Below are 54,933 nucleotides of genomic sequence, written 5' to 3'. Positions count from 1 at the left end.
TCCGATCCGGTCCGGCACCCGCGGAGCGGTGTTCAACGCGACCCACCAGCTTGATCCAGCTCTGCCTGGGTACGTCGTCGTGCCCGGAGCGTCGGGACCGGTCGAAGGCGATCCCGACGACGGCGTCGAAACCATTCCCGTCCTTCTGTCCCGATTCGCCGCGGGCTCCAGCATCCCTGTGCTCTCGGACATGTTCGCCAACCCGGAGGTGACGATGACCGCGGTGTGCGGCGGCTCGCTCGGACTCGCGATGGCGGGCCTGATCGAGGGCCGGCGTGCGGTCACCCACCGGCTCGGCCTGGACCTTCTTGAGGCAACCGGGGTGAACGTGGTCGACGCGCGGGTGGTCGATGACGGTGACCTCGTCACCGCCGGTGGTGTCACGTCCGGGCTCGACCTCGGCCTGTATCTGCTGGAGCGAGAATTCGGGCCGCAGATCGCGCATGCGGTCGAACGATTCTTCGAGTACGAACGTCGCGGAACCGTGTGGCGCAGCGCCGGACGCTCACCGGTGGCGGTGTGACGTGGATTCAGCAGCCGATCAACTCATCGGGAGCTGGGACGTCACCATGTCCACCCCGATCGGTTCCATCAATTCCGTTTACACATTCTCCAGGGCTGGCAGCGACCTCGTCGGGTCCGCTGTCGGGGCGGGGGACGAGTCGCAGCTCGACGCCATCACCGTCGACACCGCACAGTCCGCAAGCGGGGCGCGCGTGACCTGGAAGCAGACGGTTCGCAAGCCACTACGCCTCAATCTTGAGTTCGATGTCGAAGTCGATGCCGGCGAGATGAACGGTCGCTCCCGTGCGGGGCGGCTGCCGCAGACCAAGGTCTCCGGGCGCCGACGTATCGATCCCCGGAAGGAAGAACTGTGACCACGCCGATTCCGCTACCGGACGGTGCTCCGCGCGATCGAGGCTGGACAGCGGTCGAAGAGGCGTCGGCGATCCGCGGATCCATCGGATCGACTCTGCGGCCATGGTGACTCCGGCTGGGCCGCGGGCCCCTACGTCCCCCGGTGTACGCCATCGGCCTCTACGCTGCGCACCGCCCGGCCGGGTCGGAGCCGATCCTGCCGCGTCGCGTCCACGATGAGGCTAGCCTCCTAGGATGCGGTAGACGATGTGGCGGACGACGCGCGCGTCGGTGACCTCAGCGACTGACGTGAGGTGCGGCGCGGGCTGCGAATGACAGAACGAGAAGTCAGGGGCGCGGTCACGACCGGTTCGTCGTGCGTAGCGGGGCGGCCGAGTGGTGCCTCGACCCGCCCGGCACCGCCGAGGCGCGGTCAGCCTCGGCGGAGCCGGCTTCCTCCCACCACCAGCCACTCAGCTGTGAGGACTACCGCCGCCGGCCGGCCGTCGTCGTCGGAGCAGCAGCAGGCCGAGGCCGCCGGTCAGGGTGAGGGCGGCGCCGACGGCGAAATAGCGGGCGCCGTCGATCTGGAGTCGATATTCGCTCAGGTCGGACTCAGCCGAGAACAAGTGCCGCTCCGCCTCGCCGGTCAACTGACCATAGGCTGGATCAGCCTGGCCGACCTTCTCGGCCTCGGCGAGCTTGACCTGCGCGAGGTCGAGACTGCGGGTCATACGCTGATTGCTGTCGTGGGCCCTGCTGAAGATGAAGATGCTCATCGCGCCGGCCAGCAGGCCGAGGACGATGAGGACGACGCCGGCGGCAAGAAGTCTCTTCATCGCATCACCTTCGGGTTGGGCAAGGATGCCAGGTGGTTGTGGAGCAGGGCGTGCCGGAACTGGTAGACGGCCCCAGTCTGACGTACGCCCAGTGCCACCATGATGGTGACCGCGGCGCCGGTCAATACAGCGGCCGGCGGGCCGGCCGTCTGTGCCATCAGCGCTCCAACGACGAGGGCCGACACCACGCCGGCACCGAGATCACCCGGAACGCGGTCGCCCGATCGGCTCGGAGGACGTCCGCCGAGAAAGGTGCGGGTCCCGGCCCGGAGTGCTCGGTCGGACGGTCCGCGGGCCGGAGAAGGCCGTCACCGGCGGGCGGCGTGATGCGTTGCCACGCCGGTCACTCTGCCTCCGGCTCCGCCTCCTGGCGGCGATACGTCTCGCGTACCTTCTCGATGCTGTTCCTGTCGATGAAGTACGAGACCGCGGCGGCGCCGATCGCCTTCGTCCCGGACGCCGCGATCGCGCCGGACACCGCACCGCCGGCCACCGTGCCGGCGCCCGGAATCAGCTTGATCATGCTGCGTGCCAACTGCCGGAACGCCATCCCGGCCACCACGTTGACACCGAGGGCGCCGAGCAGGTCACGCGCCGTCCGCACGGACATGTCCGCGCCTCCGATGTACGCGATCACCATGATCATGCCGACCTGGATCCCGGTCAGCACCGGCAGATCGACGATCGGGATCGGCTGCAGACCGACGCCGCCGCAGACCACGGCCGTGCTGTTGACCACCCGCAGGGCCAGCTGTCGCCGTACCTCGGTGAGGGTCTGCAACCGGGCGAACTCCAGTTTTGCCTCGTCCGGGAGGTGCTCGAAGACGACTGTGGTCAGGTGGCCGATGTTCCAGCGATAGTCACGGCCTGGCTTCGGCCGCCTCGTCGCGCTGTCGTAGATCACGTTCGCGACGGTGGCGACCGGATCGGCCAGGGCGGTCAGCCCGGTGGCCGCCTTCAGGTGCCGTAGCAGCGTCTCGGTAGCCTCGGCCAGGTTCGCCAGCTTGTCGGGGTCGTCGGTCGGCACGGGCACATCGTTCGGGTCGAGCCGGTCGCACTTGCTGAGTACCGGAATGACCGTCGGTGACTCGCCGCTGAGGCGGGCGACCTCCTGTTGCACCCGTACCAGGGCGTCGAGGTCACCCTGCATCGCCACGTCCACATCGGTGGCCGCGACGACGAAGAGGATGACATCCGGCGGCCTGCGCCTGACCGCCATCAGCAGCGACTCCAGCGGGGTGGCGGCGGTGTCGGCCTCCAGCGGTTTCGAACTCTCCTGGACCCCGCGGGTGTCCAGGATCTCCATCCGTCTGCCGTCCCGCTCGTACGGCTCCCACCGGGCCTCGCCGGTCGCCGCACGCACCGAGCTGGTCATCCGGACCTCGGCATCGAAGATCGCGTTGATCAGCATCGACTTCCCGCTGCCCCGGCGGCCGATCAGCATCACCCGCGGGACCCGGTGTTCGTGCACCAGTGTGTAAAGCGTGTCGACGTTGTCCTGCACGGCCTTGCGCACGGGGGCGGGTACGTTGTCGAGCCGGGCGATCAGGTCTTTGATCGCTTCCCGGACGACGTCGAAATCGTCGTGGTTGGACATAGTTCTCCTTGCCTCGGCGGACGACGAAGAAGAGACCGTCAGGCACAGTGCCGCGGCGGGGCCATCGTTGCCGGGACCCGGCTGGCATTCACGGACAAACTGTGTGATCCGCCATGGCTTTCCCACGAGCGAACGCAGAGGCCGCCGGGAAGGAATGTCCGCCGTCAGTTGGCGGGTTCCCGGCCGGCCACGCGCGGTACATCCTGGACTCTGTTCTGACGCACATGATCCTGCTCGGCCACCCCTCTGACGTCATCGAGCCGTCGGAACTGCACGACCGCTGCCGTGTCCTGGCCGAGCGGCTGCTCGCTGACGGTAGGCCTGCGGTTTTCCGCAATCGGGACTCATAAATCGGACACGGGGGTTCCCTGCGTCAAGGTTGGTGGTTCTATGGCCGTATCGGTATGGGGGAGGGTGACGATGGCTGGTCAAACGGCCCGGACGGCACCGCTGCCGGTTGGTGCGGCGGTGCCGTCCCTGGCTCGCTGGGGAGTGACCCAGGACGCGGATCTTGTTTATAGGACGGTTGTCACGTTCGGGGCGCGGCCGGCGCCGGCGCTCGTCTCCGAGCTGGGGTTGTCCGCCCGGCGGGTGCATGCCGCGCTGGCCGAGCTGCATGAGGCCGGGGCTGTCACCGCCGGGAGCCGGCGGCGTGCGGGGCGCGCGCCGGCCTGGACGGCCGTGCCTCCCGGCGAGGTGGTCGAGCGGCTCCGTGCGCGCCGGATGCGGGTTGTCGACCGGGAGACGCAGAGCCGGTCGCACCGGCGGGCGGTGGAGTTCGCGACCGGCGGGCGGGTCCGGCCGTGCGCGGGGGAGCAGCTCGGCGACGGGGTGCACTACCTGGACTCGCGGGACGCCGCCCGCGACCGGCTGGCCGCCCTGAACGCGGTGGAGCGGCATGAGCAGCTCGCCATCAACACCGAGCAGTCCTTCGAGGTGTCGTCGGCCCGTGCGGCGGCACCGCTCGACCGGTCACTGATGGCCCGGAAGATCCAGCTGCGGGTGCTCAACCTGCCGCCCGGCGACGGTGATCTCCAGGTCCACCCGTTCCTGATGAACACGCCGCACTGCACGTACCGGGAGGCGGCCGTTCTGCCCTTGAAGCTCATCGTCGTGGACCGGCGGGTGGCGCTCTTCCCCGCCGACCCGGACGACATCGAGCGCGGCTATCTGGAAGTCAGCCATCCCGCGATGGTTCGTTCGCTGGTCACGCTCTTCGAGCAGCGCTGGGACTCGGCGGTCGATCCACGGAGGTGCGGCATGCCCGGCATCGTGCTGTCCGAGCGGGAGCGAGCCCTGATCAACCTGCTCGCCGAGGGGCACACCGACGCGAGTGCGGCCGCTCAGCTGCGGCTGAGTGCCCGCTCGGTGACCACCATCATGCGCGGTCTGATGGACCGGGTGGGTGTCGAGAACCGCTTCCAGCTCGGGCTGGCGCTCGGCGCCGTCCGCGCCGCGTCCCGGCCGGCCGGGACAGAGAGTCCCGAGACCGAGGAGGCGTCATGAAGCCGTTCCACCGGTTGCTCACCTCGGTCGTCGCGGCGCTGACCGTCGCTGCCGCCACGCCGGCATTGGCTTCGGCGCCCCGGCCGACGCCGGTGGTGTTCACGCCCCGGCCGGTGCCGACGACACCGCTGCCGGTGATACCGACGCAGTCCGCACCGGCTCTGCCCCGGCCCGTCCCGACGATGCCCGTCCCGCCGGACCCGGCCTGTCTGCCGGTCGAGTTCAGCGAGTACGGCATCGCCGCGTCGCCGATCCAGTACACGTTCGCGGTGAGCGGCACGGTGCGGGCCTGCGCCCCTGTGGCCGTCGGCGCCTCCTGGACCATCGCCACGTTCCGGACCGGGGGCCCCGGCGCGGCGTACGGGCCGAGGTCGTTCCTCTCCCTCGCCGGGCCGCAGGTCACGTTCACGTTCGAGGGCGGGGGTGGACTCGATACCTGGGCCGTCTGTGTGGTCAAGAATCTCCGCCCGGCCCCGGAACAACCAGATCTGCGGGTCGCCGACCCGATGGGCTGCTTCGGGCCCGGCGAGGTGGACGGCGTCCTGACCGCGGTACCGGTACCCGTTGACGACCCGCGGTTCGCCGGTGCCTTGCTGGCACCGCCCGTGGATCTTTCCCGGCCGGTCTGCGGCAGCTGCCTCGTGGACGTCAGACCCATCCCCACGCCCTGACACCGCCTCCGAACGCACCGCGCACGCCCTCTCGCGGGGGTGGTGATGCGCCGTGCCCGCATGCCCGGAATTCCGAACCCACGATCGGAGAGGAACGACCATGCACCGACGAACCAGAGTGACCTCGGGGATCAGCGGACTCCTGATGGCCCTCGCCCTGGCGATCACCGTGCCGGCCGGCGCGGCCACCGCTCAGCAGGCAGGCCCGGACGCGTCCGTCGCCCGCCCGCCGGCCGGCGTCGTGCAGTCGCGCGCCGCCGCGGCGGCCACGAAGAACAAGGTCCTGGTGGGCCAGAACGGCAACCTCAGCATCATCACACCGCAGGGCGACCTGCTCATGTACTACCACCACGGCTGGATCGACGGCTCCGCCAACTTCAGCCCGGGTTACGACCACGGCGACGGCTGGAACGCGTTCGTCAAGGTGATCAGCGTCGGTGTGAACGACTCGTACGACAACATGTACCTGGCCATCGCGTCGAACGGGAACATGTACGGCTACTACTGGAAGCACAACGAGCAGCGTTGGGTGAACCCGGCCGGCACGCTGGTCGGCCAGGGCTGGCAGGGCACCCAGAAGCTGATTTCCGGCGGCAACTACGGTTACGAGACCCAGGTCTACCGCATCACCGACGGCGGCCAGTTGTACTACTACCACTTCTCCGGGGTGCCGGGCGAGGGTGGCGGTTTCACGGAGAGCGGGCTGATCGGCACTGCCGGCTGGGGCGGCTTCCTGTACGCCACGGCGTCGCAGGACCACTTCTACGGGGTCCAGTCCAACGGGGACGTGCTGTTCTACAAGTACAACTGGGCGCAGGACCGGTGGGACAACCAGGGCGTCGGCCAGGTCATCCATCGGAACTGGACCGGCGGTAGCTGCGGGTTCCAGACCGTACAGGCCGGCGGCTACTACGGGAACGGTGACGTCATCTACGGCGTCGACGGAAGCGGGCGGCTGCGCTGGTTGCGGCACAGCATCATCTCGGGCGGCCACTACTGGTACCCGTCGGACTCCTGCGGCTTCATCGTCGGCAGCGGCTGGATGTGAGCGGGCCGGCGGCGGGGCGGACAGTCCGCCCCGCCGCGGTCGAAGGCGTCGACGGTGTAGGTGAGGGCGAAAGATTGTCGGCGGTCATGCGAGCCGCGGCGGAGAGTCTCCCCGCCACCGCCGGCCGGTCAGCAGACCTGGAGGAACCAGATCGGGCGCCAGTCGACGTCCTTCTGCAGTCCCGGCTCCACCCAGCTGTAGCGCTCGCGACTCTGGTCCAGCAACCAGACTGTCGCCTTGCCGGTCTGCTTGTTGGTGATGGTTCCGGCGTCGATGAAGTTGCTCAGGTTGCGTTCCACGCAGTAGTAGAGCTCGTAGATCGTATGCATGCCGTCGCCCTGGCCGGCGGCGACGCAGACGTACTGCGGCGCGCAGTGCGACAGCATGTAGGCCCGGTCGGCCGAGCTGACGTCCCGGTGCACCCGCTCCTTGGGCCCGGCCAGCTGAAGGTTCGGCGTCCAGCCCGCGGCCGCGAATCCGGCGCCCTGCGGCTCGGCCGCACGGGCGGTCGCCGGCGTGAACATGGAGAGCATCGCGAACAGCACCGCGACCGCCGCGATCAGCGTCAGCGCCCCGTTCCGCGGAACCCGTGTCGTCGTGGCGTCACGCACCATGTCGTGTCCCCTCGTGAAATCGGCGGCATCCCGGTCCCGCACCCGCCGCGGGCTCGTGCCGCGTTCGCGACCAGCATCACCCCGCGTGCCGGCCCGCTCCATCCTTTCGGCGAAGCCCTAAAACCCCAGTTCAAAAGCCATCACCGGGTACGGACGTGACGCCCCGACACGTCGGTCGATGCCGGGCGCGGCAGCGCTCCGCCTCGTTGCCCGCGCGATCGGCGAGTCCGCGTCGCGCGCGAGCACGGCCGGCACTTCCGGTCCGAGGCGCGTTTCTCACGTCGCCGTCGATGCGACTGGGTCGAGAAGGGCCTGCCACTCTGCCTGATCGGCGACTCCGGCACCGGCAAATCCCACCTGCTCATCGCCCTGGGCACCACGGTTGCGATGGCCGGCCACCGCGTTCGCTACGTCCTGGCCACCGAACTCGTCGACGAACTGGTCGAAGCCGCCGACGAGAAGATGCTCGCCAAACCATCGCCCGCGATGAGCGAGCGTCGGGTGGCCGACCGGTGAGGTTGTCTTGTAGCCGGCCGTAGTCGCGACAGGGGCGCAAGGTTTCTCATCGCGGCCACGCTCGCGTCAGGTTGTCGCGCAACTGCGCCAGTGCAGCGTCTCCCAGTTGCTCCCTGAGAACTCCTTCCAGGTCACGTAGAACCCCGGACGCGATGTCCCGCCGCTGACGGCCGGCGTCGGTCAGGGCGATGAGGGTGCTGCGCGGGAACCCCGGCCCCGGCGTGCTGATCAACAGGCCTTCGCCGAGAAGCTGGGTGACAGCGCGGTGCATCGTCTGGCGGGCGACGCCGGCTCGCCGGGCGAGTTCAGCGATGCTCAGCGGTGTGTCGTGCTCCAGGTGGGCGAGCACGGCTGCGTGGGCCGGGGTGATGGGATCGACTCCCTCGGCTTCCAGCCGCTCCAGTAGCTGGTCGGTGAACCACCGGACACCGCGCTGCAGAAATGCAAGCAGTGGCAGGTTCGCATCCGCGTGTTCTCCGGCGCTCATAGCTCGCGGTCCTCTCGGTCATCGGATAGCCTCCTGTGTCAGCATTGCTGACACAGGAGGAGGTGGGGCTCGCGATGACAAACTATGACGTCGACGTCCTCATGGTGGGCGCCGGCCCGGTCGGACTCACCGCGGCGTTGCAGCTGGCCCGGTGGGATGTCTCGGTCCGCCTCATCGATGTCGCGGCCGGTCCGGCCGCGACCAGCCGCGCGCTGGGCACACACGCCCGGAGCCTGGAGATCTACGATCAGCTCGGTATCCTCGGCGACATCGCGCCGCACGGCACCAGGGTCAACGCGTTCATCCGCCATCAGGGCGAGCGCACCGCCCGGGTCGACTTCGAGTACGGCGAGCTGCTGACCCGGTTCCCGTACATGTTCAACATCGACCAGGTGATCACCGAACGCGTGCTTCGCGGACATGCCGCCGCGGCCGGGGTCAAGCCGGAGTGGAACGTCGGGCTGGAGTCGTTCCAGCAGGACGGCGAGGTCGTCACCGCCACCGTGCGCCGCGGCGACGGTGAGGGACACGAGACCGTGCGGGCGCGCTATCTCTGGGGCTGTGACGGCGGGCATTCGACCGTCCGCAAGATTCTGCAACTTCCGCTGGCCGGCGAAGCCGCGCACACCTGGCTGATCGCCGACGCGGTGGTGCACACCGATCTGGATCGCGACGGCGTGCACTGGCTGTTCCCCGGCGGCGGTGCGCTGATGATGTTCCCGTTCCCGGAGCCGGGCAAGTGGCGACTGCTGGACACGACCGGCGAAGGCGAACCCGAGCAGGCCGGGCAGATCGCCAGACAGTTCAGCACCAAGCTGTCGCGGGCCCTGGGCCGCGACACCACCGCCGACAACCCCACCTGGGCTTCGAAGTTCACCATTCAGCAGCGCGCGGTACCCGTGATGCACGTCGGACGGTGCTTCGTTTCGGGCGACGCCGCCCACGTCCATTCGCCGGCGTCCGGGCAGGGCCTCAACACCGGCATCCAGGACGCCTGCAACTTGGCCTGGAAACTGGCGATGGTCATCCACGGTCAGGCCGACGCCACACTGCTCGACACCTACGACGCCGAACGCGTTCCCATCGGGCAGGCCCTGCTCGCCTCCACCGGCGAGGTCATGGACACGGCCATGGTCGACACCGGCAGCCAGGACACGCACGACGCCGATCACGGCTTCATGCGCCAGCTCATCCGGAACATGTCGGGTCTGACCATCGGCTACCCCGACAGCCCGCTGACCGTGCCCGGCGACGAGGCGGCCGAAGGTCCACGACCGGGTCAACGGCTTACCCAGATCTCCGCCGCTGACGCTCAATCACCCGGCTGGACGGCGCTGCGCGCGCTGCTGCGGGCCCCGGCCTGGCACCTGCTCGTCTTCGCCGCGGACCGGCACGCCACCGGCCAGGACCAGGCCGGCTCGACGGCGGCGACGCTACCGGCCTGGCTGGAGCGGCTGACCGTCAGTCAGAGCCGGCCGGACACGGACGAGCACGGCGTGTGGGATGTCGACGGCCGGGTCCACGACACGCTGGCCGCGACCGACGGGGACTGGATCCTCGTCCGCCCCGACGGCTACATCAGCGCTCGCGGCGCTGGGGACACCCGCCTTCGTGCCGCCCTTGACCGGTTGACCATCCAGCCGGAAGCGATGCTCTCGGGCGCACTCACGGGACGGAGCACATCCTGACCGCACCGAAACCTCCGATCGACTGGGGCCGGTGGGGCGACGCCGACCAGCCGGGCACCCTGAACCTGATCGACGACGCGGCCCGGGAACGGGCCGCCGCCGAGGGTCCTGACCGATGGTGACGGGTGGCTGGTCGGGGCGTCCTTCACGCCGCTGGAACGACGTGAAGGACGCCCCGATCTTGAGACTGACCGCCGAGGTGAACGCTGGCGGCCGCCGCGGTAGTTGGCGACACAGCCGCGCATTCCCGGCCGCGCGCATCGGTGCGGATGACTGTGGAAGTGGCCGGGGAGTCGTGGCCCACTGGGGTTTTCGGTGACCAGCGGCGGAACCGGCTCCTCGCGACGAGCGGAGCGCCAGCGGAGCCCGACGCGAGGTTTGCCCGCGGGAGCAGCGCTGCCGGGCCACGCCGGAAGCGGGAAAGCAGGCTTTTGATCTGGGTTTGTCGTCTCCTGCGTGTTGCGAAGGCCGGCGGCGAGGTGCGGATCAGGCTGTCGCGCGAGCGGGCTCTTGATCTGGGTTTGTCGTCTCCTGCATGTTGCGAAGGCCGGCGGCGAGGTGCGGATCAGGCTGTCGCGCGAGCGGGCTCGGGGTCTGGGGTCGTCCCCCGGGGAGGTTCAAGCGCCCGCGGGAGCATGCGGGCCGGACCACGCTGGACGCGGGAAGACGGGTGGGAATGTGCACCGGATTTGAGGTGCGAGGCGGGCTATGTGCCGGGGCGGTTGCCGGTGGGGATGGTGATGGGGGTGTAGGTGGGGGAGGTGCCGTTGTTGAGGAAGAGCATGGCGAGGGCGCGGACGAAACGGTCGAAGGTGGAGAAGCCCTCCGGGATGATCGGGGAGAGGCCCTCGCGGAAGGCGACGTAGGCGGGCCAGCCGAGTTCGATGACGCCGCGGGAGACGAGGTCGCGGCGGAGGCCGAGCCAGTCGCCGATGCGGTCGGTGAGGACGTAGCGGACGAACTCGTTGAGGAAGCCGCGGGTGACGCCGAGGTCGATCTGGGCGGTGAGGCCGAGCAGGATCTCGGCCAGGTCGATGCCCTCGGGGGTGGGGGCGAGCAGTGGTGACAGCGCGTAGGCGGACTGCTGGTCGGCGGCGGCCCAGGTGGCGGGGATGAAGTCGTCGCGCACGCCGAGCAGGTGCAGCGCGACCTGCCATTGGTGCAGGTAGGCGGCTTCCTCGGCGGCGGACATGCGGATGCCCCAGGCCTTGAGCTTGCTGTGCACGAACGTGCCGAGGCTGTGGAACGTGATCAGGATGTCGCCGTTGCTGATCGGGATGAAGTCCTGGTCGTCGGTGACCGCGCGCCATCTGGCGGACTGCGGGAGCAGGTGCCGGACGGCGGCGTGGGTCAGGCGGGTCTTGTGGGACGTGACGACGAAGCTGCCGCTGGGCTGGAACGCGTCGAGTGCGGACAGGTCGTAGCCGTAGGTGAACGTCTTGGCGGCGCGGGCCTGCATGTCGGCCCCGCCCTCGGACCAGTAGACGTTGCGGGCCTCGCGCGGGATGACCGTGCTCATGATGCCGCTGCCGAGGCCGTAGAGGAGGAACAGGTACATCCCCATGCGCTTGTTGAACTGGGCGGCCCTGTTCAGCTTTGCCTGGTCGGCCCAGGACGGCAGCGTGTTGACCTGCTGCAGATAGGCGGTGAGGTCGGCGGGGAACGCGGCGGGCAGCGGGTCGCCGTTGCGGACCCAGGACTCCATCGCGGTGTTCACGGCCGGGATCTGGCCGCGGGTCAGGAGCCCGGCGACGAGCGGGTCGGTGGCGTCGTCCCAGACGCCCCACGGGTCGGTGGCCGCGTCGGTGCCGGCGATCGAGCCGGCGGACGACCACGCCCAGGCGGTGGAGGGGGCGGCGACGCCGGCCAGGCCCAGTGCGGCGCCGAGGGTCAGAATGCGTCGTCTGTGGAGATTTTGCATTCGCTTACCTGCTTTCCGGAGGACCGGAGATCGTTTCTGGCGACGGGGACACGAGTTCCCGCGCATGTGATTTTTCATTAACATAGCGGGCCCCGATGCCATCGGCAAGCCTGGATATGCCCTGATGGTGCGCCGCCCGGTGGAGGGCGGCGCACCACATGAGACCTACCGGTTGGTGATGACGACGTTGTCGAACGACGCCGACGTGTTGTAGACGCGCACGCCGGACTTGCCGGAGGTGAACGAGCCGTCCGTCACCGTGATCCTCGGGGTGGTCAGGTCGTCGACGAAGACGGTGATCGTGGTGCCGGAGGTCTGGACTCGCAGGTGGTGGCGAGTGCCCGGGGTGATCGGCACATTGGCGAGACCGAGCTGGGTCCAGTTGTTGTCCGCCTTGCCGAGCACGACCTGGCCGCGCGGCGTGATGCCGGCGTAGTAGCCGCGGTACGCGTCCACGCCCACGGCCGGTGAGCCGGCCCGGAACACCAGGCCGGCGTCGCCGGGGCCGGAGCCGATCGTGACGTCCACGTCGTAGACCGCGTTGACGTGGTTGTCGTCCAGCAGGGCTTTTCCGCCGAAGCTCGACGAAGCGGCGAAAGACCCGCCGGTCGGCGTCCAGGTGCCGCCGTAGGTCTTCCAGCCGAACGCGTTGCCGTCCGCGAAGTTGTCCTTGACCAGCATGGTGACCTTCGCGATGGTGCCGTCCGCGTTGAAGGTCATCCGGTCGTACGCCAGCTCGCGCGAGTTACCGTCCGTCTCGCTGAGCGGCCGGCGGTGGTAGAAGATGTACCAGATGTCCGTGCCGGGGATGTTGAGCACCGAGTTGTGCCCGGCGCCGCGGGCCACGGCCGAGTCCTGCGTCAGCACGCTGCCGACGCGGTTGAACGGGCCGGTGGGGGCGTCCGCGATCGCGTACGCGACCGAGTAGTTCGGACCGGTCCAGCCGCCCTCGGACCACATCAGGTAGTACTTGCCGTTGCGCTTGAACATCTGCGGGCCCTCGGTGTACCCGCTCGGCGTGATCTCCTTGAACGTGCTGCCGTCCGGGAACGTACCCAGGCTGGTCATGTCGCTGTTGACCTTCGCGACGTTGGCGTGGCCCCAGCCGCCGTAGTAGATGTACGCCTGGCCGTCGTCGTCGATGAACACGTCCTGGTCGATCGGCTGCGCGCCGTTGACGAACTGCGGGATGAGCGGCGCGCCGATCGCGTCCCGGTACGGCCCCTCCGGCGCGTCCGCCACGGCCACGCCGATGCCGCCGAGCTCGTTGTTGCTCTGGATGTCGTTCGCGCCGAAGTACAGGTAGTAGCGGCCGTTGCGGGTGATCGGCGCGGGCGCCCACACGGCGCGGCGCGCCCAGGAGACGTTCGCGGTGGTCAGCACGTTCGGGTGCTTCGTCCAGTTGACCAGGTCGGTGGTGGAGAACGCGTCGAGGTAGGTCTGCTGGTCGTACGGGCGGGAGGAGGTCGGGAACACGTAGAAGCGGTTGTTGTAGATCGCCACGTCCGGGTCGGCGTACCACCCGCTGACGAACGGGTTCCCGGCCTCGCTGGTGGTGTAGACGGGCGGGGCCGGCACGCTCACCGCGGTGACGACGAGCACGCCGGCGAGCACCTTCGCTCCAAGTATCGACATTGCACGATATTTGCCCGCGTTCCCGGCTGCGTCAAGCGTTCCCGAGTCCTGCGAGGAATCGATTGATGATCGTGGCCACCTCGGGCAGCGCGCTCTCCAGCAGGAAGTGGCCGCCGTCCAGCAGGTGGATCTCCGCGTCCGGCAGGTCGTGCGCGAACGCGCGGGCGCCGTCCGGCCCGAAGATCTCGTCGCCGCGGCCCCAGACCGCCAGCAACGGCACCCGCGTGGCGCGGAAGTACGCGTGCAGGCGCGGGTAGAGCGGCGGGTTCGTGGCGTAGTCGGCGAACAGCTGCAGCTGCGCCACGTCGTTGCCCGGCCGCGAGACGAGCGCATGGTCGTGCCGCCAGACCGTCGGGTCGATCAGCGTCTCGTCGGGCGTGCCGGTGACGTACTGCCAGCGGATCGCGTCCAGCGTCAGCGCGGCGCGCACACCCGCCTCGGTGTCCGCGTTCCACTCCCGGTGGAACGCGCGGACCGGCTCCCAGAACGCGGGCACGAAGCCGGCCTCGTAGGCGTTGCCGTTCTGCGTGATGATCGCGGTGATCGCGTCCGGCCGGCGCAGCGCCAGCCGCCACCCGATCGGCGCGCCGTAGTCCTGCACGTAGATCGCGTATTTCGTGACGCCGAGCTGTTCGAGCAGCCCTTCGGTGAGCGCGGTCAGCGCGTCGAACGTGTAGTCGACGTCGGTCGGCGCGTCCGACAGCCCGAACCCGAGATGGTCCGGCGCGATCACGTGGTGGTCCTCGGCGAGCAGCGGAATCAGCCCGCGGAACATGTGCGAGCTGGTCGGGAAGCCGTGCAGCAGCACCACCGTGGGCCGGTCCGGATTCCCGGCCTCCCGGTAGAACAGGCGCCTGCCGTCGACGGTCGCGTACCGGTGGTGCGTCATTGTCTAACCTCCATGAGTGCTCAAGACGGTTAGATGCAATCAGGCGGTCGTGTAACCTGTCAAGCGGACCAAGGGGGTTAGAAGATGTCGGCGTTTCTCGTGGCCCTGCTCAACAGCACGCCCGTCGTGGCCGGCGTGCCCACCGACGAGCTCGACGCGGACTGGATCGCGGCCCACCGCCCCGGCGCCACCGTCGACGACTGGCCACTGCTGCGCGAGGCCCGCACGCTGCTGCAATCCGTCGTGCGCGGCGCGCTGCCCGCGGAGGCGCTGACCCCGCTGCTGGCCGGCGTGCACTCCCGCCCGTCCGCCTCCGCCGACGGCGTCACCTGGACCGTCGACGCCACCGGCAGCCGCGCGCTGGTCGTCGACGCGGTCCTGGCCTGGTCCGGCCTGCACCGCGACCAGCCCGGCCGGCTGCGCGCCTGCGCCAACGACGAGTGCGCCCGCTTCCTGCTCGACGCCAGCCGCGCCAACAACGCCCGCTGGTGCTCGATGGCGCTGTGCGGCAACAAGTTGAAGGCGCGCCGCCACTACCGGCGCACCAGGGCGGCGGACTGAAAAGCATTCAAGGCCTGCGGGGGTACGCCCGTGAGCGCGCGATCGACGGACGGCTTCACTGCGCTTTCGGCGTCGAGGCCCGCCTCGCACAGCGGGCACCCCGTGCCCGAGATTTCGCGAAACAGCCACCCTGATGGAGGTAGCCACGTCCTGGCACCGAAAGCTCAGCACGTGCCGGGACGAGGCCGGCTGCAGTGACGCCAGGCGGGCACTTACCTAGCTGTGATCACGATCCCGGTCCGGAGTCCGCGCCGGCGAGCTCGTCCTCGACGAACGCGGTCCCGGCGAGCGTGATCACCGGGACGGCCGCCACCAGCGCGACGGCGAGCAGGATGCCCGGCAGCGCTGCCGTGCGTCCCGCCCACAGTGGAAGGGGGCGGCGCTCGGGCATCCCGCGAGTCTAGGCGGGTCGCAGGATCTGCTCGGTGGCGGCCAGCGCGGTGTCGAAATGGACCTGGTCCCGCCGGATCTTGGCCATCACGCTGGCGCCCATCCACAGGTCGTACAGCATCCGGGCCGTCGCGCCGGCGTCGTCGACCGGCCGCACCGAGCCCTCCTCGACCCCGGCGCCGATCGCGCGCTCCAGCCGGTCGATGATCTCGGCCGTGCCGGCTTCGAGGGACAGTCGCATGGGCTCGGACAGGTCGGCCACCTCGGCGCCCAGCTTGACGGCGAGGCACTTGCCCTGGCAGTCGTTGTAGCTCTGGTTGTCGTACCAGCCGGCCCAGTAGTTCATCAGGCGCTGCGCGACGGTCAGCCCGGCCTCGGCCAGGATGGCGTCCATCTCCGCCAGATACTCGGCGAAGTACTCGTCCAGCATCGCGCGCCCGAACGCGTCCTTCGACGCGAAGAAGTGGTAGAACGACCCCTTCGGCACCCCGGCGTCGCCGAGCACCTCGTTGATGCCCACGGCCGCATAGCCCTTGCTGGCGATGATGCGCCGCGCACTGTCGAGGATCCGGTGACGAGTGTCTTCCCCGACGCGTGGCATGGGCGTGAGCCTACCCGTTCAGTAGACCAGTCGTCTATCCGCGGGCGCGGCGTGCGACCTCCACGAATCCTTCCTTCAGGCGCCGATCGGCGCCCGGGTCGAACGCGAGCGACACCGGGCTGGGTGGCGCGTTGTCGAGCGGGACGAATCGCGCGGACGGATGGGCGCTGTGGCGCATCACGGCCTCCGGGGTGATGCCGATCCCGCGCTCCACCCACTCGCCGCTGTCGTGCTGCGGCGGGGTTGCCCGCACCGCGTTGGCGACACCGTCGCGCCTGTTCGCCGGGCTGATCGCTACCCATCGAATGGCGGGCTCGCCGTGGATCTCCGCCTCGCCGAGGAATTGTTCGATGCCGTGGCGGCGGCGAAGCGCGCCGATGGCGAACTGCCGGGTGAGGCAACGCATGCGGGGAGCGTAGTGCGCGCGGCTATCGATCAACTTGCCGGCGCGATGTGGTTCCGCGACAGGCCGAAGCCGGCGCGGCCGTGTGCCTGATCCCTGCCGCCTGGAAGCGCGGCAGGGACGCGTGTGAGGCGGCCCGGAAACTCCGGACCGCCTCACACGCGTCCCATCCGACGACAGCGGCCGGGCCGTCGGGCCCGGCCGCGTGGGAATGATCAGGCGGCGGCGCGCTCGCCCAGCACGGTGAGGAGCAGGTCGGCGGCCTCGGCGGACGAGGCCGGGTTCTGGCCGGTGATCAGCAGGCCGTCGCGGACCACGTAGGAGCCCCAGTCCGGCCCCTTGGAGTAGTCGCCGCCCGAAGCCTTCAGCTCGTCCTCGACCAGGAACGGCACGACGTCGGTCAGGCCGACGCCGTCCTCCTCGGTGTTGGTGAAGCCGGTGACCGGGCGGCCCTGGACCAGCGGGGTGCCGTCCTCGTTGGTCACGTGCCGCAGCACGCCGGGCGCGTGGCAGACCAGCGCGACCGGCCGGCCCGCCCGCAGCGTGGTCTCGATCAGGCGGATCGAGTCGGGGTCCTCGGCCAGGTCCCACAGCGGGCCGTGGCCGCCCGGGTAGAAGACCGCGTCGTAGTCGGCGGGGTCGACCGTGCTCAGCACCAGCGTCGAGTCCAGCGCGGCCGAGGCCCGCGGGTCCGCCTCGAAGCGGCGGGTGTCGTCGGTCTGGGAGCCCGGTTCGTTGCTCTTCGGGTCCAGCGGCGGGCGGCCGCCCTTCGGTGACGCGAGCGTCACGGTAACGCCGGCCTGGGTGAGCCGGTAGTACGGCGCCGCGAGCTCCTCCAGCCAGAAGCCGGTCTTGCGGCCGGTGTTGCCGAGCTCGTCGTGCGAGGTGAGAACCAGTAGAACGTTCATGACAGCGCCTCTCGTCCGTGTGGCCGGTCCCGGCCACGACCTCACGCTAGACGACTGGTCTACTAGAAAGCAAGCGGGGATCCGTACCCCGGAAAGGGTGTGGGTCCGAGGCTCATCAAAACCTCACGATCGGTGCGCGATGCTGCTCCCACAGCCGCAAGCGAAGGGGAAGACGATGACGGAGCAGTTCGTGGACATCACGGCAGACGCGCCGGCCACGCGATGGTTCGCGGGCCCGCCCGGGTGGATCTTCGGGGCGCTGGTGGCGGCGAACGTGGCGCTGACCGTCGTGGCGTACGCCGGGCCAGGGCGATTCCTGGTGCCCTGGCTGGTGTGCGCGGCCGGGTGGATCGCGCTCGGACTGTCCGCCGTCGCGCGGATCGGCCTGGCCGTGGCACAACGCGGCCGGCGCGGCGCGGTCGGGATGCGCTGGCTGCTGGTCGGCGCGGTCGTCGCCGGGACCGCGGGCGCGGTGTTCACCGGCGTGCCGGTGCGCGCCGGCCTGCAACTGGCGAAGCCGGACATGATGCGGTACGCCGCGGGCGCGGACACCCCGGCACGCGTCGGGCCGTACCCGGTGGAGCGGGCGGAACGGCTCCCCGGCGGCGGCGCCCGGTTCATGATCGCGGGCACCGGCTTCCTGGACGGCTCCGGGTTCGCCTACGCCCCGGACGGCGTGCCGCCGCGGATCGGCGAGGATACCTATCGGCAGCTGAGCGACGGCTGGTACCTCTGGACCGAGAGCTGGTGACCGGTGCGTGTGCTGCTCCTCGAGGACGACCGCGACCTCGCCGCCGGGGTGGCGTCCGCGCTGCGCCGGTCTGGCCTGGCCGTGGACTCCGTCGGCACGCTGGCCGCCGCCGACGAGTCGCTGAGCGTCAACACCTACGACGCCGCCGTCCTGGACCGGATGGTGCCCGACGGCGACGCGCTCGACCTGCTGCGCCGCCTGCGGTCCGAGGGCTGCGCCGTACCGGTGCTGTTCCTGACGGCTCGTGACCTGGTGGACGACCGCGTCGACGGCTTCACCGCCGGCGGCGACGACTACCTGGTCAAACCGTTCGCCATGCCGGAGCTGGTGGTCCGCGTCCGCAGCCTGTGCCGCCGGTCAGGAACGGTGCGCCCGCCGACGCTGGCCGTCGGCGACCTGCGCATCGACACCGCCCGCCACGAGGTCACCCGGGCGGGCGTGCTGCTCCGGCTCACGCCCAAGGAGTTCGCCGTTCTCGAACAATTAGCAGCCCACGAGGGTACGGCCGTGCGCCGCGCAGACCTGATCGAGAGCTGCTGGGACGAGATGGCCGACCCGGCCTCCAACGTCGTCGACGTCGTCATCACCCAGCTGCGCCGCAAACTCGGCGACCCACCCGTGCTGCACACCGTCCGCGGCATCGGCTACCAGCTGCGGGCCGCCGGATGAACCCGATCCCGATGCCCGCCGACCGCGCGCTGCGACGGCTGCGCTGGCTGCTGACCACCTGGTTCACGCTGGTCCTGGCCGTCGGCGTGGTGGTCCTGGTCGCCGCGGTCGCGGCCACGACCCGCAGCCACGCCACCTACGGCCGCGCCGACACCGACCTGGCCGCGCTGCTCGGCCTGCTCGGCGTGGCCGCGCTCGCCGTGTTCGCGCCCGCGACCTGGGTGCTGCTCGGCTTCCTGCTGGAGCCGGTCACCCGCTCGCTGGCCGTGCAGGAGTCGTTCCTGGGCACGGCCGCCCACGACCTGCGCACGCCGCTGGCCACGCTCGGCGCGCTCCTGGACACCGCACGCCACGACCCGGCCGCGATCGCGCGCGCCGCCCGGCTGGTGGCCCGCAGCGGTGACACGGTCGAGGATCTGCTGCTCCGGGCACGGCTGGCGTCCGGGACGCTGGCGGTCACGCCGCGCCCGACCCGCCTGGACCAGGTCGCGGAGGCGGTGCTGACGGACCTGACCGGCACGGACCCGGAGGTGACCGAGGACGGTGACGGCGTCGTCGTACGACTGGACGGTCACGTGATCGCGCTGCACGCGTCCCCGGTGATCGCCCGGATCGACGCGGCGCTGGTCGAGCGCGCGATCGCGAACCTGGTCCACAACGCGCTGCGGCACGGCCACGCACCCGGCGAGACCGCACGGATCACGGTGACGGTACGGGCCGAGGACGGGCGCGCGGCGGTGACGGTCGCGGACGAAGGGCCCGGGTTCCGGCCGGGGGAGCGGCAGGCCCGGCTGGGACTGAGCGTGGTGCGGTGGGTGGCGCGGTCGCACGGCGGCGCGTTGCTGCTGGGCACGGGGCCGCAGCCGGGAACCCGGTTGCGCCTCGTTCTCCCGGCCGACTTGAATCGGCGGACCGGACGATAGGCCGGCCCGGCACCGACGGACTGTCACGCCTGCGAGGCGTCGCCCGGACGGGTCAGGAAACAACGAGCATGGGTGACACATGAACGAACTCCGGCCCGCGGTCGCGGTCACCGGCCACCGCGGTCTCGGCCACGCCCGTGACTGGGTGTCCGCCGAGCTGACCCTGCTCTGCCGCCGCCTGCGCGACCAGCACGGCACCACGACCGGCCTGTCCGGCATGGCCCAGGGCGCGGACACGCTCTGGGCCGAGGCCGTCCTCGCCGCCGGCCTCGACCTGTGGGCCGTGATCCCCTACGAGGCCCAGGCCGACCGCTGGCCCGACGCGGACCGCGCCCGCTGGCAGCGCCTGCGCGACAGCGCCACCCGCACGCTGGTCGCGGCCGGCCCGCCGGCCACCCGCGGCGAGTCCGCCGAGGCGATGTTCCGCCGCAACGACATGCTGGTCGACCACTCGTCCGCGCTGGTCTGCGTGTGGGACGGCCGCCGGTCCGGCGGCACCTGGCGCACGGTCCGCTACGCCGCCGACCTCGGCCGCCCCATCATCCGCCTGCATCCCGTCACCCGGAGCGTGACCGACCTCGGCCTGGACGACCCTGCGCTGGCATCGCCTTCCGGAGATGCCCCGCGCCGCTCGCCGTAGTCGTGGGCGTCGATCTACGCGTCCAGGCGGCCCGCCGGCTCCGGCCGGTGGATGCCGCGCGGGCGGTAACCGAGCGCCGGGGCCAGACCGGCCAGGTCCGCGAGGAGCCAGACGATCGCCAGCCACATCTCGGTACCCTGCAGGCCGGGCGTGTCCGCGTACGGCCGGAACCCGAACCCGGCACCGTCCGTCCACCCCCGCAGCGCGTCGCGCAGCAGCCGGCCGGCGACCTCGGACACCTCGGCCGCGCGGTGCCCGGTGTGCCGGGTCAGCCACAGCGGATGCGCGACGTCCAGCACGTTGCAGGCGTTCTGCCGCTCCGGCGCGAAGAACCGGGCGTCCCGGACGTGCTCCAGCACGGTGTCGACCACCCGCTCCGGGGCCGGCAGCGGCGTTCCGAACTGCGCGAACGTACCCCGTGATGCCCGGTAGAAGCCGTTGACGACCTCCAGCAGGCCGGTGTTCCGGGCGCCCGCGCCCCACATGCCGGTCCGCGGATCGGCGTGCAGATGCAGCCAGCCGAACAGCGCCTCGGTCACGCCGTCCCGCGGCGCCGCGCCCTTGCGCAGGTTCCAGTGCAGCGCGGTGCCGAGCGTGTCCACGGTCGCGCCGCCGTGCCAGGCCCGGCCGTCCCACGGCAGCGCGCGCAGCCGTGCGACGATCTCCTGCGGCGTGAGGTCGTTCAGCGCGGTGACCGGTGCCGGGAACTCGCTGCCCAGCAGGTCAAGGGCATACCCCACACACAGCACGTGGTACGCGGACGCGCCTTCGAACAGATCCGTCCCGCTCGTGCCCAGCTCCGGCACCAGGCCGGTTTTCCCGTCCTGCCAGCCCCGCAGCCGCCGGACCTGCTCCTCGGCCGGCAGTTGGTCCGGTGCACGCCCCAGCAGCAGATCCGCGATCTCGACGGCGTCGCACTGCGCGCGCACGGTGGCCGGCACGCCCGGCCGGTCGCTGAACAGCCGTTGCGCAGTGTTCCAGGACCGGTCCAGGATCGCGGCGGCCTGTTCCCGCGCGCGATCCTCGAACGCGGTCAGCGAGTCCGCGAGGTCGCCGCCGGACCGAGTCTGCCGCGGGCCGGCGGCGTGGGTTCGGCGGGAGTCGCCGGCCGGGCGGCCGTCGATCGGAGCAAGGGGCGGGCCACCGATGCGGTCCGGCTGCGGCACCTCGGACTCGGTCCGGGTCTGCTGGGGGACGCGCCACTTCAGCACCCGGGCCGGATTGCCGCCGACGACCGCGCCGGCCGGCACGTCCTTGGTGACCACCGCGCCCGCCGCGACCACCGCCCGGTCGCCGACCGTGACCCCGTCCAGGATCACGACGTGCGAGCCGATCCAGACGTCGTCACCGACCGTGATACCGTGGGAGAACGTCGGCTGCCGGAACACCTCCACGTCCGGATCCGCGAACGTGTGGTTGAACGCGAGGATCGACGTGTGCGCGCCGATGCGTACCCCGTCCCCGAGCCGGATCTCGCCACGCACCACCGCATACGCGTTGATCGTGCAGTCCCGGCCCGCCTCCAGCGTCCCCGACGTGTACGCCCCCGCCGCGATGTAACTGCGGTCCCCGAGCACGAGCCGCGTGTTCTGCACCGACGCCAGCCGCGAGACGAAACAGTCCTCCCCGAACCGGAAGTCCCGCAACGCCGCGAGGTCACGCTGCAGCACGCGCTGCCCCGCCCTGGCCGCCTCGTCCGCGTCCCGCCAGAAGTGCCACGGCGAGTAGTCAAGCGTGTGCTGCTGAAACGGGTCTTCCGCTGCCACTGTCCTCCCGCCCCGGGTCCGTCGCGTCTGTGCCGGCCGAGTACATACGCCCACAACCGATCAAGGCAACGACCCGTTCACACCCGAACACATTCCCACCCGAGCGACGGTACGCGCCGCCCGTCGCGCGATCCTGCCCTCCCGGGTGCCGTCGGTGCAATCGCCATCGCACGTGCGGTGCCGTCCGCGGGTCCGGGTGCAGGCGGTAGATCCTTCGATCCCACGAGGTGCGGCGTCTTTCCGGCCGAGGCAGCAGTGCCGATGCAGGCTCGCGCCGGTCGATCAGCAGGGTTGCGGCTGCGCCGGCCGATCAGTTGCGGCAGCGGCGTTGCGCGGCGGCGAGATCCGGGTCCGTGTCCAGGTCCGGCGAGGCGAAGAACGTGCTGCCCCCGAACCCCCATCCCGGCTCGGTGCTCATCGTCTCGTCGACCCGCCACAGTCGCCGGCCGTCCGCACACCGGATGTACTGCGGTGTGCGGGAGGAGCCGTCGACCGCCGCGCACGCGGTCAGCGCCTCGGACCGGATGATGGTCCGGCCCGGCCGGAACACCTCCTGGCACGGCGTGAAGACTTGCGTGCCGAGCGACTCGGCCGGTGGGGAGGTGGTTGCGGCCGGGGTGCAGCCCGTGGTCAGTATGGCCAGGCCGGCCGCGAGCACGACGCCTGTCAGGCGCATGACCGCCCCCTCCGGTAGACGACGATGCCGAGCCGGTCGGTATCCCGGAGGATCCGCGCACGGTCGTCCAGGTCGAACGGATGCCGGAGGTCCTCGGGGCCGGTCAGCGGCATGACGACGACCTCCGCCGGCACGGGGTCGTGGCGGAGGTCTCGCAGCAGGTGGTGGCCGGCGAGCCCGGGAAGACCCGCCCCGGCCGGCGCCGTGCGGGCATCGGGGACGACCCGCGGCTCGTTTCCGATCCTGTTGACGGCGAACGTCTCCCGCCCGGCGATCTCGGTCGCCGGGTCTCCGTCCACGAGCAGCACGATCGCCTCGTCGTTCACCATCGCTCCTGACCGGAAGCGTGTTCATGTCCGCGTTGAGTGTATAGCAGCACGTATTTGGTTGCCCGATGCCACCGCGCCCGCGCGGTGGCATCGGATCCTGTCATGGATTTCGTCATGCGAGTGTGGTGATGATGTCATGGGGTCGCCAAATTCAGGTGTAGCGAGACACTCAATTAGCGTCGGTGATGCCACTGCTTCGGACGCGCCGGGGCACCGGCCTGCCCGACCGTGCATGACGTACCGGGACGACCGCGCTGATCGTTCGCTGGGACGCGGCGGCGGGATGCCACGATGTCGTGCCTGTGCCCCGGGCGGTGGGTGGAGCACCGGGGCCGGGTGATCCGGTATGGTTCCGGCAGGTGCGCCGGGAAGTCTGGTCGGCAGTCGATTCACCCTTCCTGCCGACCGGAGATCTCGGTGTTGCTGCTCGCTTTCGCCTGCGTCCTGCTGCTGGCGGTCCTGGTGTCCGCCCTTGCCGGGCGCACGATCCTGTCCACCGCGGTGCTGTTCCTGGCGGCCGGCTTCGTGCTCGGCCCAGGCGTGACCGGTGTGCTGGACGTCCACGCCGACTCGGAGATCGTCGGCACGCTGGCCGAACTGGCGCTGTTCGCCGTGCTGTTCACCGACGGGATGCGGGTCGGCTGGGCCGACCTGCGCGCGGCCTGGCGGCTGCCCGGCCGGGCGCTGGGCTGGGGGCTTCCGCTGACCCTGCTGGTCACCGCGCTGGCCGCGCACTACGTGGCCGGACTCGGTTGGGCGGAGTCGCTGCTGATCGGGGCGATCCTGGCCCCGACCGATCCCGTGTTCGCGTCCGCGCTGGTCGGTAACGACAAGGTGCCGGCCAGGCTGCGACACCTGCTCAATGTCGAGTCCGGCGTCAACGACGGGCTGGCCCTGCCATTCGTGATCGTCTTCCTGGCCGTGGCAGCCGGATCCGCTGACCTGCACCTCGGCGAACTCGCTCTGGAGGTGTCGCTGGGTCTGGTCATCGGCGTGCTGATCCCGCTGGGCGCCATCCTGCTGGAACGCAGCCGCTTCTTCTCCGCGTCCCCGGCCTACGAGCCGCTCAACGGGCTCGCGATCGGCCTGCTGGTGCTGGCGGTCGGGCAGGCGACACACGCCAACCTGTTCCTGGCCGCGTTCTCCGCCGGCATCACCGTGGCCACCTTCGGACCGCGCCAACGCGCCGCGTTCGAGCACTTCGGGGAGAACATCGCCGAGTTGTTCAAACTCGGTGCGCTGCTGGTGTTCGGCGCGTTGATCTCCCCGGCGTTCCTCGGCGAGATCTCCTGGACCGGCTGGGTCTTCGCCGTCCTGGCGATCTTCGTGGCGCGTCCGGTGGCGCTGTGGCTGTCGTTCCTACGGTCCGGCCTCGACCTGCGTGAGCAGGCAGCGGCGATGTGGTTCGGCCCGAAGGGCTTCGCCTCCGTCGTCTACGGGCTGATCGTGCTGGAGTCCGGCATCCTCGCGGCCGGCGAGATCTTCCATCTCGTCGCGGTCACCATCGTGCTGTCGATCCTGCTGCACTCCTCCACCGACGTGATCGTCGCCCGGTCCTTCGACGAACAGGCAGAGATCCCCGCCTGGTACGGCGCCGTTCGCCGCTCCGTGCGTGCAGCTCGCGCAGCCGGGCGCAGCCTGCCTGCCGACAAGGGCTCGGGATCGGACTGACGCGCGCGGCGAGCAGCGCTTGACGCAGACGGTCACGCATGCCGCTCGTACTCATCAGGCCGAAGCGTGGAGCCGGTGGACGGCGTGCACCGGCGACGATCACGTAGTTCGGTCGCTCGGCCGGTGATTCCCAGCGGCGGCGATCTTGTTCGCGTGGTGCCTTCGCATCGTCGCCGCTATGCCTTCCGCATCCACCGGAGAGCCCCCGCCACAGATGGACAAGATTTCGGGACTTCGATGTCCGTGCCGCGCGAGACCTCTGTCAGGCTGCGCGGTGCGGTCCTGTCTATCGCCGATCAGTCGATGCGGCGATGCGTTCCAGGGCGTCGGCGGCGGCAGTGGTGCCGTTCTCGGCGCGGACGCGTTGCCCGATCAGGTGCGCGTTGACGTGGTATGCCGGGTCGCTGATCGCGTCACGGACAGCGGTGGCGAGCCGGTCGGCGGTCAGGTCGCGGAGGCTGACCGGCGGCGGTGCGACACCGAGGTGGTGCATGCGGGCGGCCCAGAACGGCTGGTCGCCGACGAACGGGCAGATGATCTGCGGCCGGCCGGCGCGGGCGACGGCCGCGGTGGTGCCCGCGCCACCGTGATGCAGTACCGCGGCACAGCGGGGGAAGACGGTACGGTGGTCGACCTCGCCGGTGACGAAGAGATGCCGGTCCGCCGGGATGCGTGACAGCCCGCCGCCGGCTTCGGCGATGATGCCGCGTACGCCGGCCCGGTCGAGGGCTTCGACCACGACCCGGGTCAGCGCTGCCGGCTCCGGGCCGGCCATGCTGCCGAATCCGGCGAAGACCACCGGCTCGTCCCCGTGCAGTAGCGCGCGCATCCCCGCCGGAGGACTCTCGGCCTCGCCCGCCGGAGCGGGAGGAAACCAGTATCCGGTGACCTGCGCGGTGTCGGGCCAGTCGCTCGGACGAGGGATCACCGCGGGACTGAACGCGTGCAGCACCGGGGCAGGACCGCCGTCCGGGCGGCGGGTCGGGTCGTGGCGTCCGGGGCGGCGTGGCAGGCCGAGGTCGTGGCGCCACCGGTCGACGGTGCGACCGAACATCATGGCCGGAGCCTTCATGCCGGCGTACGTGGCACGGTGCAGGCCCGGCGGCAGCCACTCCGGGAACGACGCGCCGGGCCAGGCGAACTCGGCGGTCGGCACGTACATCGGCATCGGCAGTGCGAGAACGGCGGGCACCTGCAGCAGTTCCGCGACGTGCTGGCCGGCGATCACCTGTCCGTTGTGCACGACGAGGTCGGCGCCGGATGACGCCAGTCGCCGGCAGTCGTCGAGAACCTGGTGGAACATGCCCGGCAGCCGACGCATCAGGTCGATCTTCGCCCTGATGCCGCCGGTGGCGACGTCGCCGACGGCGGAGCCGTGGTCGAGCACACGCAGCGGCCCGTCGTCCAGCGGCGCGAAGGTCGTGCCGTGCGTGGCGGCGAGACCGGAGAATCGCTGCGGTGCCGCGACCACGGTGGTGTGGCCGCGCCGGTCGAGTTCGGTGGCGAGGGTGAGGAACGGCTGGATGTCGCCGCGGGTGCCGAGGGTCAGGATGAGGACTCGCACGGTGGTCTCCTCCGGTCAGCGCTGATCGACGTGCCGACCAGGCTTCCCGGCTCACCCCGGCCGAGCTTACGCCGTTTCACGGGCCGGGGACGGCCGCTGGTGCGCGCATCCAGCGCTGGCCGCGACCGAGGGCCGCGCCGAAGCCGATCAGGATCAGGTATCCGGGCGTGTCCGCGAGACCCGGGACGACGAGAACGGCGAGCACCACGGCACCCGCGGTGACGGCGAGGACCACGCGCCGGTCGGCGACGAGGGCGGCGTGCACACCGACGGCGACGGCGTTGAGTACGACCGGTGCGGCGAGGTCACCAGGTCCGAGCAGTAGGGCATCGACCAGGGCGACGGCGGCTACGAGAGCCATGCCGCGAGCCGTCGCCACCACGAGGCGTGACGCTGATGATCCGTGGGTGAGGGACATGTCTGCAGCCTTCGTCGAGGGGAGTGCCGTACGACGATCTCAGCGCGGAGACGACGTGAACGTCAGTGGGCGTGACGCCGTCTCCACGCGGATCTGGTTCTTCTTCACGGTTTCGTGACGCGGCCGGTCAACCGGCCAGATCCCGCCGCCGGTACGCGACCGCGCCGACGGCCGACAGGGCCACCGCGATCATGACCATGGCCCCGGTCGCCGTCCAATCGGCCGAGGCCAGCGGTACCGGGGCCAGGTGCGCGAACGGGGACAGGCCGACGACCCAGTCCGGTGCACCGATGCTGTCGGCGGTCACCTTCCACAGGAAGCCGCCCGTGGCGGGCAGCGCACCGGCGAGCGCGGTGAGCCGCGGTGCGGCACCGAGCGCGAGGACGGCCGCGCCGAGGCTGAGCGCGACGATCGGCAGCGTGTTGAAGGTGCCGGCCAGTGCGTCACCGAGCGGCAGACCGCCGCCGGTCGCGGCGACACCGGCCCAGGTCGCGGCGGCGGCGACGCTCACCAGCACCAGCGCGCCACCGGCGGTGACGCCGGCCTCGGCGCCGAGCAGCCGCAGCCGGGCGAGCGGGCCGGCGGCGATCAGCGTCAGGCGGCGGTCGGTCTCGGCCGCGGCGTACGCCGCCATCCGTACCGCGGCGAACGCCCCGACGGGGACCGCGAGCAGCGCGAAGATGGTCGCGGTGAAACCGGTGACCGTGTGCAGGCCGGCGAATCCGGCCTGCGCGGCGGTGTCCGCGAACACGGTGTTGTCGGCCAGGAACTCGGTCACCGATACGGCGGTCATGCCGATCAGCAGGAAGTAGGCCAGGATGCCCGCGGACCACGCCACCACCGGCGCGGCCGCCCGGCGGACCGCGAACGCCCCCACACCGGTCAGCCCCCACGGGCGCGGTGCCCTGCTGGTGGCGACGGCGACCAGTCCGCCGCCGACATCCCGCCGACCGGCTGCGGCGACCGCCGTGGCGGCGACCAGACCCGCCGCCGCCATGAGGATCAACACCGGCAGAAGAGCATTGTGATGGTACGGCGTGCTGAGCCCGATCAGACCGAACGGTGACAGCCAGCGCAGCCACCCGAGCCCGGTCATGCCGTCGCCGGCCATCCGGATCAGCAGACCGGCGCCGAGCACCGCGATCACCGTTCCGGTGGCCGGCGCGCGGGCCGGGAAGACCTGCGCGGCCAGCCCGGCGGCGGCGACGGCGAACAGCCCGAGCGCGGCCAGCCCGGCCCCGTGCACCAGCGCGCCCGTGCGGTCCGGGCCGCCCGCCACCCACAGCACGGCAGCCACGGCGGCGCCCGCTCCGGCCGGCACCGAGGCGATCACCGCCAGGTGGCGGGCGAGCGCGGCGCGGGGCGGGACCCGCCCGGCGAGCAGCACGTCCCAGCGGCCGGCATCCTCCTCGCCGCGGGTGACGCGGGTGGTGGCGAGCGCCGACCAGACGCCGATGATGACGGCGAGCACGGTGCCGATCCGCCAGACGGTGAAGCCGCCGGCGGTGTCGAGCGCGTACGGCGTGCCGAACAGCGTCCGGATCGCCGGGTTCGTGGCGATCGCGTCCAGGCTCGCGGCCGCGGCCGGGTCCGCCATGACGGAGGCGTAGGTGCCGGTGACCAGGGCCGGCATCCCGGCCGCGAGGCCCAGCACGATCAGCCCGCCGCGCCGGACCTGCCGGGTCGCCAGCCCGGTGACGGCCCGGCCGGGCGCGGGGTGCACGACCGGTGTCGCGGCGGTCATCGGCCCTGCTCCGCGCCGTAGTAGTCGAGGAACATCTCCTCCAGGCTCGGCTCCCGCACCGTGAACGCGGTCACCTCCGCGCCGGCGAGCGCCCGCAGCGCGGGCGCGGGCGGGCCGGTCAGCGCGAACCGCAGCCGCCCGTCCCCGCCGTCGGCCAGGCCGTCGATGCCGGGCACGGCGTCGAGCGCGGGAGCGGCACCGGTGTAGGCGACCGTCACCTCGGCCCGGTGCAGCGCACGCAGCTGCGGCACGGAGGCGACCTCGACGAGCCGGCCGGCACGCAGGATCCCGACCCGGTCGCACACCGCCTCGACCTCGGCCAGCTGATGGGAGCTGAGGAAGACGGTCTGCCCGCGATCGCGGGCCTCGCGCACGGCGGTGCGGAACTCGCGTTCCATCAGCGGGTCGAGTCCGCTGGTCGGCTCGTCCATGATCAGCAGCGGCGCCCGAGTCGCGAACGCCGCGACGAGTGCGATCTTCTGCCGGTTGCCGGTGGAGTACGTGCGGGCCGGCTTCGACGTGTCCAGCTCGAAGCGGCCGATCAGCTCGTCACGGTAGCCGAGGTCGGTGCCGGGCCCGGTGGCCGCCAGCAGGTGCAGGATCTCCGCGCCGGTCAGCCGGGGCCAGAGCGCCACATCCGCCGGTACGTACGCCAGGTGCCGATGCGCCCGTGCGGTGTCCGCGGCGTCCACGCCGGCGATCGAGGCGTGTCCGGCCGTCGGCCGGGCGAGGCCGAGCAGCATGCGGATGGTGGTGGACTTCCCGGCGCCGTTCGGGCCGAGGAAGCCGAACACCTCTCCGGCCGGCACGTCGAGCGTCAGGTCATCGACGGCGGTCAGCCGTCCGTACCGTTTGGTCAGGTGGTGTGTGCGCAGCACGAAGCCGGCCATCGCGGGAGTCCTTCCGGTCGCAGAACGGATCATGACCGCCGACCAGACTTCCCGGCACACCTGAGGCTGACCGTACTCCTGCCACCGTCGTACGGGAAGGCCGCGGCCTGTTCCGATCGGCTGCGGCTGCGGATCGTCCACGGCCATGCCGCACGGGCGGACGTGGCCGCCGGTGAACTGACCGCCCGGGTCGAGACCGCGCGCGGGCAGAGCCTGCTGCTGCGCGCCGGCGAGTTGCTGTCCCGCGCCGAGCCGTCCTCGCGCTGATCTGGGCGAACTCGCCCTGGCCGGGCTTGACGCTGCGCGCTAGGCTGACCAGAAGACGGATTCAGTCAGTCAGTCAAACCCTGAGGCAGTGATGGCCGGCACGAAGGCGACACAGGTCCTGGACGCGGCGGAAACGCTGCTGATGCGGTTCGGCTACCGCCGCACCACGATGGATGACGTCGCCCGCACCGCCGGCGTGGGCAAGGGCACCGTCTATCTCTACTGGCCCACCAAGTCGGAGCTGTTCGGCGCCGTTCTCACCCGGGAGACGACGCGTACGCTCGCCGAGCAACTCGCGGCGCTGAGGGCCGATCCCGCCGAGGCCCGGCTGCACCGGCTGATCCGTCACTCGTTCCTGCAGACCATGCGCCGCCCGCTGGCCCGGTCGTTCGCCGTCCAGGACCACGACGTGATGGGTGACCTGCTGACGACGGCCGGATCAGGCGCGGGCTTCCTGGCCGGCAAGGTCGACACCACGGTGCGGTACCTCACCGTCCTGCACCGGCACGGGCTGCTGACCGACGACCCGGTCACCGACCCGAGCGTGCTGCACCGGCTGTCCGCCGTCGTGCTCGGCAGCTTCCTCCTCGACACCACACCCGGCCTGTACGGTCTCGGCCTCGACGCGCAGGCCGACGCACTCGCCACCACCGTCCGCCGCGCCTTCGAACCCGCCACGGACCCGTCCGCGACGACGCTACGGGACGCCGCGGCAGAACTGATCGCACTGTGCGAGCGCTGGGAGGCGGACCTGGCTCGCACGTTGCCGGGCGTATGAACGCCCGAGACCCCCACCGGTGCACCGCGCAGAAGGGAACCCGCCGTGACACAGGTCAAAGTCGTGCTACCGGACGCCATGGAGACGTCGCTGATCATGTTGTACGGGCTGGCCATGGACGCCCGCGCCAACCCGTCGATCCTCGGTGACTCGATCGCCGCGCACGCCTGCGACCGGGTCGACTACGACTTCACCCGGCTCCGCTCGCCCCTCGTCTCGCCGAAAGACATGAGCGTCAAGGTCGCCGCGCGCGCCGCGTTCTTCGACGCCTGGACCAACGACTTCCTCGCGGCGCACGACGAGGCGACCGTGCTGCATCTGGGCGCGGGCCTGGACTCCCGGGTGTGGCGCATCGCCCCCGGGCCCGGCGTGCGGTGGTACGACATCGACCTTCCCGGCGTCGTCGACGCCCGACGCGACCTCTTTCCCGATCACGCGAACTATCAGCTGATCGCGGCATCCGTGACCGAGCCGGGCTGGCTGGACCGGATCCCGTCCCGGCCGCCCGTCCTGGTCATCGCCCAGGGCCTCACCATGTATCTGCCACCCGACGACGGGCGGGCATTCTTCCGCCGGATCACCGAGCACTTCGACCACGGCACCGTGATCCTCGATACCCACAGCAGGCTGGGCGTGCGGATGGTCAACGGCATGCTCAAACGCCAGTTCGGCGCGGCACTGCTGCGCTGGGCGATCGACGACCCCCGCGAACTCGAACGGGCCTGCCCGCGGCTGCGCTGCACCGACGTGGTCAGCGCCACCTCCCCGGCCGTCGTCGACGGGCTCCCCGCCGGCGCCGCGCCGCGCGGCTCCCGCTTCTTCGCACGCCTCGCCACGCTGATCCCCCCGATGCGTGACCTCAGCGCACACGTCCGGTACGAGTTCGGGACCGGCCCGGCCGTCACGTCCTGAGCATGGCGGCGTCGTACGTCTTCCGGTGCGTGTATCTGCGCACGGAAGACGTGAGGCGAAGTCGGACAGTGGCAGCCCGTGGCGTACCGCGACGGGGCTTTCCTGCATTCATTACACGATCGGGCGGAGACGGTCTACGCTCTCCCCACAGGTCGTAGCGCGGAGGAGTGCCGGGAAGTCTGGTCGGCGCGGGAGCGCGTGTGCGTACGATCCGACGGCCTTCGGGTGTGTTCCTCGCCGGGGCGGCTGCCCCGCTCGTGCTGCTGGGCGGTCTGCTCGCCGACGGGGTGACCCGCGCCGGCTATGCGCCGATCCGTCATGGTGTGAGCCAGCTGACGCTCGGAGATCGTGGCGGGACGGCGCGGCTGCTGTTCGTCGTGTGCGGTGCGCTGCTGACCATGGCGGCGCTGACCGGAGCCCGGCGCCGGCGGTACGGGCCTCGGTGGCAGTGGCGTCTGCTGGTCCTGACCGGGGCCGGTCTGATGCTTGCCGGTCTGTTTCCCACCGACCCCGCGCTGGGATACCCACCGGGCGCTCTCGACGGTGTCAGTATGTCCGGAGTGGTGCATCAGGTCGGTGGCACGATGCTGTTCGGCGGTGTGACGGCGGCGGCCGTCGTAGCGGGCCGGTCGGCGCGGCGGCGGGGAGAACGACGGTGGGCGACGGTCTGCTTCACCGTGGCGTGCGCGACGGCAGGCCTTGCCTGCGCGGCCGGAGTGGTGTTCCGGCTGATGCAGCGGGACATCGTCGGCCGTGGACCCGCAGGACTGCTGGAGCTGCTGTCGATGGGCTGCGGGCTGTGCTGGGTCGCCGGCGTGATGGTGCATGATCCATCGCCGCAGGCCCGGATCCCGGGGTGACGGCGGGAAGGACGGTGCACCGCTGTCGTCATCGGACTGTCATGATCCGGATCGGGCTTCGCCACACGGTTTGGCCGGCAATGTACCGGCAACACGGTGTTCATCAGCCATTGACATTGATTGAGCCGGATGGTTAGCGTGAGAGCGCTCTCGCGCATTGATGGCTCGCGTTGCTTGTCCAGGAAGAGCACTCCCGGTTGCCCCGGGTCGGGAGTGTCCGTCGTCCACTCGCCGTGCCCGGCCGCGGAGTCGCCCCAGGCATGGCGTCGATCCGTAATCCCCGACGGAGAGACGAGGCTCCCGACATGAAGATCAGGAATGCAGGTTTCGCGGACCGAGCGCTGTCACGCAGCCGGCGCCTCATGGTCCTCCTCACCGCGGCCGTCACTGCACTGGCCGGCAGCGTGGTCATCCAGCAGCAGCCCGCATACGCCGCGTGGAACCTCGTGTGGGCCGACGAGTTCAACGGTTCCGGCGCACCCAGCAGCGCCAACTGGAACTACAACGTCGGCAACGGCCTCAACCCCGGCCTCAATGCTTTCGACGGCTGGGGCAACGGCGAGTGGGAGTGGTACCGCCCCGAGAACTGCACGCAGTCCGGCGGCAACCTCGTGATGCGTGCCAACTGGCTCACGACGCCCCTCACGGTCAACGGCCGCAACTTCTACCAGACGTCGTGCCGGATGACGACGGACACGAAGAGGTCCTTCCAGTACGGCCGCATCGAGGCGCGCATGGCGCTCCCGACCGCCACCGGCTCGTGGCCGGCTTTCTGGATGCTCGGTGACGCGTGCGACGAGACGTCCACGAGCGCCTACAACCCGGCGCAGACCTACTACGACCGCCTGCCCACCAACTGGGCCAGTTGCGGCGAGGTCGACATCATGGAACACGCGAACGCGAACGCCACCGTGACGAACAACATCTTCTGGGATCTCCGGACCGGCGTGTTCCCGTGGACAGCGGGTCAGAACGCCAACTACGCCGCGAACCCCGCCGTCAACAACGCCGCGGCCTTCCACGTCTATGCGATCGAGTGGACAGCCGCGCAGATCCGCTGGTACGTCGACGGCGTGCAAACGCACGTGATCGACACGACACCGGCGACCTTGGAGGAGTTCCGCAAGCCGTTCCATGTCATCTTCAACCTGGCGCTGGGCGGAACGTACCCCGGACAGAACCCCGTGCAGAGCCAGTTCCCGCTCACCGCATCGATCGACTACGTGCGTTACTACCAGGACAGATGAGGCACGACGCCCGCGCACGAGCTGGTGGCCGGCGTCCTGCCGTGGTCGGTGCCGGCCCGGCCGTGCCGGGAGGCGGCCGGGATCGCGGCACGCCGGGGCTTCCGCGGGCACGCCCGGGATCTCGCGCGCCGAGTCAGCGGAACCCGGTCAGCGTCAGCAGGACGTGACCGGCCGCGGTCAGCGGGAGGGCGAGCAGCAGCGCGAGCCCGCGCTGCGACCAGGACCGGCCTGCCAGCAGGGTGAGCACCACCCCGGAAACGATCAGGATCGCGGCGTACGCGATGAGGTCCGGGGTGTCGTAGGACGGGTTGCCGATCCGCATGATCTGCATCGTGGCCTCGGCGAACAGCACCGCGCCCGGCACGGCGACGGCGGCCGTGCGCAGCGGGCCGTCGGTGCGCGCGAGCACGCCGGCCGCGCCGAAGACGGCGCCGGCCACGACGCCCAGCCCCATCCAGAGCAGTGCGGCCGCGCCGTACATGTTCGCCGGGTCGTCGTGCTGGATCAGCGTGGCCGCGAGGTAGTAGCTCGGCACCGCCACGACCAGGCAGACGATCGCGCCGGCGATGCCGGCCGCCGCCGTCCACCGGTTACGGAAGGTGAGCAGGAACGCCACCACGGCCCAGACGGCGATGGAGTTGCCCAGCCCGCCGAACGGGAACGGCACGTACTTGATCCATATGAAGTCGAGGGTGCCCAGGAGCACGCCCGCGACTGGAGCCACCACGGCCACGTTCCGTCTGATCGCCACGATCGCTGATTCTAGGAACCGGACTCCTCCCGCGGATCCGGCCGTGGACGGAGCGCGCGGACCGGTGATCCGCCGAAAGGCAGACCGTCCGCCGCCGGTGCTAGTCCCGGTGGCGGAGGCGGCGGCGGGAGTTCCGATCGCCGGGGGAGGGCGGGGCGCCCGCGGACGCGAACACTGGGCGTGACGCTCCAGAAAGCAGGTTCCGTTGTTCGCACATCTCTCCGGCCGCGCCACCGCGGCCGTCTTCGTCGTGCTCGTCCTCGCCGTGTCCGCGGGTACGGCCACCGTCGCCGGCGGGCTGATCCTGGCCCTGTCGCCCCTGCTGGTCACGCTTGTGATGATGCTCGTCGTGACCCGGGACGGATATTCCCGCGCCGGCTGGCGGTGGCTCGGACTGCCCCGGCCTGGGCTGCGATTCTGGCCGGCGGCGGTGCTCACGACCGCGGGCGTGTCGCTGCTGGCCGCCGGCGCGGTGGTCGCGCTGGGGCTGGCCCGGTTCACGCCGCCGGGCGGGGAGTGGGCCGTCGACCTGCTCGTGCTGTGCATGACCGGGCCGGTGCTGGCCTTCGCCGAGGAGATCGGCTGGCGCGGCTACCTGCAACCCCGGCTGGACTTCCTCGGCGAGCGGGCGGCGATGCTGGCCGTCGGGCTGGTCTGGGCGGCGTGGCACCTGCCGTACATCGTGCTCACCCCGCACTACCACGCGGACGGGGCGCGGTGGCTGGTCCTCCCGCTGTTCACCGGCTCGGTGATCGCCTTCTCGTTCCTGGCCGGGCGGTTGCGGTCGGCGTCCGGCAGCGTGTGGCCGGCGGTGCTGGCTCACTTCGCGCACAACGCCTCGCTCGCGATGCTTGGCACGCATGTCGTCGCGACGGATCACCCGGTCCTGGTCAACGAGTATCTGACCGGGGACACCGGCCTGTTCGTGCTGCTCGGCACGGCCGCGTGCGCGGCGCTGCCGTGGCTCAGCCGGGCTACGACATCGTCTGCGCGGCGATGACGGCCTGCACCCGGTCACGCAGCTCGAGCTTGCGGAGCACCGCGCCGAGGTGGGTCTTGACCGTCGACTCCGCCACGCACAGCCGGGCCGCGATCTCCGCGTTGGTCAGGCCGAGACCGACCGCGGCCAGGATCTCCCGTTCCCGCCGGGTGAGCCGGTGCAGGCCGGCGGGGCGCGCCGGCCGGGGCGCCGGCGGCGGCGCGGCCAGCAGGAACGAGTCGATCAGCCGGCGGACCAGGCGGGGCGCGACCGGCGCGTCGCCGGCCGCCGCGGCCCGGACGGCCGCCACCAGCTCGGCGGCACCCGCGTCCTTGAGCAGGTAGCCGGCCGCGCCCGCCCGGAGCGCGGCGACCAGCAGGTCATCCGCGTCGAAGGTGGTCAGCATGACGACGCGCGGCGGGTCCGGCACGGCCATCAGCCGCCGGGTGGCGGTGACGCCGTCCATGCCCGGCATGCGGATGTCCATGAGGACGACGTCGGCGCGCGAACCGGGGTCGCGCAGCCGGTCGATCGCCGTCTGCGCGTCCCCGGCCGCGCCGACGACGTGCAGGTCCGGCGCGCTGTCCAGGATCAGCGCGAACCCGGTGCGCACAAGTTCCTGATCGTCGACGAGGAACACCCGGATGCTCATCGGTGGCGCTCCGGTCCGGCGCGGGCGGGCGTACCCGCGAAGGCTCGTGGAATGTCGATCTCGACGGCGAACCCGTGTCCCGGCCGGGGACCGGCGGTCAGCGTCCCGTCCAGGACGTGGAGCCGGTCGCGCAGGCCGGTCAGCCCGTGACCCGGGGGCGCGGGTGCCGACGGTCCCGCGCCATCGTCCTCGATCCGCGACACGACGGCGTCACCGCGACGGGCGACGGTCAGCCGGGCCGTGGCCCCGGGGCCGGCGTGCTTGAGAACGTTCGTCAGCGCCTCGCGGATCGTGCGGAACACCGCGAGGCGTACCGGTGCGGGAAGGTCGTCGAACCAGGCGGGCACGCGCCCGTGGACCGGGAGCCCGGCGGCGCGGACCGCGTCGATCAGCTGTCGCGCGTCCCGCCGGCCGACGGTGGGGTCGTCGGCGAGGTCCGGCCGGTGCAGCATCTCGATGACGCCGCGCACGTCGGCCAGCGCCGAGCGGGCCGTGCCGGCGATGGTGGCCAGGACCGCGCCGGCGTCGGCCGGGGCGTGCGCGCCCGCATCGGCCTGCACGATCACGACGGTGAGCGAGTGCGCCACGATGTCGTGGATCTCCGCCGCGGCCGCCGTCCGCTCCCGCAGGCGGCGGTCACGCTCCAGGCTTATCCGCGCTTCGTGCAGCGCGTGCCGGTTGGTGCGGCCGCCGCGCACCAGCTCCCCGATCACCCAGATCAGCACCGCGCAGATTGCGAGCGTCACGCCGATGACCAGCGCGTTGCGCAGGTACTGCGGCGGCGTGCTCCACCGCAGGCCGCCGGCCAGGCAGCCGGTCACGGCAGACCCCAGAGCCAGCAGGCGTACGCGTGCCGACATCACCCGCGCGGCCACCGTGTAGACGACGATCGCCTGGGCGGCGTTGGCGGGCAGCGGGATCGGCACGACCAGCAGCTGCACGGCGAAGATCACGGCCGACCATCCCAGCACCGCGGCCGGGAACCGTCGCCGGACCGCCAGCGGGACGATCGTGGCGGTGGCCACGGCCAGGCCGGTCACGCCCGCGACCAGGGCGCTGGACAGGCCGAAGACCAGCCAGACCAGGCCGGTGAACAGCACGTCCAGCAGCACCGGCCGCCGGCGTGCCCACCGGTCGGCGCGGGCCGCGAGGAACGTGTGCTGCTCCACGGTCTCTCCATCACGGTACGGCTGGCCGGGCCATGATCCCGGAGGGCCGCATCAGCCTAGGTCCGGCCGGCGCCGGTTCTCTCCCCGATCAGCGCCAACATGCCCATCCGGACTTCCGCGATCTCCTCGGTGCAGAGCAGACCGAGGAGATCGGGGTCGTCGCGGCCAGGGCGGCGTGGTGGGGTAGGCGACGGGCCGGCCGGGGTGTCGGCCGGCCCGTGGCGAACGTGTCTCAGTTGCCCCAGAAGATGTAGTTGGCGTTGTAGGGGACGCTGGTCTTCTGGCCGTCGGTGCAGGCAGTGGACGGGGCCACGCCTCCGAAGGTGTTCATTCGCTGGATGTGGGTCACCGTGCTGAGGAATCCCGTTCCGGTGTGGGTCTTCACCTCGAGCAGTAGCTCGGGGATCGCGCCGGGGACCGGTGAATTGGCTACCGGGGCGGCGGTGATCAGGGAGCCGTCCGAGGTGGACTGCCAGCTCGGCCCGCCGAAGTGGTGGATCTTGCGGTTGGCGCCGTCGTAGAGTTCGGCCTCGGGGGTCGAGGAGCCGGTGAAGGTGCCGCCGGAGCAGGTGTAGGTCTGGGTGCCGTTGCCGACCACGAACTGGCCGATGATGGTGAGGCCGGCCGGTGGCTGGAGCGACGGGCCTTCGGCGGCGGAGGCCTGGTAGGTGACCGCGGAGACGCCTGCCGCGACAACGGCGGCTGCAACGAAGGCCATCTTCCGCTTCGGTGTGCGCATGCGTATGGGTACGTACTGCCGGCTTCGATGGATCAACCGCGTGCCCCATGAACGGCGATTTTTCGTAGAGCGTCGCCGTATCCATGGCTGGGCCGCCGGCCCGCCGGGCCTCCCCGGTGGTGCCGGCGCGCAGGTATGAACGCGGCCCGTCCGGTACGCCACCACCCGGACCGGGCGCGAGGACGGGACGGCACCCGGCGACCGCTCAGGCCGGCTGCGGGCCGTACGCCGCCGTGAACGTCTCCAGCGCGGCCGCCGCGATCTGTTCCTGCTGATCGGTGCGAACGATCCGGAGGCGATGCGCCGGCACACCGACGAGTGCCGCCGGACGGCCACTCGGTTCGCCGCCGATCCGTCGCAGCAGATCGCCCGGCTCTCCGGTACCGAGCTGTGCGACCTGGTGACCGGCGCCGACCACCTCTTCGTCAACGACCATGAACCGGCGCTACTGCGCGACAAGACCGGCTGGACCCAGGAACTCCTGCTGGAACGGGTCGGCACCCTCGTCGTCACGCACGGCGCCGCCGGTGCCAGCCCCATCCGGGCCGGCATCGACGCGCTCCAGGTCCCCGCCGTGCCGGACGTGGACGTGGTCGACCCGACCGGCGGCGGCGACGCCTTCCGCGCCGGATATCCGGCCGGCCTCGCGCACCGGCTCCTCCCGGAACGCGCCGCACAGCTCGGCTGCGCGCTGGCCTCGGTGGTCCTGGAGACCGTAGGGACCCAGGAATGCCGGATAGAGCCGCGCGATCTCGTCTCCCGGCCCGGCTTCACCTACGGCCGCCGCTGCGTCGACGAGATCGCGCCACTCATCGCGTGGTCCACCACGGGCGGCCCATGACCGGCACCCGGATCTGCTCGCTGCCCGACCGTCCTGGTCTCAGGGACGGCAGGGCCGGGCAGGTTCCGTGACCGACGGCGGAACCGGTCGGAGTGCCGGCTGGGGGCCGAGGAGAGCGCGAGTGCTAGAGAACCAGGTCCTCCGCTTTCGCGGAGGCTCCCGAATCGAACGGAATAGAAGGAAGCACTCGCATGGCCTCGGCCCGCGCCGATTACTCAAGGATCAGCCTACTGAGCCGGTCCAGTGCATTAAGCCTTACTCGGGGATCAGCTCGCCGAGCCGGTCCAGCGTGTAGGCGTCGGAGCCCTCCGGCAGGCCGTCGGGGGCGGTGAGGCCGAGGAACGTGACCGGCGCGTCGGGCAGGCGGCCGTCCCACGGGTGGACCTCGGTGCCGGCCGCCGACCAGAGGTCGACGAGGTAGGACACGGTGAGATAGCGTCGCGCGGCGATCGCCCGTACCCTGTCGGCGGTGGTGAATGTGGTGTCCTCCACCTGGTTGAATGCGGGCCGGCCGGCCAGGTGGAGGTGCGTCCAGAGCGCCTGCCAGCCGTGCTCGCCGCGGGCGAACACCACCGGAAGCGCGGTCCGGCCGGCACCGCGCATCTGTGAGCGGGCCCGCACGGTCCGCGGGTCGAACGGGGCGCCCCGCTGGTCCTCGGCACGGGTCTGGTAGCCGAACATCGACTCCGCCACGTCGTCGAACGACTCGCCGGCGTAGATGTGGACCTGCGGCACCACGTAGCCGTCGCCGCCGGTCAGCGGCACGTCGATGAACTCGGTGGCGCCGTCCTCTGCCTCGGTGATGTCGCCGGAGTGCGTGATGCCGGCGTGGTGGAAGTTCGTCCAGGAGACCTGGCCGGTGGCGTGGAACGTGTCGTCGAGCAGCAGCACGGACAGGTCGTAGTCGGTGCGGCGTTCGCGCTGCCGCCAGTACGTGAAGAAGCGCAGCAGCTCGCCGTCGACCCGCGCCCGGGACCCGCGCGGCAGCACCCCGAAACCTGACTCGGTGGCCTTGCCGGACAGCGGCAGCGCCACGTCCAGCACGTCCGGGTCGACGAGCAGCGGGCGCTCGGGCGTCATCAGCCGGGCGCCGATCTCCGCGTCGAGGCGTGCCGTCAGGTCCGTGACCAGCGCGGCGGGCAGCGGCGGGCGCGTGTCCGGACCGACCCAGGAGCGTCGCGCACGGCTGGCGTACATCCGGGCAGGTTCGGGCGCCAGACGGTTGCCGACGTGCTCCCGCAGCGAGCAGAGCACCCGCCCGGATGCGGTGCCGAGCGCGCCGAGCACCGCGTCGGTCACGGCGCCGCGCTCGTCCGCGGAGGCCTGGCGCAGCAGCCGGTCCGCGGAGCGCAGGAGCAGACCGGGCGCGGCGGACAGCACGGTCGCGGCCTTCCCGACCGCGCCTTCCCGCATCGCGGCCTCCGCGCGACCGGCGATGCCGGGGACGCGGCGCTCGCCGCGCGCGACCGTGAACACCTCGTGCGCGTGCGGCCACTGGGCGTGCTCGTGCGGGTGCAGGCGCTCGCCGAGCCGCTTCCACCGCTCCGCGTACGCCCCGACGTCGCCGAGCTTGGCCGGGCTCGCGGCCACGACCTCGTGCAGCGCGGCCAGCAGCACCCGGCGCTCCCGGCGGGGAAAGGCCCGGAACCGCGTGGGTACGGCCAGCGACACGTCGCCGCCGGAGACCTGGCAGGCCAGGCGCAGCACGTCGGTGACGGTGTCCACCGCGACCAGCGGGCGGCCGAGGACCAGGCGGACGCCGTTGAGCACGGCACGGTTCTCCCGCACCGGGATCGCGTCCGGCTGGGTGCCGTCCGCGCAGAGCACCGCGAGTTCGCCGAGGAGCGCCAGGTCCGCCTCGCCGAGCGGCGTGGTGCTGCCGGCCAGCGACAGGTAGAGCCGCTCCGCCTCCACGTCGGCGGCGTCGCCGAGGTGCAGCACGGTCAGCCGGTCCCCGGCGGAGGCGATCAGTGCATCGTGGACGGACAGCATCTCCGCGTACGTGTGCCGGTAGGTGCCGTACCCCGGCAGCTCCAGCAGGTTGATGCCGGTGAGGTCGTGTGGCGCGTCGGCGCCGCTGAGCACGGCCGCGCGCAGCCGTTCCAGCCAGAACTCCACCGTGTCCGGCACGCCGTCCGGGAAACCGATGAAGTAAGCGTTGTGCTGCACGTGGTCGCCGACCAGCTCGCGCACCGCGGACACCACGGTGGAGGCGAGGTCCATCGCCGGCCCGTGCGCCAGCGCGCCGACGTGCGCCAGCAGCGCCTGCGACGCGGAGAAGCCGGCGTCGAGCAGCGCCGCGTCCAGCTGGCGGGCCACCGCCGTGCCGTCGCCGGCCTCACCGGTGCTCGCGGGCACCCGGAGGGTCTTCTGGATGATCAGCTTCTCGAGCACGAGGCCCTCCTCACGGGCGGTGGCGAAGTGGGCCGCCGGGGACTCGAACCCCGAACCATTCGGTGAAATTGGAGAAGGAAGCGCATCCATGGCCGCCGAGGCGGAGTGCCGACGCGCTAAACCAGTCCGAATGCTCTACCAGTTGAGCTAGCGACCCGATGTCGATCATCACACGTGCCTGATGGGCCGGTCCAACGAGTTTCGGCGGCCTACGGACCCGTATGGATGAATCGGCTCCAAGCACTCGGATTCCGCGGGTAGTCCTTGCGCAGGCGGATCAGCACCTCGTGCAGCGCGGTCGCCGCGCCGGACGCGTCGTGCAGCGTCCCGCCGTGCCGCAGCCGTGCGTAGAGGCGCTTGGCGACGATCCGGGCGATGCCGTCGCCGACGCTCCACTGAGTGCCCACGACGTGGCGCCAGCCCGCATGGTGCATGGCCGCGGACAGGGTGATCACCTCGTCGAGCGCGGCCACGCCGCCGGTCGCGGTCTTGCAGGCGGAGAGGAACGCGAACTCGCCGCCCGGCCACTGCCGTCCGGCCAGATCGGCGACGGTGACGAGACCGGCGTCGCGCCAGTCGTGGGGGAGCAGGCCGCCGTCCGCGGGGAAGTCCAGGTTCTGCGTGCCGTGGCAGGACACGTGCAGCCAGCGGTGCCTGGCCAGCTCGGTCAGGACCGAGTGCCGGGTGGCCGCCGGGCCGCGCAGCACCGTGGTCGCCTCGCCGGCGAGCAGGCCGGCCTCGGCGGCGGCTCCGGGCAGCGGGCTCTGCCCGGGTGTGTCGGGCAGCGCGATCACCAGCAGGTGCTCCGGGGCGGCCGCCGCCGTGGTGCGCGATCGTGTCTCGGCGAGCGCCCGCAGCGTGGGCGTGTAGGAGGAGACCACGCGGTCCAGCACCGACTCGCCGGTGCCGTGATGCCCGGCCGCGTGCAGTGGCAGCAGCGTGAGCGGGCCGGTCGGACACCACCAGAGCCGGGATGCGGTGACCGTGTCCAGGATCGGCGCTACGACGCGATCCCACAGCCATTCGAGAGTGGACGTCACGGCCTGCTCCAGCGCGGGCCCGCCCGTCAGGCCGTGCAGATAGTCGTTGGCCTGTGCGATCACCTCATGGTCGCGCAGGTCCGGCAGCGGGATCACCCGCACTCCGCCGGCCGTGAGGACCAGCGCGTCACAGCGCCACGCGCTGATCACGATCGACACCACCGGCCCGTCGTCCTGGCCGGGCAGCAGCGTGTCCAGCGCCGGCGGCAGGAGGAAGCGCGACGGCCGGGGAAACCGGTCGGTGGGCGCCAGCGCGCGTGCTTTCGTGACGAGCGCGTCGAAGCGTTGCGAGGCGCGTAGCCGGGCCGGGAGATCCTGGACCGCGTCCGGGCCGTCCAGCAGCCGCCGGCACTCGTCCAGGCCGTCCGCGAGCTCCGCGTCCACCGAGCGGAGGCCGGACAGGTCGCCGCGCATGCCGGACAGCTGGGTCCAGAACACGCCCCGGCCCGCTTCCAGTAGTTCGACGGCCAGCTCGGGCCGGCCGGCCGCGATCGCGCAGGCGGCGCCGTCGCGCCCCAGGGAGGCGGCGTGGCGGGTCAGCAGGTGATGCTGGTCGGCGTGGTGCAGGCCGGGCCAGGCCAGCAGCGGGAGCATCCGGATCGCCTCGACGTACGGCTCGAGCGCGGCCTCGGGGCCCCGGTAGCGCGCGGTCGTGTCCGCGTACTGGCGGGCCGCGAGGATGCGGGCGCTCACCGGCACGGCCACCGCACGTGCCGCGGTTCGCCAACCGGTGAGCGCGTCGTCGAGGTCGGTCTCGTCCCCGGCGTGCGCGAACCGTGCGCGCAGCTGCGTGCTCAGGTTCGACAGGTAGCCGGACCGGTGCGGGTGGCTCGGCCCGGCCGCGTCGACCGCCCGCCGCGCGAAGACGATCGCCTCGTCGAGGTCGGCCGTGACCCGGGCCCGGGTGAAACGGAAGTACAGCGCGCCCCCGAGGTTGGTCATGACGTTGGTGGCCGCCGGGTCACCGGGCCGGAGCGTGGTGGCGGCCGTGCGGGCTGCCTCGATGCCGTCGTCCAGGTCCCGTTGGTCGTCCGTCTCCTCGAAGCGGCGGATCAGGGTCATGGCGAGGTTCGCGTACCGCGAGGCACGCTCGGGGTCGGCTTCCGAGGTGTCGGCGAGCGCGCGGCGGGCGACCTCGACCGCCTCGTCCAGATGGGTCCGTGCGTCGCCGCGCTCGGCCTGGCGTTCGAGCAGCAGGGCCAGGTTCGATCGCCGTCCGCCGAGGTCCGGGTCCCCGTCCGGGGTCGCGGCCACGGCCTCGCGGGTTATCCGGATGGCCTCCCGCAGGTCGTCGGCCGTGCCGAGATGAGCGGCTCGCAGGGAGAGCGCGTGCCCCAGGTTGGACAGCAACCCGGCCTGGTTCGGGCCGTTGTCCGAGCCAGCGGCCGCCGCCTCCGTCCCGGCCGCGATCGCGTCGTTGAGGTCGGCGAGGTCGCCGCGGTGCTCGTACCGGCGGGTCAGGGCGCCGGCCAGCCGCCCGAGCGTGAGGACACGGTCGGCCGGATCCTGCGCGGCGCTGGTCGCGGCCTCGACGGCCAGGTCAAGGTCGGCGCCGTCTCCCTGGCGTTCGAACCGGTTGCGGAGCAGTTCCGCCAGGTCGGACAGCAGCGCGGTGGTGCCGGAACCGCGCAGCCGCTCCAGGCGGATGCCGATCGCCTCGTCAAGGTTGTCGATGAGCCCTCCCGGACTCCGGTCCCGGCAGGCGCGCAGCGTGTCGTCGAAGCCCGCCACCAGGTCGGCCCGCGACGGGTGGCCGGCCGGCGTCCGTGCGACCGCCTCCCGTCCCAGCGCCGCCGCCTCGGTGAGCTCCGCGTCCGAGCTCCGGAGAACGCCCCGCACCCGCAGCGCGACGCCCAGATTCGACAGCATGACCGCGCGCACGGGGTCATCGTCGCCGGTGGCGTCGACGGCCGCCCGCAGCAGCCCGATGCCCGGTTCCATGGCATCGGCGTCGCGCGCGGCCACGGCCGGTTGAAGCAGCGCCGCGGCCTCCTCGGCCAGCGCCCACGGATCCGCGGGCACGAGATGCCGGAACGGCTGCGGCACCAGGTCCGGGTCGGCCCGTGCGATCAGGCCGAACAGCGTCCGGGCCGCGTGCAGCTCCGCCTCGTCGCCGTTCGCGAGGTGGCGGTACCAGTGGATCTGCCCGGCGAAGAGTGCGACGTCGAACGGTAGCCCGCCCTCCGGTGTGGTGGCGGCCGCGACCAGCTCCCGCAGCTCGGTGTGCGTCCGCGCGGACAGCAACTCCTCGTCGTCGTCCCGCGCGTACGCCTGCATCCGTTCCACCAGAATCGTGAGCAGTTCGGCGGGGGTGTGCGTGGTCATGACGTCGTGTCTACTGAAGACGGTTCCGGAACGGGATCCGTCCAACGGATTCCGCGTGTGCCGGAGTGTCGTAGGTGGCTGATACCTTCCGTTGATGCCGGTGATTGCGATTTCGGACGAGGCTACGGGTGCGGCGAAGACGCCGGCCTGGGCGCTGGAGATCTTCGAGGAGACGGTGCGGCTGGATGAGCTGATCCGGCGCCGGATCTTCCAGGAGGTCGCCGAGTCGGGGACCCGGGCGGATCCGGAGGAGCGGACCCGGGTGACGCTGGAGGCGTTCGGGCGCAACGGGTTCGTGGTGCTGGTGGATGACCGGCAGGTGACGGAGCTGGATGAGGTGATCCACCTGCGGGCGGGGACGCGGGTCACGTTCCTCAAGCTGGTGCCGCTGGTGGGTGGCTGAGATGAGCACGTTCGACGCGGCAGCGCTCATGCGGCTGGTGGCCGGCAGCATCCGGATCATGCAGGAGGACGGCCGCCGGTGCGAGGCGGACAGCAGCGAGCTGCGGCAGTTCACCCAGCATGCGGCCATGGTCTGCGGGTGGGCGCCGGCCGGCACGGGTGCCGCGCTGCTCGCCGCGCTCGCGGACCCGGACGGGCCGTACCCGTTGGTGCCCGTGCAGCGTGAGGTGCTGCCCGAGGTCGTGCGGCAGGGGGAGCGGCTCATCGCGGCGGTGACGGCGCTGGAAGGGGCCGGCGCGGATCACGCCGAGCGGGTGGCCGCGGCGGAGACGGTGACCGGTTTCCTGGACGCCGGCATCGTGAGCAGCGCCTACTACCCGCACGGCGATCAGTGGTTCGCGGCCGCGGACGCCATGCGGTCGCGGGCCCGGGAGGTGCTGCGCGCCCAGCCGCGTGACGTGCGGCAGACGCTGTTCGACGCCTGGACGGTCGTGGACCGCACCGGCTACTTCGGCCGGGAGTCGCTGAGTGTGCTGATCAGCAGCCTGCTGGAGGCCGGCGGTGTGAACGGCCGGGACTGGCTGGACCGGATCGGCCCGTTCTTCGAGCTGTACGTCGGCGACTGGACGTGGCCGGTCATCGACGCGGAGTACGCCGCAGGCCGGCCGCACCCGTGGGGGCTGGCCACCTGGCGGCGGATGACCATCGCGTCCTGGAAGACCGACACCGCCGCGTCGCTGTGGCCGGTGCCGAGCCCGGGGGAGCCGTGGGCCGACCGTGCGATCGCGGAGGTCGAGGCGATGCCGGCGGAGCGGCGGGCGGCCTGGCACGCGCTGCTCACCCACTGTGTGCCGGACAAGGACCAGGCGAAGCCGTCGGCGGCCTGGACGAAGCAGGCGCGCGTGCTGCTGAACGCGGTCGGCGCCGGGGACTTCGCGGCGCGGCTCGACGGCTGGCTCGGGCTGGCCGGCGCGCCACGGTCCGGGCCGGCCCGGACCGTGGCGGACCACTGGGAGTGCAGCTTCGGCGAGGCCTCGCCGCGGATGCCGGACCGGTACAACGTGCGGCTGCTGTCCGGGCTGCTGTGGGTGCGGGCGCTGTGCCCGCCGTCCGAGGACCAGGTGCGCCACCTCGGCCAGCTCGCGGAGAGGGCCACCCGCAAGATCTCCGGGCACGGGCCGGCCAGCCCGAAGCTGGCGAACGCGGCGGTCGCGGCGCTGGCCGGCGCGGACCATCCGGCCGCGGTGGCGCAGCTGGCCCGGCTGGCGTCGCGGTTGACGTACAAGAGCACGCTGCACCTGGTCGAGCGCGGGCTGGACGCGCGCGCGACCGCGCTCGGCATCGGTCGGGAGGACGTCGAGGAGATGGCGCTGCCCGGGTACGGCCTGCCGCTGGCGGACAAGCTCGGCGACTGCGCCTACGAGGTGGAGATCCGGGGCACGGAGGCCACGGTGACCTGGCACAACGCGGCCGGCAAGCAGGTGAGGGCGGCGCCGGCGCAGGTCCGGGCGGACCACCGCGAGGAGTTCAAGGAGCTGACCGCGACGGTCAAGGACATCGGTGCCACGCTGATCGCGACCCGCGACCGGCTGGACGGTCTGCTGCGGCGGGACCGGCGGTGGACCGTCGCACAGTGGCGCGAGCGGTTCCTGGATCACCCGCTCGCCCGTACCCTCGCGAGGCGGTTGATCTGGGTTGTCGACGGCGTGGCCGTCTGCTGGGGTGGCGAGGCGCTGCGCACCGTGGACGACGCCGTGATCGTGCCGGGGGACGACGCGGTCGTGCGGCTGTGGCATCCGGCCGGTGAGGATACGGCCGCGTGGCGCGCGTTCCTGCTCCGGCACGAGATCACGCAGCCGTTCAAGCAGGCGCATCGCGAGCAGTATCTGCTGACGGATGCGGAGCGGGCCACCGGCACGTACTCCAACCGGTTCGCGGCGCACGTGGTCCGGCAGCACCGGATGAACGCGCTGCTGGCGCGGCGAGGCTGGTCCTACGAGCAGTACCGCAACGACGCCTACTGGCGTGAGCCGCCGCGGCTGGCGCTGCCGGACCGGGGGCTGCGGGCCGAGCTGACCGTCGCCGGCGTCGACGAGCGCGACGACATGGTGTGGGACACGATGGCCACCGACCAGCTGCGGTTCATCACGGCCGACAACGAACCGGTGCCGCTGGAGCGGGTGCCGGCCGTGGTGCTCAGCGAGGTGATGCGTGACGTCGACCTGTTCGTGGCCGTCGCCGGCATCGGCAGCGACCCGAACTGGTTCGACGGCGGCCCGCACGGACGGCACCGCGACTACTGGGCGCGGACCAGCTTCGGTGAACTCACGCCGTCCGCGGAGACGCGCCGCGAGGTGCTGGCCGCGCTGGTGCCGAGGCTGGCGATCGCGGACCGGTGCACGCTGACCGACATGTTCCTGGAGGTGCGCGGTGACCTGCACACCTATCGCATCCACTGCGGATCCGGGAACATCCTGATCGCGCCGGACGACCGCTATCTCTGCATCATCCCGGAGTCCGCGAAACGGGCGGCGGAACCGGATCTGTACCTGCCGTTCGAGGGCGACAGCCGGCTCTCCGAGATCATCAGCAAGGCGCTGCTGCTGGCCGCGGACCGGAAGATCAAGGATCCGGTGATCCTCCGTCAGCTCTGAGGCGGCGCTGAAGCGGCGTTGAAACGGCGACGATGACCGGACTGTGAGCGGCCGGGGTTACGGTCGCCCGCATGAGGGTGATACCGCTGACGCTGGGGCCGGGCACGGATCTGAAGCAGGCGCTGCAGGCGGCCGTGCGCACCGAGGGGGTGCAGGCCGCGTGGCTGATGACCGGCGTGGGCAGCCTGCGCCGGATCGTGCTGCGGCTGGACGGGATCCACACGGCCGAGGGCGAGTTCGAGCTGATCTCCGCCTCGGGCACGCTGGCCCCGAACGGGATGCACGTCCACCTCGCGGTCGCCGACCCGCAGGGCGTGCTGCTCGGCGGCCACCTGATGGCCGGGTGCGTGGTGGCGGCGCAGGGCACGGTGGAGGTGGTGCTCGGCGCGGACGACGGCTGGCGGTTCAGCCGGGCGCGTGACCCGCGGACCGGCTTCGACGAGCTGTCCGCGGTGCCGGCCTGAGCGGCCGCACCACCGTCCCCCACACCTGTGCGACCGGCACGCAGCCGAAGTCGCGGGAGTCGACGCTGGCGGCGGCGTTGTCACCGAGCAGCGCCAGCATGCCCGCGGGGACGACGCCGCCGGCCGGCGCGGGATCGCCGGCCAGCCCGGCCACCCGCTTGATGATCCAGTCCATCGGCTGGCCCGGGGCCGCGACCAGCACGATCTCGCCGCGGCGGGGCCGCCGGTCGCGCCGCACCAGCACCCGGTCGCCGTCGCGCAAGGCCGGCTCCATGCTGGGGCCGTCGACGATCACGATCCGCAGACCCATCACGGTACGGCCTCCCGGTAGCCTTCCGCCTGACGGTCGAACAGCCGCGCGTAGTGGCCGCCGGCCCGCACCAGGTCGCCGTGAGCGCCGCGCTCGACCACCACGCCGCCGTCGAGCACCACGATCCGGTCCGCGTCGCGCAGCGCGGAGAGGCGATGGGAGACCAGCACGCTGGTACGCCCCCGCCGGTGCCGGCGCAGCGTCTCGTGGACCTCGTGCTCGGCCTCCGCGTCCAGGCCCGCGTTCGGCTCGTCGCAGACCAGCAGGTCACAGTCGGCGCGCAGCAGGCCGCGGGCGAGCGCGACCCGCTGCCACTGCCCGCCGGAGAGCACCACGCCGGTGGCCGCGCCGCCCTCGTCCTGGTCGGCCCGGAACAGCCTGGTCAGCTGCGTGTCGTAGCCGCGGGGCAGCGCGGCGAGCATGTCGTGCGCGCCCGCGGTGGTGGCGGCCGTGGTGATCCTGGCCCGGTCGTCCAGCGCGTCGGCGTCGCCGAGGCCGACGTTGTCGGCCGCGGACAGCTCGTAGCAGGCGAAGTCCTGGAACACCGCGCCGATCCGGGCCCGCAGCGTGGCCGGGTCGAGCGTGGTGAGGTCCACGCCGTCCCACAGGATCGTGCCGCGCGTCGGGTCGTAGAACCGGCACAGCAGCTTCACGATCGTGGACTTCCCGGCGCCGTTGCGGCCGACCAGCGCCACGGACTCGCCGTACGGGATCGTGATCGTCACGCCGCGCAGCACCCACGGATGGTCCGGCGAGTACCGGAACCACACGTCCCGCAGCTCGATGCCGCGACGCAGCGGCCCGGCGGCGGCCGCGTCCGGGGCGACCGGCAGGTCCGGCCCGGCCGTGACCACGTCCTGGTGGTGGCGGAACAGCAGCAGGTGCTGGTGGGCGGCCGCGACCTGGGTGACCAGCACACCGAGCGCGGCCTGCACGCCAGCGACCGCACCGGCGAACATGGCGATGTCGCCGACCGTGAGCCGATGCGCGCCGGCCGCGGTGACCGCCCAGAACAGGCCCGCGCCGGTGACGGTCGCGCCGAGCAGCGACAGCAGGCTCTGGGTGCGCAGCTCACGGCCGTCGACGTCGCGCAGCGCCCGGTCCGCGGCCCGGCGCTCGGCCAGCATCCGGGCCCGCAGCAGGCCGCCGGTGCCGAACAGCCGGATCTCCTTCGCGGCCTCGACCGTGGACAGCAGGCTCATGTAGAGGTACTCGCGGCGCTCCACCGGGCCGATCCGCAGGAACGTGCCGGCCCGGCGGCGGGCGATCGCGAGCTGCGCGGCGAGCGCGGGCGCGGCGGCCAGCACCACCACGCCGGCCATCACCGGGCTGATCACCACCAGCGAACCGAGGAAGCCGGCCAGCGCCAGGCCGCCGCCGGCCAGCGCGATCGCGCCGTCCAGGACACCGTTCGGACTGGACGCGCCGGCGCGCTGGGCCAGCCGCAGCCGGTCCACCGACGCCGGGTCCTCGAACGGGCCCAGCCCGACGAACCGGTCCACGGCACGGAACAGCTCGTCGCGGCTGCGCAGCCCGACCCGGCGCGACATCTCGGCCCGCACGTACCGGGTCAGCTGCGGGCAGACGGCGGTGAGCAGGCCGGCCGCGCCCAGCCCGGCCGCGTAGAGCGCGAGCCGTCCCGGACCGGCGCCGGTGGTGGCGAGCCCGTCGATGACCAGCTTCGTCAGCCAGGTCGCGGCGACCGGCGCGGCGGACCCGACCAGGCTCAGCGCCAGCAGCGCGAGCACGCCGGCCCGCGACGACCGCCAGGCCAGCGCGGCAGCCGCGGTCCCGGTGCGCAGGGCGGCGCGCACGTCACGCCTCGACGAGGATCGGGATCGCGGCCAGGTCGGAGTCCGCGGCCTCGATCCGGCCGTCCGCGCCGAGCAGCGCGAACGACGGATAGCCCCGTACCCCGAACGCGGTGGTCAGCGGCCCGCCCCGGGACTCCACCACCACCTGGGTGACCTCCCCGAGCACGTCGGCCAGCGCGGCGCCGTTGCCGTCCTTCTCGACGACCACCGCGAGGGTACGACCGCCGGGCGCCCGGACCGCGCGGGCCAGCAGCGCGGGCAGTTGCTCGTGGCAGCCGGCGCAGGTCGGGGACAGGAACGCGACCAGCACCGGCGCGGGCAGGTCGTCCCGGGTCAGCGGCGTGCCGTCGGTGGTGACGGACGTGAACGCGCTGACCGTCTCGCCGGCCGGGCGCATCACGTCCGGATCGCCGGCCAGCCGGTCCAGGATCACGGTGTGTTCGTTGAGCCGGCGCACCAGGCCGGCGGTGAGCAGCAGATTCAGCAGGATCAGCACTGCCAGGACGGTGACGATCACCCGTACCCCCGAAGGTGTGTGAAGAAAAGGCTCTTGAGGTCGTCGAGGCGGATCACGACGACCGCCGCGGCCGCCCCCAGCGTGGCCGCGACGAGAAGATCACCGGTCGGCGCCGCGTGCGCGCCGGCCAGCCCCGCGACCGCGGCCGCGGCGAGCACGGCGTTGCGGGCCACGTGGGCGGGTCCGGCCGGGCCGGACCCGGTGCCGAAGCAGCCGCACGGCTCCTGCACGGCCTGTCGCATCGCGACGAGCAGCACGCCGGTGAGCACGATCAGCAGGCCCAGGGACAGCACGAACCCGGCGGGAACCCGCCAGCCCGGACCGGCCGGGGCCAGCAGCAGCGCGGCGGTGGCGAACTCGGCCGCCACCGTGCCGGCCAGGGCCGCGCGGACGGGCAGGTCCCGTCCGGCGACCGCGGTGACGAACCGCCGGAAGTCCCGCCCGTCGCGGCACTTCTGGACGGCCGACACCGCGAAGACCACGCCGAGCAGCACCCTGGCCGCGACGACGACGAACGACATCACGCTCTCCTTCCGCCGTCGCCGCGGTGACGGGTCGTTGCTACTCGCACTCGTCGCAGTAGAGATGTCCGCCGTGCTTGCAGCACTCCTTGGGATTGCCGTTCGGGCACTCCAGCCACCAGCACAGACAGGCCGAGGCGCGGGCCTTCGGCACGATCAGGCCGAGTGCCCGATCGCCCAGCCCGGTCAGGATTTTCCGCATGTGTCACCCCCTCTTTCGGTCGACCGACGGTAACCAGGGCCGTTCACAACCTGGTCATAGTCGGTTCACACGGTGTCGCGGTCAGGTCCGACACGAGGTCGGCGGTGAGCGCGGTGACCAGGTCCGCCAGCGGCAGATCCGGCCGGACGATCGCGTGCGCGGCGGCTCGGGCCAGCGCGGCCGGCTGCCCTCCGGCCCAGGTGACGAGCGCGCGGGCCGCGTCCGGCTCGGCGGCGGTGCGGGCGGCGCCGAGCCGGAGCGTGAGCAGCTCCATCGCCTCCGCGGTGGTCAGCGGGCCGAGATGCACGGGCCGGGCACCCTCGGCGGCGATCAACGGCAGCAGCCGGTCGCGGCTGGTGATCACCGTCAGGCTGCCGGGCGCGCCCGGCAGCAGCGGGCGGACCTGCGCGGCGTCCCGGGCGTTGTCCAGAATCAACAGCATGCGACGGGGGTACGCCATGGTGCGGTACAACGCGGCCCGCGCGTCGGTCGCGGCCGGGATCAGCGCCTCCGGGATCCCGAACGCGTGCAGGAAACGGTTCAGGGCCTCGGCCGGTGCCACATCGGCCCGCCGGGAGCCGGCGCCACGCAGATCGATGTGGACCGTGCCGTCCGGGAAGTGAGCGGCGGCCCGGTGCGCCCAGTGGCCGGCCAGCGCGGACTTGCCGCTGCCCGGCTCCCCGGACAGCACCGCGACGGTCGCGGCGGGCGGTCTGTTGCCCGCGTGCCGGTCGCCTGCCGGTCTGCCGGTTATCGACCGGTGGCCCGCCGGTCCGTTACCCGCGGGCCGGTCATCTGTCGGCCGGTCGCTCGCCGGGCCGTCGGCCGTGGGATCGTCGCTGGCCGGGCCGTCGGCCGGGAGGAGTGCGTCGAGTGCGGCGCGTGCGGCGGCACGGCCGGCGAGGACCGGCAGCGCGGGCGGCAACTGCGCCGGCGGCGGCAGCACGGCGGGGGAGGCGGGCGCGGGCCGGTGCAGCATCGGATCCTGCCGCAGGATCGCGGTCGCCAGGTCGCGCACCCGCCGATGCGGATCGATGCCCAGCTCGGTGCGCAGAACCAGGCACAGCCGGCGGTACGCGGCCAGCGCGTCCGCCTGCCGCCCGGCCAGGTAGCAGGCCAGCATCAGCTGCCGGTGCAGCTCCTCGTCGAGCGGCGCGTCCGCGGCCAGGCGCTCCAGCTCCGGCACCAGGTAGGCGTGGCCGCCGAGCGCGAGCCGGCACTCGATCACGTCCCGGACCGCGGTCGCCCGCGCCTCGTTCAGGCTGCGGCACAGCCGGTCGCGGGTCTCCGGTGGTCCGGTCCCGGCCAGCGCGGGGCCGGACCACATGCCGAGCGCCTCACCGAGGATCGCCAGCCGGTCGCCCGGTGCGGCGGTCGCGCGGGCCAGCTCCAGCAGGCCGAGGAACCGCCGCGCGTCGACCCGGGCGGGGTCGGCGCGCAGCACGTACCCGCTGCCCTTGGTCTCGATCGTGATCGTGGAGTCGCCGAGCGCGGCACGCAGCCGGGACACGTCGACCTGGATCGCATGCCGTGCCGTTCGCGGCGCGTCGCCGGGCCAGTTCAGCCCGACCAGGCGGTCGATCGGCACCAGCCGGTTCGCCTCCAGCGCGAGAACGGCCAGGACCAGCCGCGACCGGCGCGGACCGAGGTCCACCGACCGGCCGCGGGCCGTCACCTCCACCGGGCCGAGCAGCCGGATGCTCATCCGCGGTGGATCACGTGAGGGGTGGTCTCCGGCGCGACGCCGTCCCAGCCGACCGCCCACAGCGCGCCGGTCCCGGGCACCGCGGTCGCGCCGCCCAGCGCGGACGCCACCTCACCGTCCAGGATCTCCTCGGTCGGGACAGGGATCGTGTCGTCCCTGGTGAAGGCCGTGCCGTCCCAGTGCTCGACGTGGTCGGCCTCGCGCTTGGCCACGTTGCTGTCGTAGCCGAAGACCCAGACGTCGTCCGCGGCCAGCGCCACCACCGCGGTCAGCTCCGCCCCGTCGCCCGCGGTCGGCACGGCCTGCACACCCTTCGCGGTCACGTGCAGCACCACCGGGTGGCAGATCTCGAAGCCGGCCTCGGTCAGGCAGGTGCTGCCGGCCGCCCACACGTCCTTCGCGGACACCGAGGTGATGTCCTCCAGAACCGTGCCCTCCGGCGGTGTCCCGGTCGCGGGCAGCGGGAACCGCTTCCAGGCCGTGCCGTCCCAGTGCACGATCAGGCCGGTCCGTCGCCCGTCGCGCCCGACCGCGGTGCCGGCCGCCCACACGTCGTCCGACGCGCGCGCGTGCACGGCGTGCAGCTCGCTCTGGGTGAACGCGTCGAACTCGGCGGGGAGCGTGACCTTCACCCAGCGGCCGCCGGTCCAGCGCTGGATCAGCGCCTGCGGTGGCAGGCCGCCGACCGCGGCGCCGCCGACGGCCCAGCCGTCCGACGAGGAGAACATGTCGATGTCGAACAGCTCGCTGACGTCGTCGATCCCGGTCGTCGACGGGCTGGAGATCGCGGCCCAGCCGGTCTTGTAGAATATGATCATCGTGGTGGTCACCGGGCCGTCCGGTGAGGTCGTGTGCGCGCTTCCGGCGGCCCAGGCGGTGCCGTCCGGGAGCGCGTCCACCGCGTGCAGCGTGTGCGTGGTGAACGGCTTCGGCACCGGCAGCGCGGTGTCCGTCCACGCCTGCCCGTTCCAGCGGGCGGCGAGCGGCTGGATGCCGGGCCAGGCCTCGCCGACCGTCCAGATCGCGGTCGGGGAGGCGGCGGCGACGTCGTGCAGCGTCGCACCCGTCGCGCCGGGCGGGACCGGCACATCCGGTCCCAGCTCCCAGACCGGTGCGACGGTGCCGGTCCACGGCGCCAACGCCAGGACGATCACGCTCGTCAGTCCGATGTGCACAGGTGCTCCTCTCAGAGTGTCAACCTGTGCCATCGTGACGGCGAACATGCTGGTAGCGCCGCTTTCCGGAGCCCGCATCTTCCTGTGGGGGGCACCCAAATTCCGTGGCGGTTCGCCGCGCCTTCGATGTCAGGGGCCAGTGGCGTGGCGTGCGGTCAACGGGTGCTCTGCGCCCGAAATTTCGATGAGCAGCGGGCCGCGGGTGAGATCGCGTTCGCGGCCGGGCACCCCGAGGAGCGGATCGCGCTGCAGGCCGGCGTCGGGCGGGGGCCCGGCGATCGTGGCCGCGCCAGTCAGACGCCGAAGGCTCAGTAGCTGACCTGTCCAAAGGTTCTGTTCGTAACCGGCGGTACCGAAGCGACGAAGGTCGGCGCTGGCTCTGGTCAGCGCCCCGGGGCCGCTCGGAGTTGGCGACAGGACTTCTGACCAGGTGCTTGCTGAACTTTCGTGGTCAGGGTTCAGCTCGGCACGATCGCGTGCATGCTCCGCAGGGTCCAGTACCGCGCCCGAAATTTCATGAAATAGCTGGCCGAGCGCGATGGCCCGTGCCGCTCGCGCGGTCCGTGGAAGATCGTTGTTGCGCTCACTGCTCTTTGAACCCGCCGGAAGAGACAGTGAGCGCAACAACGATCTCTACCGGTCTCCGCCCTGTCGACGATATGCCGAAATTTCGGGCGCAATGCGCCGGGTGGTGGTCTCCGGGCCTGGCGATGGTCTCCGAGCCGGGTGGCCGCTCCGAGCCGGGTGGCCGCTCCGGGCCGGGTGGCCGCTCCGGGCCTGGCGATGGTCTCCGGGCCGGGTGACCGTCTCCGGGCCCGGTCGCCGCCGTCGGGCCGTTATGGGCCGTCTCACTACTGGCCAGCGCCATCGAGGTCGTGAGACGGCCGGCCTCGCCACCGCTATTTCACAAAATTTCGGTGCATAGCACCCCTGCGGCCGGTCAGGATCCGGCACCGCGTCGACGCCCTGCCGGAAAGGATCATTCGGTGCCGCAAAGACCAGGTCAACTCCGGCTGTTGACCTGGTCTTTGCGGCACCGAAT

At 71.9% G+C, this 54,933-nt stretch carries 54 protein-coding genes, 1 tRNA gene and 1 pseudogene (1 of these 56 only partly in view); 23 read left to right on the top strand and 33 right to left on the bottom strand.

Going from position 1 to position 54,933, the window contains the following annotated elements; translation table 11 throughout:
• On the top strand, positions 1-523 hold the 3' portion of the coding sequence (locus tag OP04_RS29400) for a DJ-1/PfpI family protein (protein WP_198154024.1). It extends 140 nt beyond the left edge of the window; 523 of the gene's 663 nt are visible here — the last part of the coding sequence; its start codon lies off the left edge, out of view; it ends in the stop codon at positions 521-523.
• Between the two features lie 46 nt (positions 524-569).
• Positions 570-878, top strand: a complete 309-nt coding sequence (locus tag OP04_RS29395) for a hypothetical protein (RefSeq protein ID WP_033343308.1) — start codon at positions 570-572, stop codon at positions 876-878.
• Between the two features lie 453 nt (positions 879-1,331).
• On the opposite strand, the gene OP04_RS29390 is transcribed toward OP04_RS29395, so the two are convergent.
• The 3 genes from OP04_RS29390 to OP04_RS29380 form a co-directional block, all read right to left on the bottom strand.
• Positions 1,332-1,697: a hypothetical protein gene (locus OP04_RS29390; protein ID WP_033343128.1), complete on the bottom strand. Its 366-nt coding sequence runs from the start codon at positions 1,695-1,697 to the stop codon at positions 1,332-1,334.
• On the bottom strand, positions 1,694-1,855 hold the full coding sequence (locus OP04_RS29385) for a hypothetical protein (RefSeq protein ID WP_157240532.1): 162 nt from the start codon (positions 1,853-1,855) through the stop codon (positions 1,694-1,696). Before OP04_RS29385 ends, OP04_RS29390 begins: the two co-directional genes overlap by 4 nt.
• 185 nt (positions 1,856-2,040) lie before the next feature.
• Positions 2,041-3,294 (bottom strand): GTPase, encoded by a 1,254-nt coding sequence (locus OP04_RS29380; protein WP_033343126.1) that lies wholly within the window; start codon positions 3,292-3,294, stop codon positions 2,041-2,043.
• Between the two features lie 468 nt (positions 3,295-3,762).
• Here OP04_RS29380 and OP04_RS55890 point away from each other — a divergent pair, with 468 nt between their 5' ends.
• From OP04_RS55890 to OP04_RS29365, 3 genes are all read left to right on the top strand, one after another.
• Positions 3,763-4,800 (top strand): helix-turn-helix domain-containing protein, encoded by a 1,038-nt coding sequence (locus tag OP04_RS55890; RefSeq protein WP_232323780.1) that lies wholly within the window; start codon positions 3,763-3,765, stop codon positions 4,798-4,800.
• On the top strand, positions 4,797-5,471 hold the full coding sequence (locus OP04_RS29370; RefSeq protein ID WP_033343125.1) for a hypothetical protein: 675 nt from the start codon (positions 4,797-4,799) through the stop codon (positions 5,469-5,471). Before OP04_RS55890 ends, OP04_RS29370 begins: the two co-directional genes overlap by 4 nt.
• A 145-nt stretch (positions 5,472-5,616) precedes the next feature.
• Positions 5,617-6,519 (top strand): tachylectin-related carbohydrate-binding protein, encoded by a 903-nt coding sequence (locus OP04_RS29365; protein ID WP_157240530.1) that lies wholly within the window; start codon positions 5,617-5,619, stop codon positions 6,517-6,519.
• Positions 6,520-6,647: 128 nt separating this feature from the next.
• Here the strand turns inward: OP04_RS29365 and OP04_RS29360 are convergent, their stop codons facing one another.
• Entirely contained in the window at positions 6,648-7,133 is a 486-nt protein-coding gene (locus tag OP04_RS29360) for a hypothetical protein (protein WP_033343123.1), read from the bottom strand.
• A gap of 297 nt (positions 7,134-7,430) precedes the next feature.
• Here OP04_RS29360 and OP04_RS52120 point away from each other — a divergent pair.
• A pseudogene (locus OP04_RS52120) lies at positions 7,431-7,649 on the top strand (ATP-binding protein); the annotation flags it as partial.
• A 46-nt stretch (positions 7,650-7,695) separates the two neighbouring features.
• Here OP04_RS52120 and OP04_RS29355 read toward each other — a convergent pair.
• The gene (locus tag OP04_RS29355) at positions 7,696-8,136 is read right to left on the bottom strand and encodes a MarR family winged helix-turn-helix transcriptional regulator (RefSeq protein WP_033343122.1); all 441 of its coding nucleotides are present in this window, start codon (positions 8,134-8,136) and stop codon (positions 7,696-7,698) included.
• A gap of 74 nt (positions 8,137-8,210) precedes the next feature.
• Here OP04_RS29355 and OP04_RS29350 point away from each other — a divergent pair, with 74 nt between their 5' ends.
• Positions 8,211-9,824, top strand: coding sequence for an FAD-dependent monooxygenase (locus OP04_RS29350; protein WP_051799361.1), 1,614 nt, complete (start codon positions 8,211-8,213; stop codon positions 9,822-9,824).
• Between the two features lie 706 nt (positions 9,825-10,530).
• Here OP04_RS29350 and OP04_RS29345 read toward each other — a convergent pair.
• The 3 genes from OP04_RS29345 to OP04_RS29335 form a co-directional block, all read right to left on the bottom strand.
• Entirely contained in the window at positions 10,531-11,745 is a 1,215-nt protein-coding gene (locus tag OP04_RS29345; protein WP_033343121.1) for an oxygenase MpaB family protein, read from the bottom strand.
• Between the two features lie 165 nt (positions 11,746-11,910).
• A complete protein-coding gene (locus tag OP04_RS29340) occupies positions 11,911-13,380 on the bottom strand; it encodes a family 43 glycosylhydrolase (protein WP_033343120.1) in 1,470 nt (489 codons plus the stop codon).
• Between the two features lie 31 nt (positions 13,381-13,411).
• The gene (locus OP04_RS29335) at positions 13,412-14,269 is read right to left on the bottom strand and encodes an alpha/beta fold hydrolase (RefSeq protein WP_033343119.1); all 858 of its coding nucleotides are present in this window, start codon (positions 14,267-14,269) and stop codon (positions 13,412-13,414) included.
• A gap of 84 nt (positions 14,270-14,353) precedes the next feature.
• Between OP04_RS29335 and OP04_RS29330 the strand changes: the two genes are divergently transcribed.
• Positions 14,354-14,830, top strand: coding sequence for a CGNR zinc finger domain-containing protein (locus tag OP04_RS29330; RefSeq protein WP_033343118.1), 477 nt, complete (start codon positions 14,354-14,356; stop codon positions 14,828-14,830).
• Between the two features lie 226 nt (positions 14,831-15,056).
• Here OP04_RS29330 and OP04_RS53715 read toward each other — a convergent pair whose 3' ends face one another.
• From OP04_RS53715 to OP04_RS29315, 4 genes are all read right to left on the bottom strand, one after another.
• A complete protein-coding gene (locus OP04_RS53715; protein ID WP_157240527.1) occupies positions 15,057-15,221 on the bottom strand; it encodes a hypothetical protein in 165 nt (54 codons plus the stop codon).
• 9 nt (positions 15,222-15,230) lie between these two features.
• The gene (locus OP04_RS29325) at positions 15,231-15,821 is read right to left on the bottom strand and encodes a TetR/AcrR family transcriptional regulator (protein ID WP_033343117.1); all 591 of its coding nucleotides are present in this window, start codon (positions 15,819-15,821) and stop codon (positions 15,231-15,233) included.
• A gap of 34 nt (positions 15,822-15,855) precedes the next feature.
• Positions 15,856-16,227, bottom strand: coding sequence for a hypothetical protein (locus OP04_RS54865; RefSeq protein WP_033343116.1), 372 nt, complete (start codon positions 16,225-16,227; stop codon positions 15,856-15,858).
• Between the two features lie 212 nt (positions 16,228-16,439).
• Positions 16,440-17,132 (bottom strand): type 1 glutamine amidotransferase domain-containing protein, encoded by a 693-nt coding sequence (locus OP04_RS29315; RefSeq protein ID WP_033343115.1) that lies wholly within the window; start codon positions 17,130-17,132, stop codon positions 16,440-16,442.
• 175 nt (positions 17,133-17,307) lie between these two features.
• On the opposite strand from OP04_RS29315, the gene OP04_RS29310 reads away from it, so the two are divergent.
• From OP04_RS29310 to OP04_RS29295, 4 genes are all read left to right on the top strand, one after another.
• The gene (locus tag OP04_RS29310; protein WP_157240525.1) at positions 17,308-17,883 is read left to right on the top strand and encodes a hypothetical protein; all 576 of its coding nucleotides are present in this window, start codon (positions 17,308-17,310) and stop codon (positions 17,881-17,883) included.
• Positions 17,884-17,886: 3 nt separating this feature from the next.
• Positions 17,887-18,552 carry a winged helix-turn-helix domain-containing protein gene (locus tag OP04_RS29305; protein WP_033343113.1) on the top strand — a complete coding sequence of 222 codons (666 nt, stop codon included), beginning with the start codon at positions 17,887-17,889 and terminating at the stop codon, positions 18,550-18,552.
• The gene (locus tag OP04_RS29300; RefSeq protein ID WP_157240523.1) at positions 18,549-19,475 is read left to right on the top strand and encodes a sensor histidine kinase; all 927 of its coding nucleotides are present in this window, start codon (positions 18,549-18,551) and stop codon (positions 19,473-19,475) included. Before OP04_RS29305 ends, OP04_RS29300 begins: the two co-directional genes overlap by 4 nt.
• A 79-nt stretch (positions 19,476-19,554) precedes the next feature.
• A complete protein-coding gene (locus tag OP04_RS29295; RefSeq protein WP_051799308.1) occupies positions 19,555-20,115 on the top strand; it encodes a DNA-processing protein DprA in 561 nt (186 codons plus the stop codon).
• A gap of 14 nt (positions 20,116-20,129) precedes the next feature.
• Here OP04_RS29295 and OP04_RS56550 read toward each other — a convergent pair whose 3' ends face one another.
• From OP04_RS56550 to OP04_RS29280, 3 genes are all read right to left on the bottom strand, one after another.
• Positions 20,130-21,881, bottom strand: a complete 1,752-nt coding sequence (locus OP04_RS56550) for an acyltransferase (protein WP_033343112.1) — start codon at positions 21,879-21,881, stop codon at positions 20,130-20,132.
• 310 nt (positions 21,882-22,191) lie between these two features.
• Positions 22,192-22,557: a hypothetical protein gene (locus OP04_RS29285; protein ID WP_033343111.1), complete on the bottom strand. Its 366-nt coding sequence runs from the start codon at positions 22,555-22,557 to the stop codon at positions 22,192-22,194.
• On the bottom strand, positions 22,548-22,886 hold the full coding sequence (locus tag OP04_RS29280; protein WP_033343110.1) for a hypothetical protein: 339 nt from the start codon (positions 22,884-22,886) through the stop codon (positions 22,548-22,550). The genes OP04_RS29285 and OP04_RS29280 overlap by 10 nt, the downstream gene beginning before the upstream one ends.
• 417 nt (positions 22,887-23,303) lie before the next feature.
• Here OP04_RS29280 and OP04_RS29275 point away from each other — a divergent pair, with 417 nt between their 5' ends.
• The gene (locus OP04_RS29275) at positions 23,304-24,557 is read left to right on the top strand and encodes a cation:proton antiporter (RefSeq protein WP_033343109.1); all 1,254 of its coding nucleotides are present in this window, start codon (positions 23,304-23,306) and stop codon (positions 24,555-24,557) included.
• Positions 24,558-24,843: 286 nt separating this feature from the next.
• On the opposite strand, the gene OP04_RS29270 is transcribed toward OP04_RS29275, so the two are convergent.
• The 4 genes from OP04_RS29270 to OP04_RS29255 form a co-directional block, all read right to left on the bottom strand.
• On the bottom strand, positions 24,844-26,121 hold the full coding sequence (locus OP04_RS29270; protein WP_033343108.1) for a glycosyltransferase: 1,278 nt from the start codon (positions 26,119-26,121) through the stop codon (positions 24,844-24,846).
• A gap of 76 nt (positions 26,122-26,197) precedes the next feature.
• Positions 26,198-26,482, bottom strand: coding sequence for a hypothetical protein (locus OP04_RS29265; RefSeq protein ID WP_157240521.1), 285 nt, complete (start codon positions 26,480-26,482; stop codon positions 26,198-26,200).
• Between the two features lie 184 nt (positions 26,483-26,666).
• Positions 26,667-28,283: a hypothetical protein gene (locus OP04_RS29260; RefSeq protein ID WP_033343106.1), complete on the bottom strand. Its 1,617-nt coding sequence runs from the start codon at positions 28,281-28,283 to the stop codon at positions 26,667-26,669.
• A complete protein-coding gene (locus OP04_RS29255) occupies positions 28,280-29,206 on the bottom strand; it encodes an ABC transporter ATP-binding protein (RefSeq protein WP_232323779.1) in 927 nt (308 codons plus the stop codon). The genes OP04_RS29260 and OP04_RS29255 overlap by 4 nt, the downstream gene beginning before the upstream one ends.
• Before the next feature lie 325 nt (positions 29,207-29,531).
• On the opposite strand from OP04_RS29255, the gene OP04_RS29250 reads away from it, so the two are divergent.
• The 4 genes from OP04_RS29250 to OP04_RS29235 all read left to right on the top strand — a co-directional run bounded on the left by OP04_RS29250 (position 29,532) and on the right by OP04_RS29235 (position 33,237).
• Positions 29,532-30,218: a TetR/AcrR family transcriptional regulator gene (locus OP04_RS29250; RefSeq protein ID WP_033343105.1), complete on the top strand. Its 687-nt coding sequence runs from the start codon at positions 29,532-29,534 to the stop codon at positions 30,216-30,218.
• A 45-nt stretch (positions 30,219-30,263) separates the two neighbouring features.
• Positions 30,264-31,130, top strand: a complete 867-nt coding sequence (locus OP04_RS29245) for a class I SAM-dependent methyltransferase (RefSeq protein WP_051799307.1) — start codon at positions 30,264-30,266, stop codon at positions 31,128-31,130.
• Positions 31,131-31,357: 227 nt separating this feature from the next.
• Positions 31,358-31,990 carry a DUF998 domain-containing protein gene (locus OP04_RS50265; protein WP_051799306.1) on the top strand — a complete coding sequence of 211 codons (633 nt, stop codon included), beginning with the start codon at positions 31,358-31,360 and terminating at the stop codon, positions 31,988-31,990.
• 305 nt (positions 31,991-32,295) lie between these two features.
• On the top strand, positions 32,296-33,237 hold the full coding sequence (locus OP04_RS29235) for a glycoside hydrolase family 16 protein (RefSeq protein ID WP_051799305.1): 942 nt from the start codon (positions 32,296-32,298) through the stop codon (positions 33,235-33,237).
• Positions 33,238-33,370: 133 nt separating this feature from the next.
• Here OP04_RS29235 and OP04_RS29230 read toward each other — a convergent pair whose 3' ends face one another.
• Entirely contained in the window at positions 33,371-33,988 is a 618-nt protein-coding gene (locus tag OP04_RS29230; RefSeq protein WP_033343104.1) for a DUF6518 family protein, read from the bottom strand.
• Between the two features lie 205 nt (positions 33,989-34,193).
• Between OP04_RS29230 and OP04_RS50260 the strand changes: the two genes are divergently transcribed.
• Positions 34,194-34,988: a CPBP family intramembrane glutamic endopeptidase gene (locus OP04_RS50260; protein WP_051799304.1), complete on the top strand. Its 795-nt coding sequence runs from the start codon at positions 34,194-34,196 to the stop codon at positions 34,986-34,988.
• Here the strand turns inward: OP04_RS50260 and OP04_RS29220 are convergent.
• The 3 genes from OP04_RS29220 to OP04_RS29210 form a co-directional block, all read right to left on the bottom strand.
• The gene (locus tag OP04_RS29220) at positions 34,963-35,619 is read right to left on the bottom strand and encodes a response regulator transcription factor (RefSeq protein WP_033343103.1); all 657 of its coding nucleotides are present in this window, start codon (positions 35,617-35,619) and stop codon (positions 34,963-34,965) included. The two genes, OP04_RS50260 and OP04_RS29220, sit on opposite strands and share 26 nt — an antisense overlap.
• Positions 35,616-36,788 (bottom strand): sensor histidine kinase, encoded by a 1,173-nt coding sequence (locus OP04_RS29215; RefSeq protein WP_033343102.1) that lies wholly within the window; start codon positions 36,786-36,788, stop codon positions 35,616-35,618. Before OP04_RS29215 ends, OP04_RS29220 begins: the two co-directional genes overlap by 4 nt.
• 232 nt (positions 36,789-37,020) lie before the next feature.
• Positions 37,021-37,506: a DUF3455 domain-containing protein gene (locus OP04_RS29210; RefSeq protein WP_232323778.1), complete on the bottom strand. Its 486-nt coding sequence runs from the start codon at positions 37,504-37,506 to the stop codon at positions 37,021-37,023.
• A gap of 319 nt (positions 37,507-37,825) precedes the next feature.
• Between OP04_RS29210 and OP04_RS29205 the strand changes: the two genes are divergently transcribed.
• Complete coding sequence (locus OP04_RS29205; RefSeq protein ID WP_051799303.1) at positions 37,826-38,368, top strand: PfkB family carbohydrate kinase; 543 nt, start codon at positions 37,826-37,828, stop codon at positions 38,366-38,368.
• Between the two features lie 255 nt (positions 38,369-38,623).
• Here the strand turns inward: OP04_RS29205 and OP04_RS29200 are convergent, their stop codons facing one another.
• The 3 genes from OP04_RS29200 to OP04_RS29195 form a co-directional block, all read right to left on the bottom strand.
• A complete protein-coding gene (locus tag OP04_RS29200) occupies positions 38,624-40,762 on the bottom strand; it encodes a TerD family protein (RefSeq protein ID WP_033343100.1) in 2,139 nt (712 codons plus the stop codon).
• A gap of 28 nt (positions 40,763-40,790) precedes the next feature.
• Positions 40,791-40,919: transfer RNA gene (locus OP04_RS53705), tRNA-OTHER, on the bottom strand.
• A 52-nt stretch (positions 40,920-40,971) separates the two neighbouring features.
• A complete protein-coding gene (locus tag OP04_RS29195) occupies positions 40,972-44,127 on the bottom strand; it encodes a CHAT domain-containing protein (RefSeq protein ID WP_033343099.1) in 3,156 nt (1,051 codons plus the stop codon).
• Positions 44,128-44,221: 94 nt separating this feature from the next.
• Here OP04_RS29195 and OP04_RS29190 point away from each other — a divergent pair, with 94 nt between their 5' ends.
• The 3 genes from OP04_RS29190 (at position 44,222) to OP04_RS29180 (ending at position 47,647) form a co-directional block, all read left to right on the top strand.
• Positions 44,222-44,530: a hypothetical protein gene (locus OP04_RS29190; RefSeq protein WP_033343098.1), complete on the top strand. Its 309-nt coding sequence runs from the start codon at positions 44,222-44,224 to the stop codon at positions 44,528-44,530.
• A gap of 1 nt (position 44,531) precedes the next feature.
• Positions 44,532-47,183 carry a DUF4132 domain-containing protein gene (locus tag OP04_RS29185; RefSeq protein WP_051799302.1) on the top strand — a complete coding sequence of 884 codons (2,652 nt, stop codon included), beginning with the start codon at positions 44,532-44,534 and terminating at the stop codon, positions 47,181-47,183.
• 71 nt (positions 47,184-47,254) lie between these two features.
• Complete coding sequence (locus OP04_RS29180) at positions 47,255-47,647, top strand: PPC domain-containing DNA-binding protein (protein ID WP_033343097.1); 393 nt, start codon at positions 47,255-47,257, stop codon at positions 47,645-47,647.
• Here the strand turns inward: OP04_RS29180 and OP04_RS29175 are convergent.
• Genes OP04_RS29175 through OP04_RS29145 form a run of 7 tightly spaced genes read right to left on the bottom strand, consistent with a single transcriptional unit; the run spans position 47,589 to position 53,891 of the window.
• A complete protein-coding gene (locus OP04_RS29175) occupies positions 47,589-47,957 on the bottom strand; it encodes a S26 family signal peptidase (RefSeq protein WP_051799301.1) in 369 nt (122 codons plus the stop codon). The two genes, OP04_RS29180 and OP04_RS29175, sit on opposite strands and share 59 nt — an antisense overlap.
• Complete coding sequence (locus OP04_RS29170) at positions 47,957-49,771, bottom strand: ABC transporter ATP-binding protein (RefSeq protein ID WP_033343096.1); 1,815 nt, start codon at positions 49,769-49,771, stop codon at positions 47,957-47,959. The genes OP04_RS29175 and OP04_RS29170 overlap by 1 nt, the downstream gene beginning before the upstream one ends.
• 1 nt (position 49,772) lies before the next feature.
• Positions 49,773-50,288 (bottom strand): TlpA family protein disulfide reductase, encoded by a 516-nt coding sequence (locus OP04_RS50255; protein WP_051799300.1) that lies wholly within the window; start codon positions 50,286-50,288, stop codon positions 49,773-49,775.
• Positions 50,285-50,809, bottom strand: coding sequence for a MauE/DoxX family redox-associated membrane protein (locus OP04_RS50250; RefSeq protein WP_051799299.1), 525 nt, complete (start codon positions 50,807-50,809; stop codon positions 50,285-50,287). The genes OP04_RS50255 and OP04_RS50250 overlap by 4 nt, the downstream gene beginning before the upstream one ends.
• A 40-nt stretch (positions 50,810-50,849) precedes the next feature.
• Positions 50,850-51,011, bottom strand: a complete 162-nt coding sequence (locus OP04_RS53700; RefSeq protein ID WP_157240519.1) for a hypothetical protein — start codon at positions 51,009-51,011, stop codon at positions 50,850-50,852.
• Positions 51,012-51,054: 43 nt separating this feature from the next.
• Positions 51,055-52,716, bottom strand: a complete 1,662-nt coding sequence (locus tag OP04_RS29150; RefSeq protein WP_051799298.1) for an AfsR/SARP family transcriptional regulator — start codon at positions 52,714-52,716, stop codon at positions 51,055-51,057.
• Positions 52,713-53,891: a hypothetical protein gene (locus OP04_RS29145; protein ID WP_033343095.1), complete on the bottom strand. Its 1,179-nt coding sequence runs from the start codon at positions 53,889-53,891 to the stop codon at positions 52,713-52,715. The genes OP04_RS29150 and OP04_RS29145 overlap by 4 nt, the downstream gene beginning before the upstream one ends.
• 162 nt (positions 53,892-54,053) lie before the next feature.
• Between OP04_RS29145 and OP04_RS53695 the strand changes: the two genes are divergently transcribed.
• A complete protein-coding gene (locus tag OP04_RS53695; protein ID WP_157240517.1) occupies positions 54,054-54,206 on the top strand; it encodes a hypothetical protein in 153 nt (50 codons plus the stop codon).
• The last annotated feature ends 727 nt before the right edge of the window (positions 54,207-54,933 follow it).

Origin of the sequence: Catenuloplanes japonicus (assembly GCF_000717135.1) — a bacterium.
Lineage (GTDB): Bacteria > Actinomycetota > Actinomycetes > Mycobacteriales > Micromonosporaceae > Catenuloplanes > Catenuloplanes japonicus.
The sequence above is the reverse complement of the archived record's forward strand: the minus strand, read 5'-3'. Positions and strand labels throughout refer to the sequence as shown.

What these genes read in the sequence shown, in the direction of transcription:
- OP04_RS53700 (WP_157240519.1), bottom strand. Translation starts at nt 51,011, where the DNA reads ATGCGGAAAATCCTGACCGGGCTGGGCGATCGGGCACTCGGCCTGATC.
- OP04_RS29250 (WP_033343105.1), top strand. Translation starts at nt 29,532, where the DNA reads ATGGCCGGCACGAAGGCGACACAGGTCCTGGACGCGGCGGAAACGCTG.
- OP04_RS29150 (WP_051799298.1), bottom strand. Translation starts at nt 52,716, where the DNA reads ATGAGCATCCGGCTGCTCGGCCCGGTGGAGGTGACGGCCCGCGGCCGG.
- OP04_RS29220 (WP_033343103.1), bottom strand. Translation starts at nt 35,619, where the DNA reads ATGAGCATCCGGGTGTTCCTCGTCGACGATCAGGAACTTGTGCGCACC.
- OP04_RS29295 (WP_051799308.1), top strand. Translation starts at nt 19,555, where the DNA reads ATGAACGAACTCCGGCCCGCGGTCGCGGTCACCGGCCACCGCGGTCTC.
- OP04_RS29280 (WP_033343110.1), bottom strand. Translation starts at nt 22,886, where the DNA reads ATGGTGAACGACGAGGCGATCGTGCTGCTCGTGGACGGAGACCCGGCG.
- OP04_RS29235 (WP_051799305.1), top strand. Translation starts at nt 32,296, where the DNA reads ATGAAGATCAGGAATGCAGGTTTCGCGGACCGAGCGCTGTCACGCAGC.
- OP04_RS29395 (WP_033343308.1), top strand. Translation starts at nt 570, where the DNA reads ATGTCCACCCCGATCGGTTCCATCAATTCCGTTTACACATTCTCCAGG.
- OP04_RS29175 (WP_051799301.1), bottom strand. Translation starts at nt 47,957, where the DNA reads ATGGGTCTGCGGATCGTGATCGTCGACGGCCCCAGCATGGAGCCGGCC.
- OP04_RS29310 (WP_157240525.1), top strand. Translation starts at nt 17,308, where the DNA reads ATGACGGAGCAGTTCGTGGACATCACGGCAGACGCGCCGGCCACGCGA.
- OP04_RS29330 (WP_033343118.1), top strand. Translation starts at nt 14,354, where the DNA reads ATGTCGGCGTTTCTCGTGGCCCTGCTCAACAGCACGCCCGTCGTGGCC.
- OP04_RS29355 (WP_033343122.1), bottom strand. Translation starts at nt 8,136, where the DNA reads ATGAGCGCCGGAGAACACGCGGATGCGAACCTGCCACTGCTTGCATTT.
- OP04_RS29265 (WP_157240521.1), bottom strand. Translation starts at nt 26,482, where the DNA reads ATGGCTCTCGTAGCCGCCGTCGCCCTGGTCGATGCCCTACTGCTCGGA.
- OP04_RS29180 (WP_033343097.1), top strand. Translation starts at nt 47,255, where the DNA reads ATGAGGGTGATACCGCTGACGCTGGGGCCGGGCACGGATCTGAAGCAG.
- OP04_RS29370 (WP_033343125.1), top strand. Translation starts at nt 4,797, where the DNA reads ATGAAGCCGTTCCACCGGTTGCTCACCTCGGTCGTCGCGGCGCTGACC.
- OP04_RS29380 (WP_033343126.1), bottom strand. Translation starts at nt 3,294, where the DNA reads ATGTCCAACCACGACGATTTCGACGTCGTCCGGGAAGCGATCAAAGAC.
- OP04_RS29390 (WP_033343128.1), bottom strand. Translation starts at nt 1,697, where the DNA reads ATGAAGAGACTTCTTGCCGCCGGCGTCGTCCTCATCGTCCTCGGCCTG.
- OP04_RS29185 (WP_051799302.1), top strand. Translation starts at nt 44,532, where the DNA reads ATGAGCACGTTCGACGCGGCAGCGCTCATGCGGCTGGTGGCCGGCAGC.
- OP04_RS29335 (WP_033343119.1), bottom strand. Translation starts at nt 14,269, where the DNA reads ATGACGCACCACCGGTACGCGACCGTCGACGGCAGGCGCCTGTTCTAC.
- OP04_RS29210 (WP_232323778.1), bottom strand. Translation starts at nt 37,506, where the DNA reads ATGGCCTTCGTTGCAGCCGCCGTTGTCGCGGCAGGCGTCTCCGCGGTC.
- OP04_RS29195 (WP_033343099.1), bottom strand. Translation starts at nt 44,127, where the DNA reads ATGACCACGCACACCCCCGCCGAACTGCTCACGATTCTGGTGGAACGG.
- OP04_RS29365 (WP_157240530.1), top strand. Translation starts at nt 5,617, where the DNA reads ATGGCCCTCGCCCTGGCGATCACCGTGCCGGCCGGCGCGGCCACCGCT.
- OP04_RS29300 (WP_157240523.1), top strand. Translation starts at nt 18,549, where the DNA reads ATGAACCCGATCCCGATGCCCGCCGACCGCGCGCTGCGACGGCTGCGC.
- OP04_RS29340 (WP_033343120.1), bottom strand. Translation starts at nt 13,380, where the DNA reads ATGTCGATACTTGGAGCGAAGGTGCTCGCCGGCGTGCTCGTCGTCACC.
- OP04_RS29255 (WP_232323779.1), bottom strand. Translation starts at nt 29,206, where the DNA reads ATGATCCGTTCTGCGACCGGAAGGACTCCCGCGATGGCCGGCTTCGTG.
- OP04_RS50250 (WP_051799299.1), bottom strand. Translation starts at nt 50,809, where the DNA reads ATGTCGTTCGTCGTCGTCGCGGCCAGGGTGCTGCTCGGCGTGGTCTTC.
- OP04_RS29350 (WP_051799361.1), top strand. Translation starts at nt 8,211, where the DNA reads ATGACAAACTATGACGTCGACGTCCTCATGGTGGGCGCCGGCCCGGTC.
- OP04_RS29190 (WP_033343098.1), top strand. Translation starts at nt 44,222, where the DNA reads ATGCCGGTGATTGCGATTTCGGACGAGGCTACGGGTGCGGCGAAGACG.
- OP04_RS29315 (WP_033343115.1), bottom strand. Translation starts at nt 17,132, where the DNA reads ATGAACGTTCTACTGGTTCTCACCTCGCACGACGAGCTCGGCAACACC.
- OP04_RS29360 (WP_033343123.1), bottom strand. Translation starts at nt 7,133, where the DNA reads ATGGTGCGTGACGCCACGACGACACGGGTTCCGCGGAACGGGGCGCTG.
- OP04_RS53715 (WP_157240527.1), bottom strand. Translation starts at nt 15,221, where the DNA reads ATGCCCGAGCGCCGCCCCCTTCCACTGTGGGCGGGACGCACGGCAGCG.
- OP04_RS29385 (WP_157240532.1), bottom strand. Translation starts at nt 1,855, where the DNA reads ATGGCACAGACGGCCGGCCCGCCGGCCGCTGTATTGACCGGCGCCGCG.
- OP04_RS29205 (WP_051799303.1), top strand. Translation starts at nt 37,826, where the DNA reads ATGCGCCGGCACACCGACGAGTGCCGCCGGACGGCCACTCGGTTCGCC.
- OP04_RS29345 (WP_033343121.1), bottom strand. Translation starts at nt 11,745, where the DNA reads ATGCAAAATCTCCACAGACGACGCATTCTGACCCTCGGCGCCGCACTG.
- OP04_RS29260 (WP_033343106.1), bottom strand. Translation starts at nt 28,283, where the DNA reads ATGACCGCCGCGACACCGGTCGTGCACCCCGCGCCCGGCCGGGCCGTC.
- OP04_RS29285 (WP_033343111.1), bottom strand. Translation starts at nt 22,557, where the DNA reads ATGCGCCTGACAGGCGTCGTGCTCGCGGCCGGCCTGGCCATACTGACC.
- OP04_RS54865 (WP_033343116.1), bottom strand. Translation starts at nt 16,227, where the DNA reads ATGCGTTGCCTCACCCGGCAGTTCGCCATCGGCGCGCTTCGCCGCCGC.
- OP04_RS29325 (WP_033343117.1), bottom strand. Translation starts at nt 15,821, where the DNA reads ATGCCACGCGTCGGGGAAGACACTCGTCACCGGATCCTCGACAGTGCG.